Raw genomic sequence first — 57,671 nt, 5'->3', positions numbered from 1 at the left:
GGACAATGTGGAGCAAATGATTAAAAAATATCTCTAATATCTGGCTATCCAGCTATTTAACAGAGCGGCATAGTACCTTGCGACACCTAACTATTTGGATTATATAGCAGTCTTTTTCCGTCCTGAGTCGTTGTCGTCGCCTTACATATGTCCGATATGCGCGGCTCCTCCGCCTAGCAGGGCGAAAAAATCCTTGCTATCTAATCTCAAATTTTAAGTGACGCAAGGTACCGCCGCTACTGTTTAAATAAAATAAAATGAGGAGGAATCAGGCTATGTTGCTGAAAGACAAAAAAGTCATAATTGTCGGCGACAGGGATGGCATCCCCGGTCCTGCGATTGCGCTATGCGCGCAAACTGCAGGTGCGGATGTAGTATTCTCATCAACAGAATGCTTTGTCTGAACTGCTGCGGGCGCTATGGACCTGGAAAACCAAAAGCGGGTTAAAGAATTTACGGAGGAATACGGTGCAGAAAACATCGTAATTCTGCTCGGCGCAGCCGAAGGCGAGTCCGCCGGACTTGCAGCCGAAACCGTAACTGCCGGTGACCCTACTTTTGCAGGTCCTTTGGCGGGAGTCCAGTTGGGACTGAAAGTATACCATATATGCGAGCCGGAAGTGAAGGCCGAGGTAGATCCACAGGTGTATGAAGAACAAATCAGTATGATGGAAATGGTGCTGGATATAGACAATATTGTCAGTGAAATGAAATCCATTCGTGATCAGTACTGCAAGTTCTAAGTTTTTATCCCGAGACTAATCTGCGCGAAGACTTCCCATCTTATACCGTTGGGAGTCATACCCCTACGGGCACATTTGCGCGGCTAGTCCTTGGAGGTTGGGCCACTAACCTCCGGATGGGGTAAAAACCCCACCTGAAGGTTAGTCTGCTCTATTTCTATTCCAGAATTTACTAACTAATTCTGGGGGGCAATAAAGCGACTAAGGATTTTACCGTCGGCCTATGGGGATTTGGCAGCAGCCAAGTCTTTCTTAAGAAAGAAGCCGGATGATGCGGGCGGTAAAAGAGAGGATTACCTATTAACCTTATCTTTTACCGCCCGTTCAATCTTTAGACGAAAGGATGTTTCCTATGTATAGCGTACTCAAAGGGACGGGCTATTTTTTGGCACATACGCCGGACATGGTTATCCATAATGGCACGACCCAGACTACTGAAAAGAGAATCAAACCCGATTCCGACTACCTGAAAGACATTGTTAACGGCATGCGTGACTATGAAGCCTGTGTAGCTTATCCGCCCAATCAGGTATATATCGGCAATATGACGCCGGAAGAACTGGCAGCAGTGCCTGCGCCTTGGTATGACAAGCGCGTAGAAGCCAAGCGTCAGGGTGCGTTCGGAGAAATCATGCCTCAGGATGAATTCGTCGGTATGATGAAGATCTGTGATGTCTTTGACTTGGTCAAGTTGAATGAAAGCTGCAGCAAAGCCGTGAAAGCTAAGCTGGAAGCACATCCTCTGATTGATAACAGCATGCTTACCCCACTAGATAAATCCGCTACCTCAGAAGAAATTGCCGATCTTGTCAAAAACGCCGGAGCTGAGGCCATTCATCTGAATGGCGAAGTGGTTGGCTGCGTTAAGGCCGCCCATGACATTGACGACTCGCTGTCGTCCCATGTCATCTTTGAGAACCTGGTTTCCAAAGCCTCATGTGTAGCTTCGGTTCTGCAATTAATCCGCCAGACTGGTGTAGATAAAGCAGCCATCGACTACATTATCGAGTGCTCCGAAGAAGCTTGCGGCGATATGAACCAACGTGGCGGCGGCAACTTTGCCAAAGCAGCAGCCGAAATGGCAGGACTCGTCAATGCCACCGGTTGTGACGTGCGCGGTTTCTGCGCCGGTCCTACCCATGCCCTGGTGCAAGCGGCCTCTCTGGTGAAAGCAGGCGTCTTTAAAAACGTCGTAGTAGCCGCCGGCGGCTCCACCGCCAAGCTGGGCATGAATGGTAAAGACCACCTGAAAAAAGGGTTGCCCATTTTAGAAGACTGCGTGGGAGGCTTTGCCGTGCTCATTTCGGAAAATGACGGCATCAACCCAGAACTCAACACCGACATTCTGGGGCGTCACACCGTAGGCACCGGCTCCTCGCCGCAAAACGTTATCTCGGCCTTAACTTTTACACCGCTCGAAAAAGCAGGACTTAAACTGACCGATGTAGACAAATACTCGGTAGAAATGCAAAATCCTGACATTACCAAACCGGCCGGTGCAGGCAATGTGCCTGAAGCCAACTACAAAATGATTGGCGCCTTAGCGGCCATGAAGGGCCAAATCCAAAAAAGCGAGCTGAACGCCTTCGTTGAAAAGCACGGCATGACCGGCTGGGCTCCTACCCAAGGCCATATTCCTTCCGGCGTTCCGTACATGGGCTTTGCCCAACGGGAAATCCTGGCAGGCTCCATTGAGCGCGCCATGTTTGTCGGCAAAGGCAGCTTGTTCTTAGGACGTATGACCAACCTGTTTGACGGAATCTCCTTTGTACTGCAGAAAAACAGCGGTAGAGGTCAAGAATCCGGCGTAACAGAAGCCCGGGTGCAGCAACTAATCGCCGCATCCCTGCGGGAGTTTGCCGGACATCTGGCCGGAAAGTTGGAGGAGTAGCGCTATGGCGGATAAACAAATCAACCGCATTATTGCCGACACCTTCCTCAAGCTGGCCGACTCCCTGGAAACCGGCGCTCAGGCGCCGCGGGCCGTCATCGCCCTCACCGCCATGGGCAGTGAACATGGCGAGGCCGAGCTGTACCAAGCGGCTGCTATGGCAGCCAAGCAGGGCATCAAGGTTAAAATCATCGGCACCCAGCCGGCTACCTGCCCTGGCGTGGAAACCGTGCTCATTTCCTCAGAAGAAGAAGGCCATAAAGCGCTGGAAACCCTCTTAGACAGCGGTGAAGCCCAAGGCGGCGTAACCATGCACTACCCTTTCCCCATCGGTGTTTCCACCGTAGGCCGTGTCATTACCCCGGCCAAGGGCAAGGCCATGTACATTGCTACAACCACCGGCACCAGCGCCCTTGACCGGGTAGAAGGACTTGTGCGCAATGCACTGTATGGGATTGCGACAGCCAAAGCCTGCGGCGTGGCTGAACCGACAGTGGGTCTCCTCAATATTGATGGGGCACGCCAGGCGGAAATCCAACTGCAAAAACTGCAAAACAGTGGCTACCCCATCCGCTTTGCCAGCTCAGGACGAAGTGACGGCGGTGCTGTTATGCGGGGCAATGACCTTTTAATGGGCTCTTGTGACGTCATGGTCGCCGACTCCCTGACAGGCAACATCTTAATGAAGATGTTCTCCTCCTACAGCACCGGTGGCAGTTACGAATCGGTCGGCTACGGCTACGGGCCGGGTATGGGCGAAAACATCGACAAGCTCATCCTTATTGTATCCCGTGCGTCTGGTGCCCCGGTTGTCAAAGGAGCCATTGAATTTGCTGCCGAACTGGTTCGCGGCGACTACAAGAACGTATTTGCGGCAGAACTCAAGGCAGCCAAACAAGCAGGGCTAGATGCCGTCTTTGCCGGCTGCCGGGCCCAAAAACAAGCCGGAGAAGCCCCCGAGGCAGTAGTGCAGCCCCCAAAAGAAGTGGTGACTGCGGAAATTCACGGCATTGAAATTTTGGACTTAGAAGATGCCGTAAAGGCCTTATGGAAAGAAAAGATCTATGCCGAAAGCGGCATGGGTTGTACTGGACCGGTAGTTCTGCTAGCAGAAGCAAAAGTAGAACAAGCCAAAAATATTTTGACAACTAAAGGGTATATTGGCGAATAACAACAGCTTGTACAGGGAGGTCCCCCATGACGAAGCAGCAGCGCCTGCGTACTTTACCTAAAATGGACGATCTATTGAGGGTCATTGAAAGCCAGGCCGGCGACCTGCCGCGCAGCCTGATTAAGTCGGTCATCCAGGACGAACTGGCCTGCTATCGCGAACGCCTCCTGGTCGGTCAACAGGACTGCTGCGACCAGGAGGAACTGCTCACCGGTATCCGGCAGGAAATCAACCGGCAGTCACAGCCCCACTTGCGGGGTGTCATCAATGCCGCCGGCGTAATCCTTCACACCAATCTGGGGCGGGCTCGGCTGTCAGACGAATGCAGCGCTATGCTGGCCAGTGTAGGCTGTAAGTATTCCAATTTGGAATACGATCTCAATGATGGCAGCCGGGGCTCGCGCTACCAGCATGTGGAGGACCTGCTGGTTCGTCTGACCGGCGCTGAAGCCGCCCTGGTTGTGAACAACAACGCGGCAGCCGTGTATTTGGTACTGGACTCTGTCACCAAAGGCCGTGAGGTGGTAGTCTCCCGGGGGGAGTTAGTGGAAATCGGCGGTTCCTTCCGTGTCCCAAGTATTATGGCCGCCAGCGGCTGCAAGCTGGTGGAAGTAGGGACTACCAACAAAACACACCCTTCTGATTATACGGCTGCCATTTCTGAGCACACCGGGGCTTTGCTCAAGGTACATACCAGCAACTATAAAATTATTGGCTTTACCGCCGAGGTGGAAATGCCGGAGCTTGCGGCAATCGCCCGGCAAAACCAGCTGCCGTCTATCTATGATCTGGGCAGTGGTCTGATGCTGGATTTGTCTCCGTATGGTATAGCCGGTGAGAAAACGGTGGCGCAGTGTGTAAGGCAGGGGGCAGATCTGGTCTGCTTTAGCGGTGACAAGCTGCTGGGTGGCCCGCAGGCGGGAATTATCGTAGGCAAGTCAGTCTATATAGCCGCGATGAAAAAGAATCATCTGCTGCGGGCCTTGCGTATCGACAAGCTGACGCTGGCTTCACTGGAAATCACCCTGCGCCAGTATCTCGACCCGGAAAGAGCCGTCAAGTCCATACCGACATTGCGGATGATCGCGCAACCGCCGGCAGTTGTCCGGGAAAAAGCGGAGCGTCTTGCTGGCTTACTTGCCGGAGTCGGGTGCAGGTGCAGCGTGGTCAAAAGCGCAGCGCGGGTGGGGGGCGGTTCCCTGCCGGCTGTGGAGCTAACGTCGTATGCTGTTGCCATTCAAATGGAAGGACTATCTCCCAACAGGCTGGAAAGCAAAATGCGGGAAAACTCTATTCCTATTATTGCGCGGATAACGGATGACTGTCTGCAATTAGATTTGCACACAGTGGAACCGGAAGAATTTGCAGATATAGTTCTTTGCCTGAAAATGATTATCAGTGGCCTAGGGTAAAATTAAAATACGAAAGGACTGTTGAAATGAAACTGGATATTGTGAATTTTCATGTTCGGGACATACAGTTCGGCGCTAAAACAGAATACGTCGACGGAATCCTGACAGTCAATAAAGAGGAAGCCTTGGCAGTGGTGAAGGAAGACAGCCATATTACCTTTGCTGATTTGCACATTGTAAAACCGGGCGACGAAGTTCGTCTTATGCCGGTAAAAGAAGCAATTGAGCCACGGCATCGCGTGGGCGGCGGCCCTGTATTCCCAGGCGTAACCGGCAAACTGATGCAGGCTGGTAATGGCACCACACATGCTCTCAAAGACATGAGCGTTCTTGTAGTAGGCAAGCATTGGGGTGGTTTCCAAGACGGTTTGATCGATATGGCCGGCGAAGGCGCCAAGTACACCTATTTTTCTCAGTTGAAAAACTTGGTGTTGGTTGCTGATTCCGATGAATTGTTCGAGCAAAAAGAGCAGCAAAAGAAAAACCGTGCATTGCGTTGGGCTGGTATGCGTTTAGCTGAATATCTGGGCGCTTGCACAAAAGATCTGACCTCAACTGATGTAGAGACCTATGATCTTCCTGCTCTTAACAAGCGCGGCGCTGCTAGCGAGCTGCCCAGCGTAGTAATGGTACTGCAACCGCAGTCTCAGATGGAAGAACTGGGTTACAATGACCTTAACTATGGTTGGGACTGCAATCGTATGCTTCCTACCTTTATGCATCCTAACGAAGTGCTGGACGGCGCTATGATCTCCGGCTCGTTCATGCCTTGCTCCTCCAAGTGGTCCACTTATGATTTCCAAAACTTTCCAATGATTAAGAGACTGTACCAAGAGCATGGCAAGACTGTTAACTTCCTGGGAATTATCATGTCAAACCTCAACGTAGCATTGGATCAAAAAGATCGGGCTGCTCTGTTTGTTGCCCAAATGGCAACATCTTTGGGTGCTGATAGTGCAATCGTTGTTGAGGAAGGCTACGGCAACCCGGATGCTGACTTCACTGGCTGCCTTGTAGCCCTGGAAAATGTCGGCGTTAAGACTATTGGTCTGTCTAATGAGTGCACCGGTCGTGACGGCGCAAGCCAGCCGCTGGTATCTATGGATGAGAAAGCTGATGCCATTGTTTCCTGCGGTAACGTATCCGACTTCATTACACTGCCTCCAATGAAGGTTGTACTGGGAGAGCTCGAAGCTCTTGGACGCGACGGTCTTTCCGGCGGCTGGGCTCATGACGAGAAACTCGGACCATCGGTTCGTCCGGACGGCTCGATCATCATGGAGAACAATGCCATGTTCTGCGGTGATCAGGTTGTTGGCTGGTCTACCAAAACTATGAAGGAATTTTAAGGAGGGAAAAGTGTGAAAACGATCCTGTACATTAACCAGTTTTTTGGACAGATTGGCGGCGAGGAGTTAGCCGATTTTGAGCCGGAGATTCGCGAGGGTTTAGTTGGACCGGCGATGGCAGTACAAGCTGCTCTCGGGGATAAAGTGCAAGTAACTCACACGATCATTTGCGGTGACAACTTTATTGGCTCCAATACCGAAGAAGCTATTAAGCGCATTTTAGGATTCTTGGAAGGCAAAGAGTTTGACCTTTTCATCGCAGGTCCCGCATTCCGTGCCGGCCGTTATGGCGCAGCTTGCGGACACATTTGCTCAGCTGTTCAAAAGAAATTTGGCGTTCCTGCCATCACTTCCATGAACGATGAGAACCCTGGTGTAGAAATGTATAGAAAAGAAATGTACATCTTCAAAGGCGGCGCCAGCGCAGCTGCTATGAGAAAAGATGTAAATGCAATGGCTAAGTTTGCTCTGAAACTTATTAACAAAGAGACATTGCTCTCTGCTGAAGAAGAAGGCTATTTCGGTCGCGGCATTCGTCAGCAAGTCTGGTTGAACCCGCCGGTACCTGCTACCGAGCGTGTAATTGACATGCTGCTGAAAAAGCTCAAGGGCGAACCGTATAAGAGCGAGCTGCCTATTCCTAAGTCTGAGCGTGCGCCGATTGCTAATGCTATTCCTGCTGAGAAGCTGGCAACTATGAAAGTGGCTCTGGCTACCTCCGGCGGTATCGTACCTGTTGGCAATCCTGACCGTATCCAATCCGCCTCTGCTACCAAGTGGGGCAAGTATGACGTCGAGACTATGGACGCTCTGAAGAAGGGTGAATATATGACCATCCATGCCGGCTTTGACCCTGCCGCTGCCAACAGTGACCCTAACGTCATTGTTCCGCTGGATGTAATGCAAGAGTATGCCAAAGAAGGAAAGATCGGCGGCGTATATAAATACTTCTACTCTACCGTTGGTACTGGTACTACCCAGGCTGAAGCCGCTAGAATGGGAAGAGAAATTGCACATGAGTTGGTAAATGACGGCGTTCAGGCTGTTATTTTAACCTCCACTTGAGGCACCTGCACACGTTGCGGCGCAACGATGACCAGAGAAATCGAAAAAGCAGGAATTACCATCGTTCAGATGGCTAACCTGATTCCGGTTATGAAAACAGTGGGCGTTAACCGTATGGTTCCGACCATCTCCATTCCTTATCCTCTTGGTGACCCGGCTACTTCCAAAGAAGAGCAGCATAAGCTTCGCAAACATCGCGTAGGTGTTGCATTAGATGCTCTAAGTACTGCTATTGAAGAGCCGACGCTTTTTGAGGTAAAAATCTAGCTAATTGTCATAGCACTCCGCCGGCGGCAAACCGGCGGAGTGTGTAGTATATAAGTCAAAAAGCAGGTCATGATTACCAGGCAATACAGATCAGGCAGCAGACTGCTTTACGCAGCGTGTGCGCGGAATTTCGCGGGAGGTAGCAAAGATGGAAATGAAACAATTGGAAGCATTTGTCGCAGTAGTTCAATATAACAGCTTTTCCAAGGCGGCTGACATGATCTATTTGTCTCAGCCGACCATCAGTGCCCACATTAATTCTCTGGAAAATGAGATAGGGGCACAGCTCTTAATACGTTCTACCAAAGCGATTTATCCGACACAGACAGGCAAAGAACTGTTTCAGCGCGCTAAAAGCATTCTTGCCCTGCGCGATGAGGCTATTTTTAGAGTCAATAAGATTGACCGGGAAATGCGAGGAGAAATCAGCATATTAGCCTCTACCGTGCCTGCTCAGTTCTTGCTGCCGGAAATCATTACGGCATTTCAAAAAAACTATCCTTATATTGTGTTTAATGTCCAGCAGGCTGACAGTCAGCAGGTCGTAGAAGGGCTTTTAGGGTACCAGTATGATTTTGGCATAGTGGGCACAAGCGTCAATTATCGCCGATTAATAACCGTTCCTTTCTATCGCGACACACTGGTATTGATCACCCCTAAAACTATGAAGGTTGACAAAGAGGAGCTATATCGCGGCCTGGCGGCGTTTTTGCGGCACAAGCCTTTTGTGATGCGCGGGGACGGTTCCGGCACCCGCGTGGAAATGGAGCAGTTGCTGCGGAAGCAGGATGTTTCTGTCCAAAATCTGAATATTGTGGCCTACTTTCACGATACCCAGAGTATTTTATCGGCCGTGTCGCATGGAATGGGAGTATCATTCGTTTCTAAAGTCGCTGCCGTTGCTTATGAAAAAATTGGGCAAATCAAGGTATATGACCTTGAGCAGCAGGCATTTGTCCGACAACTGCATCTGGTTTTTCAAAAGGAGATAATGTTGTCGCCGGTTCAAAAACTTTTTGTCACTTATTTGGAAAATTATTTTACTAGTTAAGTGGTATGCCAAAGAAAGGGTGAGATCACAGGAATGGGTTGTTCAAAAGTAACAAAAGACCAAGCAGTGGGAATTATAAAAGGTTATGAGCAGGTTGTAGCAATTATCAATAAATACGGCAAAGCCAAAGAGCAGTTATTATCAATTTTACTGGACATTCAGGCCAGTTCAGGCAAGAACTATGTTGCCGAAGAATGGGCTGAGGTTGTTGCCTGTCAATTAGACTTGCCAATTACCAAAGTGTATGATGTACTAACCTTTTATGCTATGTTCAACATTGAGCCGCGCGGCCGATATGTCATTGAAATTTGTAAAAGCACACCCTGTCAGGTAGCCAAAGCCGATGCGGTAGTGGCCTTGTTTGAAGAGGCTTTGGGCATTAAGCTCGGTGAGACAACTCCCGACAATCTGTTTACCCTTATGCACACTAGTTGTGTGGGGGCCTGCGACATTGGGCCGGTGGCCAAAATTGGCGATGAAGTCTATGGTAATCTGACAGCAGCCAAAGTAGCCGAATTGGTGAGAAGTTACCGGGGGGTGTCGTCATGTCAAAAATAAATAAACTAATTTCCCGTAACTGCGGCGTCATTCAGCCTGATTCGGTGGAGGATTATGTTCAAGCCGGCGGTTACGAAGGTCTGAAAAAAGCTTTTACTATGAAGCCCGAAGAAATCATCGGCGAAATCAAGAAAGCCAAACTGTTAGGACGCGGCGGCGCCGCCTACCCGGCCGGTTCCAAATGGGAGCAACTTTTGGAAATTTCAGAATCTCCTAAATATATTGTGATCAATGCGGATGAGGGAGAGCCCGGTACCTTCAAAGACAAAATTCTATTGGGGCAGGATCCGCTCAGAGTCATTGAAGGCATGACTATTGCCGGTTATGTTTTCAATTCCCATGACGGTTATATCTATATTCGCGGAGAATACCGCGCTATCCAAAAAGTTTTCCAGAGCGCCATTGATAATGCCGTTAAAGCTGGCTATCTGGGCCAAAGCATTAACGGTACCGGCTTTCAATTTAACATCCATATCATGACCGGAGCCGGAGCCTATGTTTGTGGTGAAAACTCCGCTCTCTTAAATTCCATAGAAGGCAAGGCCGGCCGCCCGCGTATTAAACCGCCTCACCTGGCGGAAGTTGGCTTGTTCCTCCTGCCAACACTGGTAAATAACGTGGAATCCATCGCCAACATCCCGACCATCGTCTTAGAGGGCGGCGACAAATATTTGAGCTATGGCACCAAAGACAGCGGCGGCACCAAGCTCATCTGCCTGTCCGGTAATGTCGCTAACCGTGGCGTATACGAAATTCCGTTCGGTGTCAGCCTGCGGGAGGCCATCTATGATCCCGAACTGGGCGGAGGTATTCCTAACGGAAAAAAACTAAAATTCTTCCATCTGGGCGGCCAGTCAGGTCCGATTGGCAGCGAAGCCCAGCTTGATACACTGTATTGCTATAAAGCGCTTAGAAATGCCGGGTTAAGTGTCGGTTCCGGTGCCGTCGTAGTTATGGATGAAGACGTGTGCGTCATCGATTATCTCAAAGGCGTAACCGAATTCTTTATCCATGAATCCTGCGGCAAATGTACCCCTTGCCGCGAAGGCAACAAACAAATTTACGCCATCCTCTCTAAAATCTCCGCCGGGGAAGCCAAAAAGGACGATCTCACCGTCCTCAAGCGCTTAATCGATACCATGACCAACGCCTCCTTCTGCGGTTTGGGCCAATCGGCAGCAGTTGCCCTCAATACCTGCTGGAAACTCTTCAAAGCTGAATTTGAAGATCACCTAGACAGGAAATGTCCGGCACAAGTTTGTTTTACTGAACAGGAAAGAGGTGAGTAGTGATGGGTCATCATGCTTCAGATCCCAACAAAATCGTAAATATTACCATTGACGGCGTGCCGGTATCGTGTCCTGAAACTACACTTATCCTGGACGCCGCCAAAATGGCTGGAATTGACATTCCGGTACTGTGTTATCATCCTGACCTCAAAGTGCGCGCTACCTGCCGTATTTGTGCAGTAGAAGTTAAAGGGCAGAAAAAACTTAAAACCGCTTGCAGCAACGAAGTCTGGGATGGGGCTGAGTTTATCACCAACAGCCCGTCAGTACGTCAGGCCAGAAAAGATGTGTTGGAACTGATTTTGGCCGAACACCCCCAGGATTGCCTGCAATGCATAAGAAGCACCAACTGTGAACTCCAGCAGCTGGCTCGCGATTTCGGTATCAGCAAGCCGCTATTTGCTAACCAGCCTAAACAAATTCCCCTGGAAGATTCCAATGGGGTTATTGTCCGGGATATGGCCAAATGCGTAAAATGCGGCCGCTGTGTGGAAATGTGCCAGGAAGTGCAGACCGTAGGCGCTATCAATACGGCTCATCGGTCTGTGGAATATGAAATAACGACAGCTTTTGACCGGCCGCTCCAGGACAGCACCTGCGTGTACTGCGGCCAATGTATTTCCGTTTGTCCGGTAGGGGCCCTCTATGAAAAGGATGAAACCGAAAAAGTCTGGCAGGCGATTGGCGATAAAGAAAAACACGTAGTCGTGCAGGTAGCTCCGGCCGTCCGTGTCGCCCTGGGCGAAGAATTCGGTTTAGAACCGGGCAGCATTACAACCGGGAAAATGGTAGCCGCTCTGCGCCGCTTAGGGTTTGACAAAGTGTTTGATACCGACTTTGCCGCCGACGTCACCATCATGGAGGAAGGCAGCGAGCTTCTGGAAAGAATGGGACATGGCGGTGCTTTGCCGCTAATTACCTCCTGCAGCCCGGGCTGGATCAACTTTGTAGAAACCTTCTACCCGGACTTACTGCCCCATGTTTCCACCTGCAAATCGCCGCAACAAATGTTTGGGGCCTTGGCCAAGAGCTATTACCCCGAAAAAGCGGGTATCGACGCCGCGAAGATTGTATCGGTGTCCATTATGCCCTGCACGGCGAAAAAATATGAAAGTGCCCGGCCGGAAATCAATGGCAGCGGGTACCGCGATGTCGATGTTGTTTTAACTACCCGTGAATTGGCCAGAATGATTAAACAGGCCGGTTTTGACTTTAACAAATTAGGCAACGAAGAATTCGATGCTCCGCTTGGCCTCTCTACCGGCGCGGCTGTCATCTTCGGCACCTCCGGCGGTGTTATGGAAGCGGCTCTCCGTACTGTCTATGAATTCGTAACCGGCAAGGAACTTACTAATGTCGATTTCGAGGGGGTACGCGGCCTCACCGGCGTTAAGGAAGCAGAAATTGACCTGGACGGCAAAAAGGTTAAAGTGGCTATTGCCAACGGCCTGAAAAATGCCCGGGTTATTTTAGACAAAATCCGTGCTGGCGAATGTGATTACCAGTTTGTTGAAATCATGTGCTGCCCGGGGGGCTGCATCGGCGGCGGCGGACAGCCTTGGGGCACCACAAAGGCTACCAAGGAAGCCCGGATGGCCGGACTGTATCAGGCCGACCGCGACCTGCCGATCCGGCAGTCACATAAAAATCCGGCGGTGAAAGCCTTGTATGATGAGTATTTAGGTAAACCGCTTGGTCACAAATCCCATGAACTCCTTCATACTCACTACCATCCCCGTCATAAGTAAGTAACAAATGAGGACGGCATCAGCTGTCCTCATTTGTTACCCTGCCAGAATTAATAAAATTCGTAGCTTAAACTACAAGAGCGGGCGGCAGCCATGGAAGAAATAGCTGTGGCCAGTGAGGCTTTGGCCAAAATGGCGGAAAATTTGACTCAAGCCGTAAGTAGGTTCAAATTGTACTTCTGATTGTCATTGTACTCCGCCGGGCATAAATACCGACGGAGTGCAATGACGTACCGGCAAAGTGCCATGCCAAAGGATTTTCCCACTTATCTGGGAAAAAACTGATGATTATGGGAAACATCGCATGTGCCGCTCTGTACAGCGCGGGTATAGTGCGGTATAATCAATATGTAATTTTGGTGAAAAGTTGGTGAGCCCAAGGCATGGTGATTATGCCGGAATACGAGAAAAAAAGTTTGAGCGACATAGTTGTCGCTTATGTTAAACATAGAATTTTATCCGGCGCGTTAAAAAGCGGCGATAAATTGATAGAGGCAGATATATCCAATGAGTTAAGTACCAGTCGCGCTCCCGTGCGCGAGGCGATGCGCATTTTGAATGAACAAGGGATTATTTCTTTTTCGCCGAGAAGAGGCAATCAGGTTCTGGAAATGAGCCCCAAAGAGGTTTTAGAGGTTTTTGAGATTCGCATCTCGCTGGAAATTCAGATCTTGCACACACTGGTCACTCAACATAAGCTTCAGGAGCAAGATTATGAGGAATTATATAATCTAACGCTGCAGATGCAAAACGGCGAACAAGAATGCAGTAAAGATGAAGAACGTGTATTTCTACTCAATACACTGGATTTATCTTTTCATCGTTATTTGTGGAACGCTTCTGAAAGCAGTCGGCGTGGGCAGATTCTGGAGGGCTTGTTTTATCAGCTTCTGATTGTTATGAACCAAAATATCGTGTCGCTGGGCACCTTTGCGGAGAAGGCGCAGGAGCATCTGCGGATTCTTAATGCATTGAAAACAAAACAGTCGCCGCTTGTGTTAGACGAGTTCATGAAGCATATGCAAAGTTATGTTGACGCAACGGTTGTCAAAAATAAATAGGTCAATAAAGCTATTTATTATGGTGGTTAGAGAACTGGAAACCTGAACCCTCCAAACTTGTGAATTGGAGGGTTCTCCTGTAATAAAAGGGGGATTATCAGCTGACTACATCCAAGAAAGTTCAATCTGCCTGGCTGCTGATGATTAGCGCGGCAGCTATTTTAATGATTACTATGGGAGCCAGGCAGTCGGTAGGGCTGTTTGTTACGCCGCTCAATCAGGCTACCGGTCTCGGCATTGTTTCGATCAGCTTTGCCCTGGCCATCGGCCAGTTTGTCTGGGGCCTGGCCCAGCCTATATTTGGGGCTATCGCCGACAAAAAGGGGTCTTATCATGTACTCATTTTCGGCACCCTGCTGCTGGCCGGAGGCACGGCGCTGACACCCTTGGCGCAATCGGAAGGGGCGCTTGTCGCAACTATGGGTATTTTAAGCGCGGCCGGCGCCGGGGCAGGCAGCTTTTCGATATTGATCGGCGCCACAAGCGGGCACCTGCCGGCTGAAAAGCGGGCCTTCGCCGGTGGGTTTATCAATGCCGGCGGTTCGTTAGGCCAATTCATTTTCGCCCCCTTGTTACAGGCTATTATCAGCGGTTTTGGCTGGGTAGCGGCCATGCTTACCATGGCCGCGGCCACCTTGCTAACTATTCCGCTTGCTTCGATGCTGTGTGGTAAAGCCGCCGCACCTCAACCCGCAGCCGACCAAGCCGCAGACGGGCTATTCCGGCAAGTCAGGCTGTCCTTGCGCAACCTCAGTTATTTATGTCTGCATGCCGGTTTTTTCACCTGCGGCTTCCATGTTGCCTTTCTGGTTACTCATTTGCCCGGGGAAGTGTCGCTGTGCGGCCATGCGGCCAGTGTATCAGCCACGTCGCTGGCGCTTATCGGGTTATTTAATATCGGCGGCAGTCTGGCTGCCGGCATGCTTGGCACACGGTACCGGATGAAATACATCCTGGCCGTTATGTATGCCAGTCGCGCCGTTATGATCGCCATATATCTCATGGCTCCTAAAACACCGCTTACTTTCTACATATTTGCGGCCGGACTTGGCTTTACCTGGCTGGCAACGGTGCCGCCCACAGCTGGTCTGGTCGGCAAGCTTTTTGGCACCCGGTATATGGCCACACTGCTGGGCTTGACAATTCTTACCCACCAGATCGGTGGTTTCCTGGGGGCATGGCTGGGGGGAATTGCGGTAGCCCATGACGGAAATTATCAATGGATGTGGTATGCCGATATGCTGCTGGCCGGTGTTGCGGCCCTCGTCAATTTGCCGATCCAGGAAGCCAAAGTATCCAAGGAACCGGTAACAGCGTAATAAGTGGTATAACTAGAAATAATAGACGAGTAGAGTGACAACCTTAAATACTGGTTGGCACGCTACTTTTTAAAAGGTATCAATGGTTTGAACAAGCGCCTTCCTAAGACTGTGCCCAAATTGGCTCAGTCTTTTTTATTTATTCCTATAGCTAAGACCATTATTTAAAATATTTACCTTAGTTATCTTACATATCCTTCCAGTATTAATCAGCTTATAATAGATTCATAATTATTCGAAGCTACACCATTGCAGTAAACAAATATTCTTGATTTTGTGCCATGGGCAAAGCGAAAGGAATGATTATAACTGTGAATAAGTGGGAAAGGGCTGCCGGCCGGCCAACCATAATGGCGCCTAACGCAATGGTAGTGACGCCGCACTATCTTGCCTCACAGGGCGCTCTTCAAGTACTTGAAAATGGCGGGAATGCAGCAGAAGCAGCCATTGCTGCCGCTGCTGTAATTAGTGTTGTATATCCTCATATGAATGCAATAGGCGGAGATAATTTCTGGCTCCTTTATGATGCCAAAACCAAACAGCTAAAAGCTTTAAACGCAAGTGGACGGTCTGGAGAAAAAGCTAACATAGAATGTTATAAAGCCCTGGGATTTAGTAAAATTCCCTCCAGAGGTTATCTTGCAGCCAATACTGTTCCTGGCGTAATTTCCGGCTGGTGGGAGATTTATAACTATTCTCAAATACATATGAACTCAAATATGCCGTGGGCAACTCTTTTAGAGAAATCTATTAATTATGCCGAGAATGGCTTTTCTGTAACACCAAGCCAAGAGTATTATACAAGAGTAAACATTGCTAAAGAAGACAATGAATTTCGCAATCTTGGGCGTTTTGACGGTTTTAAGAAAACTTTTTTAAAAGCTGACGGCAATATCTATCAAACAGGAGAGCTTTTTAAACAAAAAGACCTTGCTAAGACCTTGAAAATTATTGCCCAAAAAGGAGCAGACGGCTTTTATAAAGGTGAAATAGCAGAAAAAATCGTTTCTGACCTCAAGAAAAATGGAGGAGTCTTAGCGTTAGAAGATTTTGCCTGTCATAGAGCCGACTGGGTTGAATCCATTTCCACGGATTACCGTGGCTTTACAGCCTATAACTTTCCGCCCAACACCCAGGGAATGGCCTCTTTATCCATCCTAAACATCCTTACCAATTTTGATCTAACATCAATGGGCGAAGGCAGCACCGATTATTATCATGTCCTAATTGAAGCCACTAAGCAAGCCTTTACCGACCGTGATAAATGGCTAACTGATCCAGCCTTCGTTAAAATACCGGTTGATTCTCTTCTTTCCAAAGAGCACGGGGCCAAACTAGCTGCCAGGATCGATCTGCAAAAGGCGAAAACAGAGGTAAACCCCCTTGATCCTAAAGGTGATACAATCTGGATAGGTGTCGTTGATAAAGCCGGCAACGCCGTCTCTTTAATCCAAAGTATCTATCATGATTATGGCTCGGGGATTGTCGCAAAAGATACAGGCGTATTGCTCCAAAACAGAGGCAGTTTTTTCTCGCTTGACCCTAACCATATTAATCATCTCGAACCCCGGAAACGTACCTTCCATACTCTAAATCCGGCAATGTTATTTAAAGATAAGCAACCTTACCTCGTTTACGGCACTATGGGCGGCGAAGGCCAGCCCCAGACCCAGGCTGCAATTGTAACCCGGATTATTGATTTTAACTTTAACGTCCAAGCAGCCATTGAAGCGCCTCGCTGGCTGCTTGGACGCACCTGGGGCGCTTCTTCCAATGATCTGAAAATTGAAAGCAGAGTTCCGCAAACGGTAGTAGATGAACTTTTAAAACGAGGCCATCCTGTTAAAGTAGTAGCCGATTATAGCGACATAATGGGGCATGCCGGCGCTATCCTCATCACCCCCAACAACATCAAATATGGCGGCGCAGACCCGCGCGGCGATGGAACAGCCGTTGGCTATTAAAAGTACAGTTTCCTTTGCCTTTAGAATCAAATTTGAAATACACCCAGAAAATTAGCCATTAAAGACTAACATTTTGGGTGTATTTTTTATAGTTAAGTTACTCTGCGCGGTTCCTAAGCGTGAATCTGTGTATTTTTATGTTGGTTTCGTTTTCCTAAGGATAAGACGGGGGTAATCACGTACTCTGCAAGTAAGAAACATAAGATCACTGTGACAAGCGATACGCCGATATATTTAACCCAGATGTTTATTGCCATTTTTTGCACTGTGCAGCCTATAGGGATGATCACACATTGGTGAATGAAAAAAATAGTATAAGAATTAGCGGCAAGCCTGCGCCATAAGTAGGCGTTACTGTCAAAAAATCGTTGGAATAAGGCAATAAGGGCAAAGGTTGCCGTTAGAGAAAAGGCAGCATGGGTAAATGCATGGCCAACTTTAGCTAATACCGGAACATTAGGGATAAGGGTAAACGTTACCCGGTAGGCCAGAAAAACAAATAACATAATGAGTGCCGCCAAGCCCCAGGTAAGTAAACGGGGGGTATAGCCACCAGCGGTAAACCAGGAATGCTTCCACGCATATACTCCTAGTCCAAAATAACAGAGATGCAATACTAACCGTACAGGCTGAATCATGAATAAATATTTGACATTCACCCAGGCGTCATTCCAAAAGAATAAATTGATAATAAAAAAGGATGCCGCTGTAAGCAGCGTAAAGGCAGGGAAAAACCACAATGGGGGTGTGCTCATTTGGAGCGACTTTTTAAAATAGGCAGGATTGATTTGATAAGCAATAGTAAGTACTAAAAAAAACAGAGCCAACAATCCGAGAAACCAGTATTGAGCTTGTTGGTAATAGGGGCCCCAAAAGCCATCCCTGTAGAAGGATAAATAATTGGGTGGGGTATCCATGCGGCTGTAAAAAGTACTATAGGCCACAAGGGGAGCAATGAATAGCACTCCTCCAACCCATGGAACAATAATACGCTTAAGTTTATCCTGCCAAAATCCGGTCGCCCCTTTTTTGACCAAAACCATAGGAGCAAAATAACCGGCGACCAAAAACATGATGGGCATAATATATACGTCTGTTTCAAGTATAAATAAATCAAAGAACCCATGCGTCTGTATATCGTTTACAGTCCACCATTTAAGATCCCAAGTAGTATATCCCATCGCAACATGAAATACGACCATTAAAAGAATAATAAAGGCTTTAAGGTTATCAAGAAAATATACTCGTTGTCTATTTACGGCTTGCAGACTCATAAGTATCCTCCTCTATAATGTTATATAGCCATTATTAGCAATAGTTGTGCCAATTTAGAATAGGAGGGCTCTTTACTATCCTTTCTTTCTGAACTATAAGCATATGGACTGATTTTAGGATCGGGTTTCCACTCGAGTACTAAATTAGTAATCAAAAAACGGGTAATAAATACCCGCTACGGAGAATTTTTTACCCGTTCTTTCACACAGTCTGGCGTCCGCGATAGTCGACCTAGATAAATGTTTTTTCTAAATTAAGAAGATACCACCGTCCTCCTGTCTCTGAGGTCAGGAAAGCAAACCTTGCGGGATTTTTGTATTATAATGAAAAACAGAGGATACTTCTTGCTCCGTAATAAATACTTCATGATTTAAACAACATAGTTTAGCAGGAATACAGGGAGGTATTGTATGAGTGAATTTTTAAAATTAGAAGACTTTATTGAGCTTTCATATGTAGGTTATGAAGAAGCTATAGTCCAATTTTTGCAGGATAACGGAATAACGATTGATGATTTTGAATATGTAGGGAAATGATTCTGAGTGTCCGCAGTGTGAAGCGGAAAGCTTTAGTGTCTGGCGTAGGGATATAGGATTCATTGAAGACGGAAAAATTTTTACTTTCGATTTGGATGGAGCTGATGAAATATTGGATTTCGCTATATACTGGTGTAAAAAATGCGGTAAGTGGACTACTTATATTGAGTAACGCATTAATGTATAGAGTCTCTTGGAAAAGGGGTTAGCGGAAGGTTATTCTTTGTGTTTTTCGATATACTCAGCAATCTCTTTTATGCAAATCTCGTCATTGAATTGCATAAGCCAGTGTCCGGCGTCCAGTTCAATAAATTTATAATCGCCCTTCATATAAGTATGACTTAGCTCGACACCAGCTTTAGCAATGGCTAAATCATTGCTTCCCCAAATGAATAGTGTTGGAGTATGTACATCCCAATTGGGTATTGCTGGACTATCGCCATTTTCTGAAGTTTTAAATGCGGCTCGATACCAGTTTATTGTTGCTGTACGAGCCTCTTTTTGGCGGAAGATTTTTAAATAGTCTTCAATGAAATTCTGATCAAAGCCTTCCCACAGTTTCCGCAGTCTTTCACAATCGTTAGCGCCTAAAAGAGACTCAGGCACTTCGGGTTCCATAAAAGTAAATATGTATTGACTCTTTTCACGTTGTACTTTGTCATTGCTCAAGGCCCATTTATATGCTGCTGAGTGCGGAACGGACAGGGCAGACCAGGAGACAATACGTTCAGGGTACAGCGTGACAACAGTCCAGCCAATTGCTGCACCCCAATCATGACCCACAAGATGAAACTTTTCAGCGTTACCTACTGTATCTGCCAGAGCAACGATATCGGACGCAAGTGCACGATTAGTGTAGTTTCCTATTCCTTCCGGTCTTGCACCATCACTGTAGCCTCTTTGATTTGGCGCCAGACAGCGATAACCTTTTTCCGCCATAGTCTGCATCAGTTTTTCCCAAATGATTGAGCTCTCAGGAAAGCCATGCAGAAAAATAATTAGCTCACCTTGCTGCTCCAATCCGCAGGTACGACATGTAAAAGAAAGACCATTTGCCGAAAACACCTCAATTTTTACTTGCCTGTTCAAGTTGATACCTCCCAATATACTATTTATCTGAGGGTATAAGAGAATGAGTGGCAGTAGTGTCTTTGCGAGATTTCCTGACAGCTAACCTTACATTAAATTATTATTGCTTTAAATAGTGATTATTTTGTTTATGTTATACCCATATTCATATCATGTAGCATAAGATCGAATTAATCAATCGACAGTTTGGGACTTGTGTATGGTCTTTATATAATTCTTATGTCAGGGGAACAGAATGACACTGAGGGACGTACGTCCCTATTGTCATAGAGTCAATTAGAACGGTAGCGGCAATTATCTGTTAAGGATTTGTCGTTTTTTTATTTTTTCGACCTTTTGGATGCGTCAGTTAGACCATTGTCGCACAGCCTGACGTTCCTTTTGTCATAAATGGTAAAAGAAAAAGAGGATCTAAACACACTTTAGATTATGCTTTGCCATAAGTTCTAACCAATATCTTACTGGTAGTTCATTTATCTTGCTGGAATTAACGGCGAGATGCGCTTTCCATTTTGGAGGTAAGTTAGAGCCGACCAGCGGTATTTCAACAATGGTCTTATTTTTTAGTTCATTTGCTACGGATGATCTATTTAAAAGCGCCGGCCTAAGACCCTGTTTTACTAAAGAAAGAATAATGTAAGCAGGATCAATCTGGGCTTGGAATACGTGATTCGCAGGCAATACCTCACTGATCCACTTACTAAACGCTCCAGACCAATTATGATATAGAAGATTTATATGTGACAGTTCTTCAATGGGAATTGAAGAACGATTCGCTAAAGGATGATTAGGATGAACAACTAAAACGAAATCATCTTCGTGGCAAACGAATATTTTCAACCGGTTTAATCGTGGTGGCTGATAAACTATGGCAATATCTATCACGCCATCTAGTAATAATTGTATTACTTCCGAAGAGTGGCCGGTTGTTGCTTTGATTGATATTTTCGGGTGTTGTAATAAATACTCTTTAAGGACCGGAAACAGAAGGTTTCTCCAAATTGAATCTACACTGCCAATAACAAGGCGTCCTTCAAATGGGTCGGTGGAATTAACTTTAATTTTACCTTCTTCGTAAAGATGAAGAATTCTTTCAGCATAAGGCAAAAATACAATTCCTGCTTCAGACAGTTCAACCTTCTGCTTATTTCTTAGAAAAAGCTGCTTTCCCACAGCCTTTTCTAATTCCTGAATACGAGTTGTGACAGTCGACTGAACAATATGTTGTGTCTCTGCAGTTTTTGAAAAGTTTTTAGTCTGTGCAAGAATTATTAGGGTACGTAGTAACTCAATATCCAAAGAAACCACCTCGTAATCGAAAATATTGATAAATATTATTAATATAATTCGTTAGACAAATAACAAGCCCCTGCTTTATAGTTAGTTCTAACAGGGAGAAAATGTTTTATCAATGAATTCGTTAAGAGGAGGTTTAATGATGTTTTGGGTTGAGCTTATAATTTTATTTTCTATGTTACTCATTGGCGCAAGGCGTGGAGGACCCTTTCTCGGTATGGTCGGCGGATTAGGAATGGCAATCTTAGTATTTGGAGCTCATTTGACACCAGCAAATCCGCCAATCAATGTCATACTCATCATTTCCACTGTTATTCTCGCCGCTAGTACCATGCAAGTTGCAGGCGGAATGGATTATTTGGTGGGCTTGGCTGAAACAATTTTGAGAAAAAACCCAAAAAATATCACATTTTTAGCACCGGTTGTTGTATATCTGTTTTGCTTTATGTCAGGGACAGGTTATGTAGCGTTCAGTCTACTACCCGTAATAGCCGAAGTGGCCCGCGAATCCGGCATTCGTCCAGAAAGGCCGCTGTCGATAACAGCTGCTGCATCACAACAAGCCGTAATAGCTAGCCCAATTTCAGCAGCTACTGCGGTTATGCTTGGCGTTTTTCTTCCTTTAAATATAGGGTTATTAGATATTTTAAGAGTCTGTATTCCGGCAACTTTCATCGGAGTGCTAGCGGGTGCCTTATATGCAAGCCGGATGGGAAAAGATTTAGACAAAGACTCTGAATACTTGGAGCGAGTTGCAAAAGGCGAAGTTCCTCCATTGGAAAAAAAGAAATTCAACGAAAAATATTTTACAAGAGAAGCGAAATTATCTGTCTTATTGTTCTTACTAGGTGCATTGGCTATAGTACTCTTTGGAACTTTTCCCTCGTTACGGCCTGTTTTAAAGTACGCTGGGAAACTGCAGCTTTTGCCTATGCCTGAGACCATTGAAATCGTTATGTTGCTTATTTCAACAGTAATGGTTATCTTGTGTAAAGTTAATGTTGGAAAAATCAGTGATAGTTCGGTTTTTAAATCAGGTATGGTTGGAGTACTTGTGGTATTTGGAACTGCGTGGATGAGCGATACGATGGTAAGTGCGAACAGCACATTGATTCAAAGCAGTATTAAGTCGACTGTTATGTCTTATCCATGGATGTTTCTCTTTGCTGTTTGTGTAATAGATATTTTAATTGCAAGCCAGTCTGTATCAGCTGCGGCGATGATGCCACTAGGCGTTTTGTTAGGCGTCCCGGCTCCCTTATTAATAGCTATGTATCCAGCGGTGAGTAGTCATTTCTTTTTGCCTACGTCGACAATTCATGTTACGAGTGTATCACTGGACAGAACTAAGACGACAAAAATCGGCAAATATGTCCTGAATCATAGTTTCATGATGCCTGGTTTCGTTACGATGTCGGTGGCTATTATCGTTGGATATTTACTAGCAGAACTTTTTACGTTCTAATTTAATTAAGTGGAGGTTAGGTTCAATGTATAAAATGAATTCTTACTTGAAAAAAATGTATTGTCTACGTTGCGGTTCACAATATGAAATCAAAGACTATCATACAGGTTGTCCATCCTGTCTCAAAGATGGTTATCCTGTCAATTTATCTTTTAAGTATGAAGGAAAACAAAAAATACGAAAAGATAAAAGCCGTATGTTTCGATACCAAGATTTCTTGCCTTATGAATCATTCCCTACTCTTGGCGAGGGTAACACACCCGTTATCGAAGTGAAACGTTTGGCTGATAACCTTAATCTCAATAAGGTATATATTAAAAACGAATTTCAAAACCCAACCGGGTCTCATAAAGACAGAATGAGTCCTTTTGCGGTTGCACGAGCAGTTAGTCTTGGCAAAAAGTGTGTCGTTGCGGCTTCTTCTGGCAATGCAGGTGCATCGTTAGCAGCTTATGCAGCAGCGGCTGGAATTAAGTGCAAGATCATAACCACAAGGAAGATGAACCCTATCTGGAAAAAGGCGATTGAATTGCCCGGCGCTGAATTAGTATTAATGAACACTCCCCAAGAAAGATGGCCTTATATGCAGAAGATGGTTGAACAAGAAGATTGGTATCCCGTGACCAATTTCGTAACTCCTCCTGTCGGTAGTAACCCTTTCGGCATTCAAGGATACAAAACCATATCGTATGAAATTTACGAAGAACTTTCTAATGAGATGCCCCACTTTATTCTGATTCCATCATGCAGAGCAGATTTACTTTGGGGCGTTTATGAAGGGTTTAAAGATTTATTTGATTTTGGACTAATCCAAGATATACCACGATTGATAGCTGTCGAGCCTTTTCCAAGAATCTCTAAGATTCTTGACGGTGAAGATTATAGGAATACTTTTTTGGGAGATAGTTCTTCAACTGTGTCGATTGGAGGAGATACTGTTACCTATCAGGCTATCGCTGCGATTAAGCTGTCAAAGGGAACTGCAAGCAATATTGTTCAGAATAAAGTCGCCGAATATCGGCTGGAGCTTGCTAAGTTGGGTTTCTACCTCGAAAGTTCGGCTGCAACGATAATTGGCTCTCTTGCCGAACTCGTTGCCGATCAGACGGTTCCGCAAGGTGCTAGTGTATTAATGATTGCAACATCTAACGGATATAAAGATGTTCCATGAAACATTTCGTCATACAATAGTAAGAAAGAAGTGTCCCCCGACCGGAATAACCGGCTGGGGGACTGTTTAGGTTTCGAACCGTCACTTGACCCAGTCTTTTTGACGTTTTGTCTAATGATTATTCGCCGGAGTGACAGTGGGTGTTTTTATTAACTAAGTTTTATAAAATTACAGATCTTTACTGGAAATATTGATCCCAAAATAGCAATACTATATAATGCTGCGTGAATAAACAACCTGTTTTGTATGAAAGGAGTTATGAGTAATGAAATGGTTTCGTATTCCAAGAGATATTGTATTTGAACCTGGTTCTATACAATATTTGGCTGATATTCAGGGAACCCGGGCAATTGTAGTCACCGGCGGCAGTTCTATGAAAAAGTACGGTTTTTTGGATAAAGCTGTAGAACTATTGAAGAAAGCAGGAATGGAAGTAAAAGTATTTGACGGCGTTGAACCGGACCCTTCAGTAAAAACAGTTTACAGCGGGGCCAAAGCCATGCAGGAATTTCAGCCGGACTGGATTGTCTCCATCGGCGGCGGCTCAGCCATAGATGCTGCCAAGGCTATGTGGGTATTTTACGAATATCCGAAATTAGCATTTGCGGATATTATCCAGCCATTTGGCATTCCGAAACTGCGTAATAAAGCGCGGTTTGTCGCCATACCTTCCACCAGTGGTACCGCCACTGAAGTTACTTGTGCGTCAGTAATAACCGATTATGATACGCCAAATAAGATGAAGTACCCTCTTTTGTCCTATGAGATTACGCCGGATATCGCCATTGTGGATCCGGAATTGACTGTTACCATGCCTCCTCATGTAACCGCTCATACGGGCGTAGATGCACTGACTCATGCCATTGAAGCCTATGTATCTACTAACAGCAGCCATTTTACCAACCCTTTGGCTTTGGAGGCAATTAAAATGGTGTTTGAATATTTGCCCAAGGCTTATCAAAACGGACAAGATATGGTTGCCCGGGGGAAAATGCACTATGCCCAGTGTTTGGCAGGTATCGCTTTTACGAACGCATTTCTTGGGATTGTTCACAGCATGGCCCATAAAATTGGTGCGCAGTTTGAAATTCCTCATGGAGAGGCCAATGGCATCCTATTGCCCTATGTAATAGCATATAATGCTGAGACCGCAAGTAAAGAGTATGGGGAAATTGCCCGGTATATTGGTATTGCTGAGACTGATGACAAAATTGCGACAGAAAAGTTGATTAATGCTATACGGCAGTTAAATTCTCAGGTTGGCATTCCGGCGACTCTACAGGGAGTCAATATTAATGGCGAAGAGTTTTTTGCAAAGTTGGCTGAAACGGCGAAAAATGCTCTGGAAGATCCTTGTACTGGCTGTAATCCGCGTACTCCTACTGTTGAAGATATTAAACAAATTTATGAAAAGGCATTTAACAGTTGATATTTCCGATAACTAAGCAAAAGTATAGTTTTTTAAGGGTTTACATAGGGTTTGTTCTGCTAACACAGCCTATTAGACTTTGAGTCAAGTAACGTCGAAATCCTGGAAGGTAAAGCAAACCTTGCAGGATTTTTTGTATTTAATGGTAAACAGAGTATTAATATGTAATGTTACAAGAAAGTATGAATTTAGTTCGAATTGAAGCTGGGATTAATGTAACTTGGTTTAGTAGCGATGAGTCAAAGAAGCGTTACCTGACTTATCTTAAACCGATTCGCGGAGGTTAAAAATGAGTTATTCGACAAAAAAGGCTGCTGCATTTCTAGACCGAGACGGCACAATTAATCTTGATAAAGGTTATTTTTGCCGGCCGGAAGAATTTGAGTTTGAGCAGGGTTCAATTGAGGCAATTCGCTTGTTAAATCAGGCTGGATACAGAGTATTTGTCATCTCCAATCAAGCAGGCATTGCCCTGGGACATTTCAGTGAAACCCAAGTGGATGAACTGCATAAATGGCTTATGGCAGAACTGGCCCAATATGGTGCCCATATTGATGGATTTTACTACTGTCCGCATCACGCAAAACTTGGCATCGGGCACTACAAGACAGTTTGTGACTGTCGAAAGCCGGCCCCAGGTCTGATTTTAAAGGCTGTTAATGAGTGGAATATTGATCTTAATAAGTCCTACATGGTAGGCGATCATAATAGTGATGTAGAGGCAGGACATGCTGCCGGTGTAAAATCTATCTTTGTGCGTACCGGGCATGGCAGGGAGGAAGAACTCTTTGTTGCGCCAGATGTCCCCAGGGCGGCGAATCTCTATGAAGCGGTGACGAAATACATGCTTCCGTCTGCCGACCTTTTGCGTCGTTAAATCAAAGTTAAAACGAAACCGTCCGGCGAGCTTGCCGGACGGTTTCGTTTTAACTTTTACTTCAAGGAAGACTCCATAAATCATGTCCTGGATTTTAGACTACCATTTGATGAGGTACAAAGGAACACCAGGACAGGTTTCTTGTTCCGGTAAATAATATATGAAAATGCAAAAGAGTATTTATTTTCCGTAATACACAATTTCATAAAGCCGTTTCATTTGTTCGACAGAAATATCTCTGGGATTTGTACTTGTGCATGGATCCTGGATCGCAAATTCTGATATTTCATCTAGATGTGCTTTAAATAGATTTTCTGGCACACCAAATTCTTTTAACGTCGACGGTATTTCAACTTTGGATCTTAAATTCTTCACCATCGCAATTAATGAATCTACCAGTTCTCCGTTGGTTTTTCCCTGCAAGCCCAGTCTCTTAGCAATATCCGCATAAGCTGCACCTGCGGTTTCTTCTTCCGCATTAAATGCAATGGCATCCGGTAAATAGATGGCATTGGCGCAACCATGAGGAACACCGAATAATTTTCCCGTCTTATGCGCCATAGAATGGACAATACCTAAAATAGCGTTCGAAAAAGCCATACCAGCTAAACATTGAGCGATATGCATGTTTTTCCTCGCATTTAGATCCCCATTAAAGGATTTAGGCAGATTATCAACGATCATTTCTATCGCTTTCATTGCCAAGCCATCGGTAATCGGATTGCGTACTTTAGAAACATAGGCTTCAAAGGCATGAGTCAAAGCATCCATTCCGGTATGGGCAACTAAAGTTTTTGACATGGTTTGTACCAACCCGGTATCAACTATGGCAACATCAGGCGTGATGTTATAGTCTGCAATAGGGTATTTAATTCCATTTTTGTTATCTGCAATTATTGAAAAAGCGGTTACTTCTGTTCCTGTACCACTGGTAGTAGGAATAGCAATAAACTTTGCTTTGGTTCTTAATTCAGGCAGGCTAAACGGTTTAGCGGCTTCTGCAAACGTGAAATTCGGGTACTCATAAAAAATCCACATAGCCTTGGCCGCATCGATGGGTGAACCGCCGCCAATACCAATGATCAAGTCAGGGTTAAATGCGTTGATTGCTTTAACACCATCCATTACGGTCTCAACGCTGGGATCATTTTCAACACCGGCAAATATTTGAGTCGCAATGGTAGCCTCTTTTAGCAAATTCTCGATCTTTGCAATTGTTCCGTCTTTAATTAAACGTTGTGACCCAATTACTAAAAAAGCCTTTTTCCCTTTAAGATTTTTTAAATGCTCTAGCGCATTATCGCCAAAATAAATATCCCTTGGTATGGTAAATCTTTGCATAGCTTCATTGACCTCCGACTATTTTTTCTAGGTCATCCTAGTGATTCATAGTATACAGAAATCAAATTAGTAAAAAAAGAAGGCACTTTTCCGTATGATAGTTACCAAAAGGTTTTATTTAAGCAGTGATTTTGTCTACCCATTCAACGAGGTATGTGTGAGTTAACATATTTTTTTCCCCACTCATCCATCTTTTCTAATATTGGGACAAGCTGCTCTCCTAGATCGGTTAGAGAATATTCAACCACTGGTGGCGTTTCATCATAAACGGTTCGGTTCACTAATTCGTTTTCTTCTAAATTTCGTAGCTGTTGTGTTAACATTTTTTGAGTTATTTTAGGTATTAAACGCCTAAATTCATTAAATCTGATAATTTTGCGCTGACACAAATGCCATAATATCAAGGATTTCCATTTGCCGCTTAAAACTTCTAAAGTTACTTCTATTTCACATTCGTAATTATTACAACTGATTTTGTTTTTTCGATCGTGAGGCATTCTTATCATCTCCTACTTGATAATTAGCTCGGGTAATGATGTATTAATGGACTCCTATTTACCCTAGTCCACTACCATTTCTTCAGTTTTCTGCTAATTCCTTGATTTATGAAAGTAGTTTAGTTATATTTTTTCAAACACCTATGACCAAAACTGGAACAGGGGTGGACTCTCCGATTACAAAAAAATCGGGAGGGAATCGACCTCCATTTGGCATACCCATTTTTATCATGATACTTCAGAAAAACGAAAAATCAAACTGCATCTTGTGTTTTTCCTATTTTTAGTAAAAATATGTCGAATTAAGGAGGAATTTGAAGAAAAACACAAGAATAATATGATGTGTCCTTGGAATTCTTATGAATTATTGCAATACTAGGGGGGATTCTTAGAGCTGGACTTGCCAATTAACAAGACTATGGACTTAGAAAACTGATGATTTAAAAATGCTGGAGGGGTTAAATAATGCAGTGGCTGGCAAACTTAAAAATGGCCTATAAATTGGGAGTCTTAATGCTTATTGCGCTTATAGCCCTGGGGTTTGTTGGTGCTTCAGGGTATTATTATCTCAAAGAAGCGAATCGCTCCCTGGATGTTCTGTATGACGACAGATTGATACCGGTAAAATTACTAAACGAAAGCCGTTCAAACGTCAACTCGATGAACAGTGCAGTGCTGGAATTGATGCTGACAACAGATGTTAAGAAAAATAAGGAACTTAGAGATTTTATCGAGCAGAGGACCAAACAAGTCGGCGATAATCTTGAGGCGGTTGCCAATGTTCATTTAGATGCCAAAGCGAAAGAGTTGCTCGATAAAGTCACCGTATCCCGGCAAAAGTATCGAGACGTGCGGGGACAAGTGATTGAGCTGGCATTACAGAACAAAAATGCGGAGGCTTACACCCTGTATACTACACAGGTGGATCCCTTAACCAAAGAGTTTACGGATAACTTAAGGAATTTAGCCAATTATTTTTCAGATGTTTCAAAACAGTCGAACCTTGATAACGACGCTCAATTCGCGCATGCTACCTGGATTTCAATTGGTATAATTATAGCTGCATTCTTGACACTGGGAGGCAGTGGCTGGTTGATTACTAACGCTATAACCAGGCCTCTTGGATATATGGTAATGATCTGTGAAGAATTCGCTGCCGGAGATTTTCGTGAGCGGCAGCGGCAGGTGCTGAGAAAGGATGAAATTGGCCAGCTTGCGGACGCTTTGGTAAAAATGCAGGGCAATGTCCGATCCCTGATGAAGCAGATTACGGAGTCGGCCGAACAGGTGGCCGCCTCATCGGAGGAATTGACTGCCAGCTCGGAGCAATCGGCGCAGGCGGCTAATCAGGTCGCGACAGCGATTACGGGCGTGGCGAACGGAGCCAGCGAGCAATTGGCTGCCACCAATCAAACATCGGTAGTCGTAGAGCAGATGTCGGCCGGAATTCAACAGGTGGCTGCCAACACCAATCATGTTGCGGAACAATCGGCCCGCACCGCCGATAAGGCACAAGAGGCGGCAGGGCTGTTGACAAAGCGGTGAGCCAAATGGCTCAGATCGAGGAAACTGTAAGAAACTCAGCCCAGGTTGTTGCTAAGCTGGGCGAGCGCTCCAAGGAAATCGGTCAAATTGTAGATGCTATTTCCGGTATCGCCGGTCAAACCAACCTGCTGGCTCTTAACGCGGCCATTGAGGCGGCCAGGGCTGGGGAACAAGGGCGCGGCTTTGCGGTGGTGGCCGAAGAGGTGCGTAAATTGGCCGAACAGTCGCAGGAAGCGGCTAAGAAGATTGCCGGCCTGATCGGAGAAATTCAGGGAGACACCGATAAAGCGGTTGCGTCTATGAATGACGGCACGCGGGAAGTAAATGTCGGGGCTGATGTGGTCAATGCCGCCGGCGTGGCATTTAGAGAAATTATCGACATGGTATCGCAGGTTTCCAGTCAAATTAAAGAGATCTCGGCAGCCATTCAGCAAATGGCAAGCGGCAGCCAACAGATCGTAGGCTCAGTCAAAAAGATTGATGACTTGAGCAAATCATCCGCAGGCGAGGCGCAAAACGTTTCGGCAGCCACTGAAGAGCAATTGGCATCCATGGAGGAAATTGCATCTGCAAGCCAGGCGCTGGCGCAATTGGCTCAGGATCTCCAGGTAGCTGTCGCCAGGTTCAGGGTGTAAAATACAAGAGCGAAAATAAGGGGCCAGGTGTTACAGAAACACCTGGCCCCTTCGTGCTACTCGCGCAAAACAGGGGGACAGGGACACTGTTTCATCGGGTAAATGACAGTGTCCAATAACCCACTGCCCTGATATAAAATGACACTAAGGGACGTTCCCTTTTTGGCACCTAATGATCCTAAAGTAAAGTGCCGAAAAAGGAATGTCCCTCTTTTGATTTATGCCTTTTTTCTAAAACTGATATAATAATTATTAAAGCAAACGCACAACAGTGGATAGACGGCAGAAGCCTATTTTTTGTAATGAAACTGTAAGACAATCGTTATTCTTTTTTTCCAAATATCGAAGTAGTATATAAACGTAGTCGATATTGCTGGATTATGATCAAAAATTCGGGAAGGACGGGGAGGAATTTTACGTGAAAAGAATATTTCTGGCTTTACTCTGTATTACAGTAATTAACCTTAGTTTAATAGCAAATGTGAGTGCAGCCGACTTCGTGGTTCGCGAAGACTTTGAAAAGTATGCTAGTGGGTTCACTGGTACATTCATTATGTATGATGAAGCGCAAGACCAATATACAGTATTTAACGAGCCTCAAAGTACACAACGTTTGTCACCGTGTTCCACATTTAAAATTTACAATTCACTTATTGGATTGGAAACAGGTGTCTTAGATACAGAAGACGTATATACTTTGATTAAATGGAATGGTACACAATATCCATTTCCTGCATGGAATCACGATCAAACACTCGCATCTGCTACTAGGGATTCGGTAGTCTGGTATTTTCAAGAACTTGCGTCTCGGATTGGAGCTAAACGAATGCAGGAAAACCTTGATAAGATAGGATATGGCAATAGGGATATTTCAGGTGGATTAACTACATTCTGGCTTCGATCTTCGCTCCAAATTTCAGCACGGGAGCAAGTAGATTTATTGTACAAATTATATTCTGGAAAATTACCGGTCTCACCAGAGAATGTCGAAGTAGTAAAGCGGAATATTACTTTGTCAGAAAGTGATGGTATACGCTTAATGGGCAAAACAGGATCTGGTTTTGAAAATGGAAAATGGAAGCTCGGTTGGTTTGTTGGTAGTGTTGAAAAACAAGGAAAACATTATTACTTTGCTACAAATATTCAAGCACCAGATGGAGCAATAGGCGGTAAGGCCAGAGAGATTACGAAAGCAATTTTAAAAGACCTTGGGGTTTTATAGTTTCTGTCTAGTCTTCTTTAACAAATCTGAATGTCAATAAGTCCTTTATATAATTGGGGAACGGTACTTTTTATTCAGATTAGCGGAATCGTACCGTAGTCTATAAAAGGTGATTATTATGGGGGAGGTGGAAAAATGGATATATTAATAATACGAATGGGGTTTTACTTTTAATTCAGGCAGCACATAGTTTTTTAATAGATATATTGTCAAGGTTTATAAATAGTACTTTAGCTGAAAAACATACTGGGACAGAGAATCTATCCCAGTGTGTTCGCATGCTAATGATATATAGCTGAGCTTTGAGTCAAGTAGCGTCAAAATCCTGTAAGGTAAAGGAAATCTTGCAGGATTTTTGTATTATAATGGTAAAAAGAGTATTGATAAGTAAAACGTACAGATTGCCAATACTGTATTTTAAGCCCATACTAACCCTTTAACTAAATATGATTTATTGGATTACCTAAATTCTATTTTATCTTAAAAGTTCGGAGGAAAAAGACCATATGAACGATTGGTTTACAATAGACGTCATCGACACGGACACAACCATCATCAGCGAGTATCGGCATTGGGAGGAATCGCACAGTTATCTCCTAAACGGTTCCGAGCGTAGTTTGCTGATTGATACCGGCCTTGGGATTTGCAACATCTATGACGAGGTGAAAAAGCTGAAGGACAAGCCGGTTACAGCGGTCGCTACTCACATCCATTGGGATCACATCGGCGGCCACAAGCAATTCCCTGATTTTTACGCCCATGCAGAGGAATTGAATTGGCTGAACGGTGCATTTCCCTTGACGATGGAGCAAATCAAGGAAATGGTCGTTGATCGCTGCGATCTGCCGGATGGTTTTGACATCAACAAATATGAGTTCTTTCAAGGTGAGCCGACGCGGATTTTGCAAGACGGCGATGAAATCAATCTCGGCAACCGGAGTATTCGGGTATTGCATACACCTGGCCATTCTCCGGGACATATGTGCTTTTGGGAGCAGGAGCGCGGCTATCTCTTTACCGGCGATTTGGTCTACAAGGATACGCTGTTCGCCTATTATCCGTCCACCGATCCGACAGCATATCTCGCTTCCTTGGAGAAGATTGCGGCACTGCCGGTAAAGCGCGTGTTTCCGGCGCACCATTCGCTGGACATTTACCCCGAAATCCTCACCCGGATGCGCGACGCTTTCCGGCAGCTTAAAGCGGAGGGCAAGCTGCACCACGGCAGCGGAACCTTTGATTACGGCGATTGGGCGGTTTGGCTGTAATGCAACTGGTTACAGTATTAAGGCAACTTAAAGAAAAATGAGGGAATATCAATTAGACAAGTAACAAGAATAACTGGTCTTACTTTTAACGTTGTTGCTAAAACTTAGGAAACAGTAAAAGCGTCCCTTTATATATCATTCAGGAAACTTATAGAAAATGGTTGGGTGAATATGAACGTTGAATCGGTTAGGAAAGCCCCTTGGATAATATTATTCTTGGGAATAGTATGTATATCAGTATCTGCAATTTTCGTAAAAGAAGCTCATGTCAATGGAATCTCTTCAGCTTTTTATAGAATATTTTTTGCCATAATATTTATACTGCCTTTTTATATTAGAACAAAGAATAAGAACATGAGTTATAAAGGAATTTGTATTTGTTTATTAGGCGGAATGTTTTTTGCTTTTGAACTGGTCTTTTGGAACATAGCAGTTATAATTTCTAATGCTACATTTCCTACATTGATTGTAAATCTTTCCTCTATATGGGTAGGTATAGGGGCTATGATCTTATTCAAGGAAAAACTAAATCAGTTCCACTGGATCGGCAATGGTATAGCCATGCTTGGAATAGCCGTGTTAATTGGAATTAGTAATATTGTTGAAATGAAAGTCGACAGAGGTTTTATATTTTCCATTATTGCAAGTATATTTTTAGCTTTATATGTTTTATCGGTGAAACAAGTACGCCTTAAAAATAGTACTCTGCAGGTTGTATTTTTTACTTTTTTAGGTTCTGTCGTAACATTATTCATTTGCTGTATTATTACAAAAAGTGAATTGTATGGATTTTCGTCTATATCCTGGATTTACCTATTATGTCTAGGTTTAATTACCCAAGTCGGAGGATACTTTTTAATTAATTTTTCTCTTGGCTATATCGACTCGTCAAAAGTTTCGATACTCACACTGGTTCAACCAATACTTACAGCAATATTTGCCGTGATAATTTTAAATGAATCATTTGCCATGCACCATATAATTGGGGGATTTCTTGTATTAATAGGACTCTTTATAGCAATTGCTATTAAAGATGCCCATTTGAGCCAAAGTGTACGCCAAAGAGTGTCTTGATAAAAAAATGACCCGGAGTTAACTTCGGTCAAAAAACCGTCACCTGACTCATCTGCGGTTAAACCCGATACGGTGAAACGTATCATTGGTGATGGCAAAAACGATCCCTTGAGTCCCAGTAATGTCAAAATCCTGTAAGGAAAATAAACCTTGCAGGATTTTTGTATTATAATGGAAAACAGAGTATTGCTGAAAGACGCGGGGGCGGTGGTACTGTCTGAATAAGAAGGTCAATACCATCGTCTTTTTGTCACGGTCAGTAAAGAGAAGCAAAAAGAACATCTTCGTTGTTTACCGTAAAGTGAATTGACAACTAACGTCGTTAGTTATATTATTATCATAGTTAGTTTTTCTTAAGAGGAGGTTAGTATGACTTTGCGTGCTGGGCTAAGTTACCAGTTGATCATTGAGACAGCGGCGCTGCTCGCAGATCAATACGGGTTAGAAACGCTGACATTGACGCAAATTGCGGAATATCTTGGCGTGCGTAAACCTTCCTTATATAACCACATTGGCGGCCTGCCTGATGTGCAGCAAGGGCTCGCTGTTTTTGCTATGCAAGAACTTAGGATAAAACTAAGTGATGCGGCCATTGGTCTTAGCAAGCGCGATGCCATAATGGCTATTGCCAAAGCCTACCGCAGGTTTGCGCACGAGCGCCCGGGCTTGTACCGTGCGATTGTGGCGCGCCCTAATCGGGATAATGCGGCAGTCAAGGAAGCTATTCAAAAATTGATGCATATCATTGCAATTGTTCTCGGCGCATATAAATTGAACGCTAGTGACAGTACTCATGCGCTAAGGGGCCTTAGAAGCCTTATGCACGGTTTTGTTTCATTGGAAGCGGCTGGCTGGTTCGTGCAGCCTGTTGAGCGGGATGAAAGCTATCATCAATTAATCAATACTTTTATTCACGGTATCGAAGCATTGGCTGCTGAGAGGTCTAAGTGAGGTCTTTTTATGGAATTATGGAAACGAAATTTATGTATTTGCTGGGTAGGATCTTTTGCTACTTCATCGGGGCTCAGCCAAATTGCACCGGTTTTGCCGCTTTATATTGAGCATTTAGGTGTTACAAATCTGCCTGAGGTCGAGATGTGGTCAGGCGTTGCTTTTGGGATTACAGGACTTATGATGGCCCTGGTTTCCCCGCTGTGGGGGAGTGCGGCAGATCGTTATGGGCGTAAGCCTATGCTGCTTCGCGCAAGTCTAGGAATGGCAATCATTGTATCAGCAATGGGTTTTGTTTCCAACGTATATCAATTAGTAGGCTTACGGTTACTTATGGGGTTAATTTCCGGTTTCAATTCCGGTTCAATTACGCTCATTGCAACCCAGACGCCGCGCGAAAGGGCGGGATGGGCGCTGGGCACACTTTCCACAGGTATGGTGGGCGGCTCGTTATTAGGCCCCTTGATTGGCGGATATGTGGCGGAACTCTTTGGCTATCGCAGCGTGTTTTTATCAACAGGCTGCTTACTATTTATTGCGTTTCTACTCACCTTGTTCCTGGTAAAAGAACATTTTGTTGTGTCTGATGAGAAACCGCCTAATACCAGGGAGGTATGGCGGCTGATACCGAATAAACATTTGCTTGTCGCTATGTTCATTACTACCTTTATCTTGCAATTGGCCTTATTTTCGATTGAACCTATTATCTCCGTGTATATTAAAGGGCTCATACCCGAAACTAGTCATGTGGCGTTAATTGCCGGTATGGTGTTTGCTGCTTCGGGTTTTGCAAGCATGCTGGCCGCGCCGCGAATGGGTAAACTTTCCGATAAAATCGGTCCGCATAAAGTAGTATTTGCAGCGCTTATCGCCGCAGGCTGTATATTTATTCCCCAGGCCTTTGTGAAAAACGAGTGGCAGCTTCTGGGATTACGGTTCTTATTAGGATTTTCTTCGGCTGCCCTGCTTCCGTCAATTAATACGCTGATTAAGCGTACTACACCGGATAAGCTGACTGGCCGTATTTTTGGCTTCAATCAGTCTGCACAGTTTTTAGGCACGTTTAGCGGCTCTGTTTTAGGCGGGCAAACGGCCGCTTATTTAGGAATTCGTGCGGTGTTTTTGGTGACAAGTGCCTTATTATTGCTTAATGCAGTATGGGTGTATTGTAATGTATTTGGGAAAATGACAGAAAATGTACAAAAGAGCTGGGTTATTAAAAATCCTGCAAAATAAACCTTGCAGGATTTTTGTATTTAATGGTAAATAGCGTATTGATATGTAATATTACAAAGAAAGTGTGAATTTAGTTCGAGTTGAAGCTGGGATTACTGTAATTAGGCTTAGTAGCGATGAGTCGAAGAACCGTCACCTGACTCGTTTTAAAGACAGGAAAACTAAAGCGAAAAAGAAAAAAGGGGTAAAAAATTAGCTCTCGGCGTATGCCGAGATTTTTTTGCTTTATTTAAACACTCTTTCTTCCAATATTTTTCTAATTTCCTTACCTATATTATTGGCAACAGTTCCGGCACCGCCCCATTTAGTCATGCCTGGGACTTTACCGTTAAATAAATACTTAGAGGTTTGCATATCAATTATTTTGACATGTGCTGAAGATTCATAGCCTATTCCAGATGACCGTATAGGTTCCATTTCTATGAAAATCAAATATTTAAATCCATCATCTTTATACATTTCTAGTATATCTGCACGCTCAACACTGGAAAAATCGGAGTAACCATTATTCTTTAGTTTATCAAAATATTTTTCATCGGTGACTATAGTGCAATTGTTTTTCTCCAAGAAAGGGAAAACATTGCTTTTGACAACATCCTTATAAACGCTTTTTGTAGTCATTCCCCATAACGAGGTATTGTAGTATTTAAATCCTACAAGAACTCTAGTTTGATTGTCCTGAGTGGCAAACGCGGGCTGAACAAAAATAACCAGTAAAAGTGCTGATAAGATGAATAATATTTTCCTCAAAACGAACACTCCTCTAATGATTTTTAAAACAATTATAACATACAATATATTCCATAAATGAAAATTGTATGCTAAAAATTTAGAGATAGTATATAGACTGTGAATATAGTTCGAATTGAAGCCTGGATTACTGTAACTAGGCTTAATGATAATAAGTCAAAGACCGTCGAATCCTGTAAGGTAAAGCAAACCTTGCAGGATTTTTGTATTTAATGGTAAATAAAGTATTGATATGTAATATTACAAGAAAGTGGGAATATAGTTCAAATTGAAGCCAGGATTACTGTAACTAGGATTAGTAGAGGTGAGTCAAAGAACCGTCACCTGACTCATACTAACGATCGTTATCGACCACGGTATTGACCCTATACTAAGAAACGCAAAGAGGTATAGATATCGAATTAGGTATTTTATGCACTGTTTAATAACTAAATGTATATCTATATAGTGAATGCGTTTTTCGGACAAGCTGTGTCTTTATATTTATATAAATATTTTTAAGGAGTGGTATTTATGGAACCAAATTTAGAAACAGGCGGTAAGTCAAACAAAAAAATAGTCTTAATCGTTTTGTCAATTTGCATTATTGTGGGTGGCTTTCTCTGGTATTTTATGTACTATACTAGAACACCAAGTTATTCATTAAATTTAATAAAAGAATCCATAGAAAAGCATGACACGGTAAAATTTAAAAAGCATGTTGACTTGGATAGCACTTTATCTAGAGGTTATGACGATTTAATGGCCGCAATGCTTGAATCTGATAAATCTTTGAAACAAGATGGAAAAGCCTTTTTTGGCGGCTTCGTTCAAATGTTTAAGCCAACCATTGTTAGCGCCTTAAAAGATGGTATTACGCGTTTTGTCGAGACCGGAAAGTGGGAAGACAAACAAACTAATGAAAACAATGCTCAACAAATTAGTCCTGATAAAATCGCAAACAACTCAGGATTAAAAAATTCTTCTTTTAAAGGCGTTGAATATACAAAAAAAGATGGTAAAACTGCAATTGTTGGTCTAAAAGTATTTGAGAAAGAGGCAAATAAAGACTTTGTTATTGATGTAAAGATGAGAGAATTAGATGATGGGACCTGGCAAGTTGCTGAAATCTCAAATCTCAAAGAATATTTTATAGAAATTGAAAAAGCCAAAAACGTTATGCTAAAAAAATATATCGACGATACAAAATCAATAGTCGACAATCATAATTCTAAGCTGAATGAAATAAGCACGAAGTTAAAAGCTGCTCTTGAAGCTAAAAACATAGAAGATGCTAAGCGAATTGTAGAATCAGAAATGATTCCAGACTGGAATGCTCGCGCCGATGAATTAAATAAAGTTTCAGTTCCTGAAGCAGCAAAAGAAATTCACAATCTCCGGATAAATGTTTGTGAATTGGCAAAAAAGGATGTACAAAATTACATCGAATGGCAATTTGGTAAAAATCCCCAAATGAGCCCTGAGGCTAAAAAGATTAGGCAACAAATGAACGAAGCGAATCAGCAAGTGCTTAATATCGTAAAGAAGGCAACAAAAGAATGAAATAGTTAGAACAACGAGTAATTAACGCTCTTTGTTGGGGCCGTTTCAGAATGTAGACAAATCACGTTTTAGGCTGAATAGCCAAAAAGCGGGATTTATCTACAGCAAGCATCCAAGAAGGTGGCTAAAAAAGAGCAAAACTTGAGGGGACTGCGAGTCTGAGTCGAATAACCATCACTTGACTCATTCTGAACTATATTAAGATGATGGTGAAACAATTAGGCGAGTGCTAAATATTTAGTGTAACATCGACATAAAAGAAGAAATGGTACAGTAAAAAGAAAAGGGTGATTTTATTTGAAAAAAATTACGCTTTGTTTAATTGGTATGATATTAATAGGGGTGTCTATAGTTTACGCCGAAGTTCCAGCAGATTTATTGGTTAAGGCTGAACACGAAGATGCTAAAGCACAATTAGAAGTTGCAAAAATGTATCGAGAAGGAATTAATACTCCTATTGATCATATGCAAGCAACAAAATGGTTTGTAAAGGCAAAAGTGAATTTTGAAAAGCAAGCAATGAGTGGTAATGCTGAAGCCCAATTTACTTTAAGTCAGATGTATGAGCGTGGATACGGAACTCCACCAGATGAATCTAAAAGAATATATTGGCTTGAAAAGGCAGCCGAAAATGGATATCCAGCTGCGCAAAGTGATATTGCTTTTAAATATAGTATAGAGATTATTGATGATTACTATGATTTTTGTCTTGGTCGTGGAAACCATTTTGGAAAAGGTCAAGTATTAGGTGATGATTCGCGTTCCACAGCTTTGAAAAAGTTATATTGGTTTGAGTCACAACTTTTTAAAAAAGCTGTTTACTGGAATGAAAGAGCAGCTGAAACTGGCAATGTTCCAGCGCAATATTGGCTAGGACAGACATATGCTGATGTAGGTAGCGAGGGGAAACCTATCGACTACAATAAAGCTAGGTATTGGTGGGAACAAGCGGCTGCTAATGGGGATTTATTAGCTCCATTAGACCTTGGAATTATGTACTTTTACGGCGAAGGGAGTCCTGTAGATTATGAGAAGGCGGAGTATTGGTTAAAGAAAGTCGAAGCAAGGAAAAATGAATTAGGAAATAGTGATAAAAAGAATCTAGAAAAGATGCTTTCAAAGATAAGACAAGTTAAAAAGTGAATTTTGGATAACGAGCGAAAAAGACACCAGGACAAGCTCTTTATTCTGCCAGTGAAGCTACAAAAGACTTAAAAGTTAGGAGCTTAGTAATTTAGAATAGGAAGTAAAATAGTTTATTTAAATAGAATTGGGAAGTAGTACTGTCCCTCGTCCTGGTTTTTTAGCCGAATGGAAGGAAGTATTGCGACTGAGAAGTGAGGTCATAGCCGGGGAGGTACGATAAATGGAAAATATGGCAGTCTTATTACAGATTGGTTTTCTTATATTATGCTATGCAGGATGGCATATTTGGCGAGGATACAAATCCCAAAATAATGAAAGTGCAATTTTTGAAAGATTTAAGAGTAAAGGGTTTATTATTTTAAAGTCCATAATGATTCCAGATTCAATTTCCAAGACAATGTTAGCTATTGATAAAACAAAAAAACAAATTGGATTTGGTTATTATGTAAGTGGAAAAGTTGTAACACAGATATTTAATGCCAAAGATGTTGTATCTTGTGAAATACTTGAAGACAAGGACACTATAATAAAAACGTCAAACGGGAATATGATGACAAGAGCTATTATTGGTGGAGTAGTATCAGGCGGTGTTGGAGCTGTAATTGGTGGTGTAACTGCTGAAAAAACGACAAAGCAAATAGTAAACAATATTACATTGCGTATTTTGACAACGAATGTAGATGATCCAGTAAAAGACTTTGTATTTTATAATGGAAAAACTAAAAAAGATACATCTATTTATCAAAATGCAATCGGGCAGGCAACCGAATGGTATGGCATTATTAGAGCGATAATGGTTGCAGATGTGAGATCCTAACATTGATTTCCAAGCAAAATAAATAAACCGCTGACGCTGTTGGCGGTTTTTCTGTGCCCGAATAGGAATGAGGCGGTTAATTCGCGATGAGTCAAAGAACCGTCACCTGACTCATTCTAATAATGACACTAAGGGACGTTCCTATTTTTGGCACCTAAGTGCCCTAAAGTAAAGTGCCGAAAAAGGAACTCTTCCTTGTTGTTTGAACGGATACGGAGAACAGTACTGTTGGTAACGGGAAAAGAGTGAACTCCTGTAAAATTTTCGATAATTTGGAAGGAGTTTTTATTTTTGTGCTGAAAAATGATTTAAAACATAAGTTAAAATGGGTAATAAGTTAGCCACTTATTTAGTGAAGTAGTTAAAGTGATCATAGAGAAAGCAATTGAATAGTAAATCATGGTAAGGGGAAAGTTCTGCTTTACTTATGGAACCTCATCCCTCTTGTCACCAAAGTAATGAAACCTTTTGAGGAGAAAATAATGAACTTAGAAAAATCCAATCCTGATATATCAAACATAGAATTAATAGATACACAGGAGCCTTTAGCAAGAGAAATAATTCAATTTATTTCTCTTAAAAATTATTGCTATTTAATTGAATGTACAGAGCATTCGTTAACAAGTGGTTTATATGAAATTAGTGCCTATGGAGCTAAATACAGTAATGATACTGTGATTATTTTCGAACAGTTTTGTGATCGTATTAAAGCATTATTTAAAAGAAACGGTATTTTACTAATTTGTCTAGAGAGTGGAAAGAAACCAACATTCAAGTTTATTTCTCATTATAATCCAGAGTTATTTACAATTGATGTATTTGAGCTGATTCTTTTTAAAGAATATAATATTGAGCCTTGTGACGAAGAAAGAAAACAGGTATTACAACAATCTATAAAAGCAGAAAAAATTAAAGATACATTAGTATATGCTTGTTACGAAAATAATACGGATAAAATAATGGAGTGTCTTAGACAGGCAAAACAATCGCAATTGAATAAAAAACTAAAATATGTTGGAACTCCACTAGGCATATGTGCAAAAAATAATAATATTGTTGCGTTTAAAGCAATTGTTGAATCGGGTGCTACTCTGGGTAAAGTTTCTTTAGTGGATACACCTTTAGCAATAGCATTTACCTACTCTCCGGATATTGTGAAATATATTTACACAAATTTTAGAGACCAATTTGGCAAAGAAGTATTAATAAAAGGATTTAGTTTAGCACTACATACCAAAGATGTTGGGTTACTGCAATTATTATTTGATTATGGATGTGATATAAATTGTGAAGGAAAACCGTTTCCTCCATTACATAACTTTGCTGATTTTAATAATGTTGTCGGACTAAAATTTTTGCTTGACAATGGAGCAAATGTGAATGTGAAAAATCAATATAAGCAAACTCCCATTGATAGGGCAAAAGCAAGAAATAACCAGGAGGCTATCAATATATTAAGGTCATATTATGCACTTGAAAAATAAACCAGGTGTTTTATTCGGCATTAAGGGAGACTGAAACTGTCCCCTTGAGCCGCTCAGGGGAGATACAGGAAGGAGTTGTGAGAGTTGAGACATGTCACTAACCCCTTCTCAAACCGGAAGAATAATTGTAAGGTATTATATCGAATGTGAGGCATGTATGAAAAGAATTTATAAACCACTACCAATTTTATCAGAAAACGAAATTAAACGTATAATGTCAGATGGCAGTATTGAAGAACTAATTATTCTTCCCTTATCTATTGGTGAAAATTATCCTAAGTGGAAGTTTGCTCAAGACTTATGCGTAAAATTATATGAGTATCCTGATCCGCGGGTTAAAGCTAATGCAATATTAGGCTTATCCTATGTTGCTCGGACAAAAGGAAAGCTGGAAAAACATATTATAAAGCCAATTCTTCTTAAGGCTCTTCGTGAAGAAAAAGAATATGAATGGCGTATTATAGATGCTTTAGAAGACATCAATTTATTTATGGGATGGAATATTAGTAAAAAAGCATGTTCCCGTGAGGAGTTGGAATAGTCGAAGGGTGAGCTTTTACAGAAGACTCGAGGGGGACTATAAGTCGAAGAACCGTCACCTGACTCGTCTAGTTATATTTGAAAGGATTTGGCGCTGGAGGTGTTTGTTTGAAATGAATATTTTACCGTACAGAGTCATAACAATCATAGCTACCATGAGTACTGACGAAGCGATTAATATACTTAAACCACATGTTAATAATAATTATTCGTTCTTAACTGGTAACTTAACTTTTTTTAGGGGAAATATACATGGTCATACTTTTGAAATGCATAGAAGATTTTCAGGCAGAAATTCTTTTATGCCTATAATTATAGGAGTAGTTAGGGAACATCCTCAGGGATGTGAAATAAAAATAACTATACGTCTAAGTCTAGTCCTGCTTGTTTTTGTAGCAGCGGTGCTATATATGGATGCCATAGCGTTCTCGAAAGGGACTTGGTTTTTTCCTATAATAACCTCATTAGTATTAGTTTTTTTGTATTTGATTGCTTGGCAAATATATGATGGAGAAGCAATACAAGCTACAAATTTCTTGAGAGGATTGTGGAAAATCCAAGGAACGCCTGGAAAGATTCCTTGTCCCGGCAAACAAAATACTAAACCGCAAAAGACTATTTAAATTTCAGAGTTAGGGAGTTTAGCAAACTAGAACTGAAGATAAAATGGTTTTATTTAAATTGAGAAAAGCGACGAAGTATCTGTCCCCTCTTCCCTTTTCACACGGTTGCCGTCACCTGACTCATTCTAATTTGCGAAGGAGAATTGCTTTGAAGATTAGGGATATTACGATAAATGATATTAAGGAGAAGGCCTTATGGAAAGTTACTAATTCAAATGCACAAAACTGGTTAGATTGGCAAATCCAAAGAGTTACGCGTATAAGTTCAGCCAATATCATTGTTCATTCCAGCATAATTATTGATGATCAAGCGGCATATCCAGCAATAGTGACTAAATACTATGAAGATGGCGGTGAAATAGGAGAAAGTGGTATTAATTGCGGATCATGGATGGATATAGGTGAAGTAGCATTTCAAGGAAGCATAAGCAGACCGTTCTTATCATATATCAGTAAACTTGACATTCATGAATACCAAAAAGGAGTATTCGACAATAGGAACTGGCATTATTCAAGGTTTAACCACTACATATCTCAACTCGAAAATGAAAACATTATAAAATATATTGAGCCAGATATAGAAATTCCCAAGTACGTTATTAATGGAACCGCAGAAGGAAACTATTCAGTCATTGCAAAAATGGTCGCTGAATTCGATGAATTTAACAGAGCCAATAAAATTTCTAAAGCCAATATGAAAATTACTAAAATAATAAAAATCATTCCATTTCTCAAACAGAATCCGAAAAACCATGCTATGCTTGAGAGTTTATTATTTTCAAGTAATTCAGCGGTCGTACAAATGATGCAATATCAATTAGTCGATCTTTTCGAAGAAACTTGCTTAGATTTAATTACTCAAAAAGCTAAAGAAGATAGTCTTGATGGATTGGGTGCAAAATTTTGGTTAAAGGACTATGAATCAAGGAGGTAAAAGTTTTCCATGCCTCCTTTTTTAATTACTTCAAAGTAAAATAACAATTGCTTTCCTGATATAAATAAGCTTTCCCAGAAAAACCTTGTACACTCACGCAGCAAAGGGCTGTAAATTGCCCCAATAGCTCTGGGTCTAGGCCTTCGTCGCGCTTCTGACAGTCTTCGAAATGCAGTTAAAGGAAGATAATAGCGGATAGGGCGTATATAATGACTGACATTATTAGGTGAGGTTGGTGCTTAAAATATTTAAAGCTAAAGCACTAGCTTTTAAAAAAGGAGAAATATCCTCTAGAAGAAAAAGTAGAGAACGGATATAAAGAATTTTTTAAAAGCAATTTACAGCACGAAATGTCTTTATTGAAGAAAGTAAGTGTTAGGGACATGTTCCTTGCCACGGTAAAAATTATGAAGCTGCAAAAGACTATTTACGATGAGCCAAAGAACCTGAATATTCTTGTGCGATGAAATCGCAGTTCCGGAAACAAGGAAATCATGAGTCCGGAACTGGAAATCATACTTTGGTAGTCCAATGCCTTAATTTATTCGCTTAGTCGTTTATCTAATCCATAAACCTCTCTCATCGATAAATCTTTCGTTGGATCAATGCTTTCGATATTTATCTTGTACGAATCATGAACGATTCGATCAAGAATGGCATCAGCCAGAGGTGAAGCATCACCGCCAAGTTGATCATACCAACCTTCATGCCTGTATTGAGAACAAAAGATTGTAGATGAACGTTTTCTTCGTCGATGAAGGAGTTCGAAAATGTCCTTTGCTTCATTTTGAGTAGGTTTCAAAAGTAGCCATTCATCAATTATCAGAAGAACGGGATTAGAGTATTTCATCATTACTTTTTTATAAGTGCCTTCATCCCTTGCATGTTCGAGATCTAGAAGTAGATCCGGCAGACGAACATACTGTGTTTTGTAGTAATGCTTACAGGCTTCCATGCCAAAGGCATTGGCAAGATATGTTTTACCACAGCCTGTTGCACCAGTGATGAAAATATTTCTGAATTCTGCGATGTACTCGCAAGTCGCAAGGCGTTTGATCAAATCTTTGTTGATTTTTCGTCCTGATGAATAGTTGATTCCCATAATACTGGCATCCGGTTGCTCAAACTCAGCATTTTTAATGAGGCGATTCAAGCGATTGTTTTTTCTTCTGGTATATTCAATATCAACCACCATGCCCATACGGTCTTCGAAGTCAATCTCCTTCATCTTAGGATCAGAGACTTGTTGCAGATAAGCTTCGGCCATTGCAGTTAAACGCATTTCTATAAGTTTATCAATTGTTGGATTATTTATCATTGCCTTTACCTCCATAGTAATTTGCACCGCGTGTTACGCCATAATTGTTTTTCGGGGGATTCTCTGTGCCTGGTTTTAAGCTCTCTTTAATTCCTGTGGTAAGAATATTTTTGATACTCTTATAACTTGGACTTGCTGTGTAGCTCAAAACTTTCTCACAAGCCGATTCAAGACGTGATTCTGAATGTCTTTCGGCTAACTTGAGTAATCCCATGCAACTTTTATAGGTTTGTTGTTCCACGCGGCTGGAGGATAGGATGGCAATAATGACTTTATGAGTATTAGTCCCAATTTTTTTGGCCCAATGCTTAAAGCGATCTCCATTCCATTCTAGATACTTCTGATGATCCGGCGGCATATGTTCCAGAATAGTATTGTATTGCCCCTTGCGGCCGTAAAGGCGTTTATGAGATGCAATACGATTGTGATTGTAAAAGATTTCTAAGACTCTATCAGTTACCCTCACATCGACTTTGAGTTTGATGTATTCATATGGAACAGAATATAGCATTCCTTCGAGTGATATGTGATAATTAAACTGAACGGTGGCTTGTTTCCAGTCCGCCAGTTCGTAAAAGGTAGCTGGTAGGGGGCTTAGGAAAGGCAACTCTTCGTGGTGGAAGAGGCTCCATCTGCTACCTTCTTTCTTTTGAAAAGTTCTTAAGTTAAATGCTTCGAGTTTTTCTCGGATTGCAGCATTAAGTTCATCCAAAGAGAAGAATTGTTCATTTCTAAGCGCAGCGGTTATCCATGTGGAAATGTTGCCAACAGTACCTTCAACATTTGCTTTATCTTTAGGTTTTCTAATCCTAGCTGGAATAATGGCAGTGCCATAATGTTCAGCCATTTCATGATAAGTTACATTAAGTTTAGGTGTATACCAATCTTTTGTATGAACTACAGCAGTTTTGCAGTTATCTGGAACAAGAATTTTTGCAACACCGCCGAAGTAGTTGTACATATGGACATGAGCCGTAATCCAAGCACGCTGCTTTTCATTGATAAAAGCCTCCACATAGGCGTACTGGCTATATGTCATAACACCGACAAAAAGATAAGCTTCAGTAACCTCACCAGTATCAGGATCAATAATCTTTGCTGGATCTCCAGCCCAATCTACTTCGACCTGTTCAGCTGGTTTGCGGCTAATATGCATCGTAGCACGACGTTTTTGCTCATCTTGCAAAAGGTAATGGCAGAACTGCGAGTACATAAGCGGTTCATCGCCGTTTAGTCGGCAGTCTTCTAAATATTCAGTCCATAATAATTTTTTACTTACACCATTTTTAAGCAATTCCTTACGAGTGTGGACTAAATCGGGGAGTCGTTTATTCCCAAAGTTTTTCTGTTCTTTTGGAAACATCAAATTTTCCAAAGATTTGTCGGTCATTGATTCGTCTAAAGGCCATGATATTCCTAGCTCTTTAGCACGGCGTTGAATCTTTACGACAGTTTTCTGAGCAACACCACAACTTTGCATGATATTACGTTGTGAGAATCCTAGGCTTGTCAGCCTAAGGATTTCTCTGTACTTGGTCATAAATTTGACCCTCCTAATAATGAATTTACATCATTCGATGTATAAATTCATTATAGGACAAGCAATTATTGATTTCTGTTTGCCGGTATGTTGATTTCCATTTAGTCGGTATACTGATTTCCAATCACCGGTCAGGTGATGACTTTGAGACCGGAATACTCAGAACCGTCACCTGACTCATTCAGATAAATTTGGAGAGTGATTTTAGTGCAAACAATTTATGAAACTGAAAGACTTTTGTTAAAAGTCTTAGACAAATCTTATGCAGAAATGGTTGTTGATTATTATTTAAGAAACAAGTCTTTTTTAGAAGAGTGGGAACCTGTGAGGAGTGAAGAATTTTATACAAAGCAATATCAGGAAGAGCAATTAGATAAAGCGTTAACAGATATTAAAAATAATAATTCATTGATATTATGGATATTTAAAAAGCAAGATAAGCACAGAATATTAGGTTCTATAGCCTTTACTAACATAGTAAAAGGTGTATTTTTATCAAGTTATCTTGGTTATAAATTAGATAGAGATGAAATTAATAAAGGTTACATAACAGAGGCAATTCAAAAAGGAACTGAAATTATGTTTAATGAACATGGATTGCACAGGATTGAAGCCAATATTATGCCCAAAAATAAAAGATCTTTACGAGTAGTTGAGAAATTAGGTTTTTACAATGAAGGGGTAGCATATAAATATTTAAAGATAAATGAAAAATGGGAAGACCATATACACATGGTTTTATTAAACGATAAGGTGTAGTAAGAGTCTTCGACATGTTCTTTAATTGTGTATTAGAGTGGATTTGCAAGGTCACGGCTCTCCTCATCGAACCCCTGTCCAAATTGCTTTTAAGGTATGTAGGAAAGCAATAGGGTTTCAAGTTATATAGAACGAACTAGTGGATGATGCAGATATGGCTAGCTCAGCTGGGAGAGCGCTTGAATGGCAATCAAGCGGCCAGCGGTTTAGTCCCGCTTATCTCCACCAAACAACAAAAAAGCTTGCGAAGTTATTACTTCGTAAGCTTTTTTGTTCCCTTGTTTCGCACCATACGTGAGACTTATGGCGCTCCATCAATAGGAATTTTCCAATCTATATTATTGTTTTGTCGAATGATTTTTCGTCAAATACCCTTGAAAAATTTCCTAAATATACTATACTTAGAAATGGATGGCAATTGAAAATCGTCGCGACCTGAAAGTGCAACGAACACTTCCAGGCACGCGCGGGTGAAACGCCCACCTACACGTAACAGTTTCCTGTCCACGACGACAATATTAATTATAACCAATTATTTCCTGAAGCACAAGCAAAGGTATGTTCGGTTATAATAGGTTGTTGCTGTGGTACGGGCTGTTCAGTTGCATGCAATGGAAAACGCATAGGAATATGCAAACGTAGAAATCAAGTCGCATGTGTAGGTAGTAAGCCTAGCATGCGATTTTCAATTCCTCCAGAAAAAACAGGCTACTCGCGGACAATGTTGTCCGCGGGCGGTCTGGAATCTTGGAGGGAATATAGAAATGGAAGAGCAGAGAAAAATATACCGGTTGAATTTGGTAAGCGGTATTTATCGAGACAAGAAATTGATACCGTATATTCGGCTGGAAGGCAAGTGGTTGAGTAGTTTGGGGTTTCAGCATGAAGAACGGGTTCTGGTGGAAGCAGAACCCGGGCGGGTAGTTATATGGGAGATAGAGAAATACAATGGAAAATAATTATGAAGAAGAGGTTGACACTAAGGGACGTTCCAGTTTTGGCACCTAAATGCTCTTAAAGTAAAGTGACAAAAAAAAGAATGTCCCTATTGTCAACTTCTAGCTTTGTGAAGGGACAATGAACCTGTCCCCTTGTCCCTCCTTGACCATATGCAAGCAACAAAATGGTTTGTAAAGGCAAAAGTGAATTTTGAAAAGCAAGCAATGAATGGTAATGCTGAAGCCCAATTTATTTTAAGTCAGATGCATGAGCGTGGATACGAAACTCTTGTATACCAAGTGTAATTGTAGAAACGGTTACTTGGGATGAAAAAAGTAAAGTATATCAGGTACAATATCACATGTATAACGAATTCAGTATGGAAGTCAAGTGTAAATCCTCCCCATCCTAACTAAAAAATGCTGTTGGCTTGATTTGCCAACAGCATTTTTATGCTTTCAATTAAATGTCTTTAATATAAATGACAGGTAAAAAAATACCCATGTCCCTATGCCCTCCAGTCTCACCCTTGTCCCAGTATATAGAGATAGTTTCGCTGAATATACCTGCATTATGTTACTTTATTTACCAAATAGGTAAATGTCTTACAGGTCGAGTCATGGCAACCGAGTCCGATGCCTTTGACTTCAACGATTATTTTGTCTTTGACATTTAAAGCTTCATTTGATAGAATTAACACATTTAATAAAATCTGGAAGTGATATGCATGAACAGTTTAACTCAGGAGCTATCGATGATCTTCGGTGACGCCTTTGTCGAACATGGCTTTACCCCGAATTATGGCAAGGTAACTCCTTCGGATCGCCCAGATCTTTCGCAGTTTCAATGCAACGGAGCACTTGCAGCTGCCAAACAGATTGGACATAATCCGAGAGCTTTGGCAGAGAGAATAGTTCAAAGAGTAGCCCATAATAATATCTTTGAGGAAGTTTCTATTGCTGGACCGGGCTTTATTAACATTAAACTAGCGGATGATTACTTAGTTCAGTATGTCATGAGGATGGTTGAGGACAAAAAACTTGGCTGTCCTACGGTAGTTGAGCCACAGACGATTGTAGTCGATTATGGTGGGGCTAACATTGCAAAGCCTCTGCATGTCGGCCATCTGCGTTCGGCAATTATCGGTGAATGTTTGAAACGATTGGCCAGATTTATCGGACATACGGTTGTTGGCGATATTCATTTGGGTGATTGGGGACTGCAGATGGGGATGATCATTTCTGAACTAGAGCGCCGGCAGCCGGATCTCCCGTATTTTGATCCAATGGTTACCGGTCCCTACCCTCAAGAACCACCTTTTACAATCTCAGATTTGGAAGAGATTTATCCGGCGGTTAGCCAGCGCGCCAAAACCGATGACCAGATATTAGAGGCGGCGAGACAAGCTACCTTTGAGCTTCAAAAAGGCCGGAAAGGCTATCAAGCCCTTTGGCAGCATATCTACAATGTATCAGTCGTCGACTTAAGGAGCGATTATGATCGCTTAAATATACACTTTGATCTTTGGCTGGGTGAGAGTGATACTCAGCCATTAATTGAGGAGATGCTCGAACAATTACAGTCGGCCGGTTTCGCTACAGAGAGCGAAGGCGCGTTAGTGATTGGAGTTACTGAGACGGGCGATACCAAGGAACTACCACCGTTAATCCTACGGAAGTCTGATGGCGCGATTCTCTATGGCACCACGGATTTGGCTACTATTATGCAACGGGTGCAGGATTATAGCCCAAATCTCATTCTCTATGTAGTAGATAAGCGCCAAGCTGACCATTTTGAGCAGGTCTTCCGGAGTGCTTATAAGACAAAAATAGCTCCTGAAACTCTGACAATGGAGCATATCGGCTTCGGTACTATGAACGGTCCTGATGGCCGTCCTTTTAAAACCCGTTCTGGTGGCGTAATGAAGTTAAAAGATTTGATTACGATGATTACAGATAAGGCTATGGAACGGGTGAAGAACTCTGAACTTGCTTCTGCCGAACCGGAGCAACTAGTGGCTATGGCTCAACAGATCGGGGTGGCCACATTGAAATTTGCAGATCTGATGAATCACCGGCTAAAAGATTATCAATTCGACCTAGAGCGGTTTTCGGTCTTTGAAGGATGTACTGGCCCGTATCATTTGTATATGGCTGTTCGGATTAATTCCCTGCTGGAAAAAGCGGAAACTAGGGGCTTGTGTACCGGTGGTGATCTCTTGCCTCCGTCTAGTGAGGATGAACAGCAGATTTTATTGAGACTGGTAGAGTTCCCCGATGTTATTCTAGCTGCTTTTGAACAGCGAGCACTAAACTATTTGTGCGATTACCTTTATAAATTAGCCTCAGCATATTCTCGGTTCTATCATAATCACCGTATTTTGACTGAGACTGACCTAAGCCGTCAAGCGTCATGGTTGCAACTATCTCAAGCCGTCCTGGTCGTACTTCGGCAGTCCCTAGCCATATTGGGAATTGAGGTTCCAAAACGGATGTAAGCGAGAACGATAAGCAAATTAATAAAAAAACAGACGAAAAAAATCATTTACGATTTTTTTCGTCTGTTTTTTGTTTTGTGTCCCAAAATATAATATCAAGCGATGCTTTGATTTTGGCCTTATCTTCTTCAGTCAATATTTTATTGCCGTAATGAATTTCTGGTTCCTCTAAGAATTTAATTAAATCTTTGGGGCCTTGTTGCGGAATTTGATAATTAATTTGACTGGAGGTATTGGACTTTAAACTCTTTGAATCGCTATTGCCAAGCAAATAATCGGTAGTACAGTTTAGGATATCGGCAAATGTTTTTACAATTTCAAAATCAGGTTCGCGGCGACCTTGCTCATAATTTGCGTATCTGCCACGAGAAAATCCTGCTTTTTCGGCAAACGATTCTTGTGTATAACCATTTTTCTTTCTTAAATAGGTTAATCTCTTGGCGAATATAGTGCGTTTATGCGATTCATTATTATCCAAAATAAACACCTCGCTTTCATTATAAAAGAAACTAAACGTTTCAAACAGCAAATGAGACAAATAGTTTCTAAGCCTATTGACGAGACAAAATGTTTCGGATATAATTTAAATCAATGAGACAAAACGTCTCTGTCGTTTTTCCGAAAGGGGGAGGTAAAATTGGAAGTCAGATCAGCTTTGCGGAAGCTTCGGGGAAAGAAATCATTAAGCGAAATTGCGCACAATATCAATATTACTCCGCAAATGCTTGGAAAAATTGAACGTGGAGAGAGAAACCCATCTCTCGCAATTGCAAAACGAATTTCCCACTACTATGGAGTAAGAGTCGATGAAATTTTTTTTGCCGATGGAAGAGACGAAACGTCTCTAAAAACTTTAGATACTTGTTAAGGAGATTTATTCATCATTGCAATGATAAGACGTGCAGTCGAAGCACAGTTTGTTATCGCTATACAAGAGTCTTCTTACCTAAATTATACCAGTAGTCATTTCCATAATCTTCAACTTTATTCCGACAAAATGTAAGAGAATATCCCATGGCAAAAGCTTTGACCAATCGAAACCTAGGTTTTGCACCTACACTTATCCCCAAAAGAAAGGAAGGTAACTATGGAACAGGCAGTAAGAAAAAGCGAGACAGCCTCAAGCTGTCTTCATGTAACTTCAGAAATCGGACGGCTGCGATCGGTGTTGTTGCACCGGCCAGGGCAGGAAGTGGAGAATTTAACGCCCGACCTGTTAGGGCGGTTGTTATTCGATGACATTCCCTATTTGGAAGTGGCGAGACAGGAACATGATATCTTTGCTCAGGCTTTAACTGACAATGGCGTAGAAGTTTTGTATCTGGAACAACTGGCGGCCGAAGCGCTGACCGATGCAGCGGTCAAAGAAACATTCATTCGCCAGTTTATCGCCGAAGCCGGGATTGAGAATGAGAATTTAAGCTACGCGCTGACCGACTATTTCTTAGGACTACCCAAGCAGGAAATGATTGATAAGATGATGGCCGGGGTTCGCCGGGAAGAACTGGCCCGTTATCGGGGACATTCGCTATTTGAGCAGGTCAACGATTTCTATCCGTTTGTCTGTGATCCCATGCCCAATTTGTATTTTACCCGCGACCCGTTTGCCACTATTGGCAGCGGCATAACACTCAACCATATGCGGACCCAGACGCGCAACCGGGAAACCATCTTTGCTGAATACATTTTTAAGCATCACCCGCACTTTTCGTCTGCCAACATTCCGTTATGGTTTGACCGGAATGAAACGACCGCACTCGAAGGCGGCGATGAACTCATTTTAAGTGAAAAGGTACTGGCTATAGGCATTTCGCAGCGGACGGACTCGGCGTCGGTGGAAAAAGTATGCCGCAAGCTGTTCGCGGCTGATACCAGCTTTGAGACCGTTCTGGCGTTTCATATTCCTGCTTCCAGAGCGTTTATGCATCTCGATACCGTGTTCACCATGGTGGATACTGATAAATTTACCATTCATTCCGAGATTGAAGGCCCCCTGACGGTGTACGAGATGAGCAAGTACCTGCCGCGCACCGGTGAAGTGCGGATTAAGATTGAGAAGCTCAATCTCAAGCTGGAAGACATTCTGGAAAAATATCTGGAGCGCAAGGTGACCTTGATCCGCTGCGGCAGCGGCGATAAGATTCATGCCGCCCGGGAGCAGTGGAACGATGGAGCCAACACGTTGGCGATTGCGCCGGGTGAAGTGGTTGTTTATGCGCGGAACCATGTGACCAACCGGATCTTGGAAGAGCACGGCATCAAACTACATGTCATTCCCTCGTCGGAACTATCCCGGGGGCGGGGCGGCCCGCGCTGCATGAGCATGCCGCTGGTGCGCGATCATTTATAAAGTAGACTTAGCCGCTCGCCTGGGCTCGTAGGGGTATACTCCCGCTTGGAGAAGAGGGAGTCTTAGAGCGGGTTAGTCATCGGATAAAAGACAACAGGGTAGAGGAGAGAGAAACCATGGCCTTTAATTTACGCAATCGCAGTTTTTTAACCTTACTGGATTTTTCACCCAAAGAAATTACTTATCTGCTGGAGCTGGCGAAAGAGTTAAAACGCGTGAAATATACCGGAACCGAGCAGCAGAAGCTGAAAGGGAAAAATATCGTCATTTTGTTCGAAAAAGATTCCACCCGGACGCGCTGTTCCTTTGAAGTGGCAGCGCTCGACCAGGGGGCGCATGTGACTTATCTGGGCCCGACCGGCAGCCAGATGGGGAAGAAGGAATCCATCGCCGACACGGCCAGAGTTCTCGGCAGGATGTATGACGGCATCGAATACCGGGGCTTTGACCAAAGCATTGTCGAAGAGCTGGCCGCCTATTCCGGTGTGCCGGTTTGGAACGGCCTTACTGATGCCGATCATCCGACCCAAGTGCTGGCCGACTTTCTGACCGCCCAGGAACATCTGAATAAACCCTACCACCAGATGGTGTTCGTCTATGTAGGCGATGGCCGGAATAATGTCGCCAATGCGCTGATGATCGGGGCGGCCAAGATGGGGATGGATTTCCGCATCGTATCGCCCGAGGAGCTGTTCCCGGCAGCCGATTTAGTGGAACAATGCCGCCAAGTGGCAGCCAGCACCGGCGCCAGGATTACTATTACCGACGACATTGCGGACGGTGTTGCCAAGGCCGATGTGCTCTATACCGATGTCTGGGTATCCATGGGCGAACCGGAGGCTGTCTGGGAACAGCGGATCAAGTTATTGAAACCGTATCAGGTGAACTGTGGGATGCTGGCCCTGACCGGCAATGCCAACGTGATCTTTGAGCATTGCCTGCCGGCGTTTCATGATCTCAAGACCACCACCGGACAAGACATTTATAACAAGTTTGGGTTAACGGCGATGGAAGTGACCGACGAAGTGTTTGAAGGCCAGCACTCGGTGGTGTTTGATGAAGCCGAAAATAGAATGCACACCATAAAAGCCGTCATGGTGGCCACCTTGGGAGAATAACCATTCTGAACAAAGGGAGAGGTTTGGTATGGAAGAAGATAAAAAGCTGGGTGTTGTCGCGTTGATCGGACTGGTGATTGGCTCGATGATCGGCGGCGGCGTGTTTTCGCTGCCGACAGACATGGCCAAAGGGGCAGGTGTCGGCGCCATTCTCATCGGCTGGGTGATTACCGGCATTGGCATGATCGCGCTGGCGTTCGTCTATCAGAATCTGGCGACGCGCAAACCCGATTTGAACGGCGGCGTGTACAGTTATGCCAAAGCAGGTTTTGGCGATTATATCGGGTTTAATGCCGCCTGGGGCTACTGGCTGAGCGCTTTGCTGGGTAATGTGTCCTATGCGGTTATGATGTTCGGGGCGTTAGGATACTTTTTCCCTGTTTTCGGCAAGGGAAATAATGCGGTGTCAATTGTCTGCGCCTCAGTTTTGATCTGGACCATCCAGATGTTGATTTTGCGTGGTGTCAAGCAGGCAGCGTTCGTAAACGTCCTGACCACGGTAGCCAAACTGGTGCCGATATTCCTGTTTTTGATTATCGTGTTTGTATCGTTTACCGTCGATATTTTTACGCTGGATATCTGGGGACAGGCTGATACTACACTTGGCAGTGTGGCCGATCAGGTAAAGAGTACTATGCTTGTCACCCTGTGGGTGTTCATCGGGATTGAAGGCGCGGTGGTGATTTCCGGTCGGGCCAAACACCGGCGGGATGTGGGAAAAGCCACAGTGATCGGACTCATTGGCACGCTGGTGATTTATGTACTGGTGTCGGTACTGTCCTTGGGCGTGATGAAGCAGGCCGATTTGGCAGGACTGGATACGCCCTCGACGGCCTATGTACTGGAAGCCATTGTCGGCCCCTGGGGAGCGACGGTTATCAATGCCGGTCTGGTGATTTCCCTGTTCGGCGCCCTACTGGGCTGGTCAATTCTGGCGGCGGAGATTCCGTTTGTGGCGGCCCGGGATGGGGTTATGCCGAAGTGTTTTGCCCGGGAAAACAAGCAGGGGGCGCCGGTTATTTCGCTCACCCTGACCAATGTGCTGGTACAAAGCGCTCTTGTCATCACCCTGGTTTCCAGCAGTACCTATCAGGCCCTGTACTCTATCGCCAGCTCCGCGATATTGATTCCGTACTTGTTTAGCGGGCTGTATGCGTGGAAGTTGGCGGCTGGTGGAGAAACCTATGACACCAATCCGGCAGGGAGAACGCGGGATCTCGTTTGCGCGATCCTGTCGAGTGGTTATGCGGCTTGGCTGGTGTATGCCGCTGGGCTCAAGTATATACTGCTTGTTACTATCCTCTATGCGGCAGGTATTGCGGTATTTGCCCAAGTTAAGCAGGAAAAGCAGGAACGCGTATTTGCCGGCTATGAGAAAGTCATTGCCTTGGTCTTTTTTGCAGCGGGAGTCGTTGCGCTGGGCATGATGGCAACAGGCAATTTGAGTTAATGGAGTAAAGAGAGGAGAGAAGCAACATGAAACTGGTAGTTGCTTTAGGGGGGAATGCCCTGCAAGCAGACGGCAAACCGGCGACGGCTGAGGCGCAGTTATGCACTGTGAAAGCTACGGTTACACATTTAGCCGATTTGATCGCAAGCGGTCATCAGATCGTGATTGTGCATGGCAATGGACCACAAGTGGGACGACTGGTACTGCAAAACGAGTATGCCAAACCGGTAACACCGCCCATGCCGTTTGATGTGTGCGGGGCTATGAGTCAGGGCCTGATTGGCTATCACATTCAGCAGGCCCTTCAGGAAGAATTGAAGAGGCGGCACATCGATAAGCCAGTGGCCACATTGCTGACGCAGGTGGTGGTCGATCCACAGGATGCAGGGTTCCAAAACCCAACCAAACCGATCGGCCCTTTTTATACCCAGGAGGAAGCGGAAGCTCTTAAAAAGGAACAGGGCTATATCCTGGTCGAAGATTCCGGTCGCGGGTATCGCCGCGTGGTAGCCTCGCCGGAACCTAAGCGAATTGTGGAATTGGCAACCATTCAAGAGCTGGTTGGCCATGAACAAATCGTTATTACCGTAGGCGGTGGCGGCATCCCGGTGGTCGAAACCGAAAATCATACGTTAGCAGGAGTTGCGGCGGTGATTGATAAAGATCTCGCCGCCGAACGACTGGCGGAGGATCTGGGGGCCGACGGACTCATCATCTTGACGGCCGTCGAAAAGGTCTCTCTTCATTACGGCAAGCCGGAGCAACAGGATCTTAATCAAATCACGGTACAAGAAGCCGAACGGTATATTACCGACGGACAATTTGCCGCCGGCAGCATGCTGCCCAAAGTGAGGGCCGGGGTAAAATTCGTTACCTCCCAGCCGGGACGAATGGCTATCATTACTTCGCTGGAAAAGGCGAATGAGGCCTTAACGGGAAAGAGCGGCACCCGCATTGTGCCGTAAGCCAACGGTTGACAGCGGCGGTTGTTCTGCCATTCCATCCAGGGCCCAGCTGTTACTTTTGCAAAACCGCAAGCGAATACTGAAGAATTTCCTATTATCGTTTGACTACAGCGGAACCATGATTGTCTGCAAAGTGCTGCCAGGTTCAGCCAAGGTGGTGGCCAGGCTGCTGGCTAGTGTGACTTGTTCGGATATCGTCGGCTGTGTCGCCGGGAATGATACGATTTTCGTGACAGTTAATTCACCAGACAATGCAGAGCGGGTGATAGAGGCGTTTTATAAGGTATGGGGCCGCTGAGAAAGAACATATTGAAGAAAAGGATTAATAAATAGAGCCTACGGGCTCTTTTTTTTTATTGCCTAATTCCCTAAATATTTCCTGATAAGTTATTCTTTACTAGGGAAGGAGGGGAAAATATGAAAGAATTTGACGAAATTCTACGTCAAATTGAGTATCTTCGTCATATGCTAAATAGGTTGGCTACTGAAAAAGGCGTTTCCGATTTGGAAGTAGTGCGACTGAGTAAGCAGCTTGATGAAGTGCTCAATAGGTACCACAAAATGTTCAAAGCAAGGTAAGAACTAAAGAAACCGTCCAATTGGACGGTTTCTTTAGTTCTATGCTTTAACCCGCAAATCTTTTCAAGCCATTATTTGCACGTGCTCAGTAGCGCTTTTTGGTATTCATGGATATTCTATTAATTTATTTATAATTACATAATTATAAGCAGCGGTAACCATATTCCTGTTAACACTAGCTTCGGAGCTGTCTCCATAATAGGCTCCCCCCGGAATGTTTCCATGAGATTCATAGAGGCATCTTTCCGGAAAGTCTCCCCAAAACTCGATGCCATTTAGCCAAAGGGAGGCATCCTGATTCCATTGGTTGCTATTTGTGTAATAAGAACATTTGAATGTGAATGTTTGTTTTTCAAAGGATATTTTGTTATCGAACGTTTGGTTTCTTATTTTAGCTAAAGATTCTTTGTCTGGTACGCACACTAAGGTATACGTCATTTCGAAAAGCGATTCCTGATCATTTTTCGATGTTACTTTTGCTTTTAATGCTTCAGTTAGCAGATTCTTAGTAAAACCGTTGTCGGT

At 43.4% G+C, this 57,671-nt stretch carries 53 protein-coding genes (2 of these 53 only partly in view); 43 read left to right on the top strand and 10 right to left on the bottom strand.

Annotation, left to right across the window (positions count from 1 at the left end):
- The 14 genes from SRRS_RS22805 to ggt all read left to right on the top strand — a co-directional run.
- On the top strand, positions 1 to 37 hold the end of the coding sequence (locus tag SRRS_RS22805) for a thioredoxin family protein (RefSeq protein ID WP_371363707.1). 281 nt of this gene lie to the left of the window's left edge; 37 of the gene's 318 nt are visible here — the last part of the coding sequence; its start codon lies off the left edge, out of view; its stop codon occupies positions 35 to 37.
- Between the two features lie 238 nt (positions 38 to 275).
- Positions 276 to 743, top strand: coding sequence for a glycine/sarcosine/betaine reductase complex selenoprotein A (grdA, locus tag SRRS_RS22800; protein WP_371363706.1), 468 nt, complete (start codon positions 276 to 278; stop codon positions 741 to 743).
- A 352-nt stretch (positions 744 to 1,095) separates the two neighbouring features.
- Positions 1,096 to 2,634 (top strand): glycine/sarcosine/betaine reductase complex component C subunit beta, encoded by a 1,539-nt coding sequence (gene grdC / locus SRRS_RS22795; RefSeq protein ID WP_371363705.1) that lies wholly within the window; start codon positions 1,096 to 1,098, stop codon positions 2,632 to 2,634.
- Positions 2,635 to 2,638: 4 nt separating this feature from the next.
- The gene (gene grdD, locus SRRS_RS22790) at positions 2,639 to 3,805 is read left to right on the top strand and encodes a glycine/sarcosine/betaine reductase complex component C subunit alpha (RefSeq protein WP_371363704.1); all 1,167 of its coding nucleotides are present in this window, start codon (positions 2,639 to 2,641) and stop codon (positions 3,803 to 3,805) included.
- A 26-nt stretch (positions 3,806 to 3,831) separates the two neighbouring features.
- Positions 3,832 to 5,217 (top strand): L-seryl-tRNA(Sec) selenium transferase, encoded by a 1,386-nt coding sequence (gene selA / locus SRRS_RS22785; RefSeq protein WP_371363703.1) that lies wholly within the window; start codon positions 3,832 to 3,834, stop codon positions 5,215 to 5,217.
- A gap of 26 nt (positions 5,218 to 5,243) precedes the next feature.
- Positions 5,244 to 6,566 carry a glycine/sarcosine/betaine reductase component B subunit gene (locus SRRS_RS22780; protein ID WP_371363702.1) on the top strand — a complete coding sequence of 441 codons (1,323 nt, stop codon included), beginning with the start codon at positions 5,244 to 5,246 and terminating at the stop codon, positions 6,564 to 6,566.
- Positions 6,567 to 6,578: 12 nt separating this feature from the next.
- Positions 6,579 to 7,898 carry a betaine reductase selenoprotein B gene (grdH, locus tag SRRS_RS22775; protein ID WP_371363701.1) on the top strand — a complete coding sequence of 440 codons (1,320 nt, stop codon included), beginning with the start codon at positions 6,579 to 6,581 and terminating at the stop codon, positions 7,896 to 7,898.
- A gap of 148 nt (positions 7,899 to 8,046) precedes the next feature.
- On the top strand, positions 8,047 to 8,949 hold the full coding sequence (locus tag SRRS_RS22770; RefSeq protein ID WP_371363700.1) for a selenium metabolism-associated LysR family transcriptional regulator: 903 nt from the start codon (positions 8,047 to 8,049) through the stop codon (positions 8,947 to 8,949).
- 33 nt (positions 8,950 to 8,982) lie between these two features.
- Positions 8,983 to 9,507, top strand: coding sequence for an NAD(P)H-dependent oxidoreductase subunit E (locus tag SRRS_RS22765; RefSeq protein ID WP_371363699.1), 525 nt, complete (start codon positions 8,983 to 8,985; stop codon positions 9,505 to 9,507).
- On the top strand, positions 9,495 to 10,796 hold the full coding sequence (locus tag SRRS_RS22760) for an NADH-quinone oxidoreductase subunit F (protein WP_371363698.1): 1,302 nt from the start codon (positions 9,495 to 9,497) through the stop codon (positions 10,794 to 10,796). The genes SRRS_RS22765 and SRRS_RS22760 overlap by 13 nt, the downstream gene beginning before the upstream one ends.
- 2 nt (positions 10,797 to 10,798) lie before the next feature.
- Positions 10,799 to 12,544 carry an NADH-dependent [FeFe] hydrogenase, group A6 gene (locus SRRS_RS22755; protein WP_371363697.1) on the top strand — a complete coding sequence of 582 codons (1,746 nt, stop codon included), beginning with the start codon at positions 10,799 to 10,801 and terminating at the stop codon, positions 12,542 to 12,544.
- Between the two features lie 383 nt (positions 12,545 to 12,927).
- Entirely contained in the window at positions 12,928 to 13,605 is a 678-nt protein-coding gene (locus SRRS_RS22750; protein WP_371363696.1) for a GntR family transcriptional regulator, read from the top strand.
- A 164-nt stretch (positions 13,606 to 13,769) separates the two neighbouring features.
- Positions 13,770 to 14,924, top strand: a complete 1,155-nt coding sequence (locus tag SRRS_RS22745) for an MFS transporter (protein ID WP_371363695.1) — start codon at positions 13,770 to 13,772, stop codon at positions 14,922 to 14,924.
- Positions 14,925 to 15,235: 311 nt separating this feature from the next.
- Positions 15,236 to 16,888 carry a gamma-glutamyltransferase gene (gene ggt, locus SRRS_RS22740; RefSeq protein WP_371363694.1) on the top strand — a complete coding sequence of 551 codons (1,653 nt, stop codon included), beginning with the start codon at positions 15,236 to 15,238 and terminating at the stop codon, positions 16,886 to 16,888.
- Between the two features lie 113 nt (positions 16,889 to 17,001).
- On the opposite strand, the gene SRRS_RS22735 is transcribed toward ggt, so the two are convergent.
- The gene (locus tag SRRS_RS22735; RefSeq protein WP_371363693.1) at positions 17,002 to 18,162 is read right to left on the bottom strand and encodes an acyltransferase family protein; all 1,161 of its coding nucleotides are present in this window, start codon (positions 18,160 to 18,162) and stop codon (positions 17,002 to 17,004) included.
- A gap of 411 nt (positions 18,163 to 18,573) precedes the next feature.
- Here SRRS_RS22735 and SRRS_RS22730 point away from each other — a divergent pair, with 411 nt between their 5' ends.
- Complete coding sequence (locus SRRS_RS22730; protein ID WP_371363692.1) at positions 18,574 to 18,699, top strand: hypothetical protein; 126 nt, start codon at positions 18,574 to 18,576, stop codon at positions 18,697 to 18,699.
- Positions 18,700 to 18,915: 216 nt separating this feature from the next.
- On the opposite strand, the gene SRRS_RS22725 is transcribed toward SRRS_RS22730, so the two are convergent.
- Positions 18,916 to 19,788: an alpha/beta fold hydrolase gene (locus SRRS_RS22725; RefSeq protein WP_371363691.1), complete on the bottom strand. Its 873-nt coding sequence runs from the start codon at positions 19,786 to 19,788 to the stop codon at positions 18,916 to 18,918.
- A 411-nt stretch (positions 19,789 to 20,199) separates the two neighbouring features.
- Positions 20,200 to 21,087, bottom strand: coding sequence for a LysR family transcriptional regulator (locus SRRS_RS22720; protein ID WP_371363690.1), 888 nt, complete (start codon positions 21,085 to 21,087; stop codon positions 20,200 to 20,202).
- 136 nt (positions 21,088 to 21,223) lie between these two features.
- Between SRRS_RS22720 and SRRS_RS22715 the strand changes: the two genes are divergently transcribed.
- The 4 genes from SRRS_RS22715 to gmhB all read left to right on the top strand — a co-directional run bounded on the left by SRRS_RS22715 (position 21,224) and on the right by gmhB (position 26,026).
- On the top strand, positions 21,224 to 22,549 hold the full coding sequence (locus tag SRRS_RS22715; RefSeq protein WP_371363689.1) for an anaerobic C4-dicarboxylate transporter family protein: 1,326 nt from the start codon (positions 21,224 to 21,226) through the stop codon (positions 22,547 to 22,549).
- Between the two features lie 25 nt (positions 22,550 to 22,574).
- The gene (locus tag SRRS_RS22710; protein WP_371363688.1) at positions 22,575 to 23,720 is read left to right on the top strand and encodes a pyridoxal-phosphate dependent enzyme; all 1,146 of its coding nucleotides are present in this window, start codon (positions 22,575 to 22,577) and stop codon (positions 23,718 to 23,720) included.
- A 265-nt stretch (positions 23,721 to 23,985) separates the two neighbouring features.
- Positions 23,986 to 25,149, top strand: coding sequence for an iron-containing alcohol dehydrogenase (locus SRRS_RS22705; RefSeq protein ID WP_371363687.1), 1,164 nt, complete (start codon positions 23,986 to 23,988; stop codon positions 25,147 to 25,149).
- 289 nt (positions 25,150 to 25,438) lie between these two features.
- Complete coding sequence (gene gmhB, locus SRRS_RS22700; protein WP_371363686.1) at positions 25,439 to 26,026, top strand: D-glycero-beta-D-manno-heptose 1,7-bisphosphate 7-phosphatase; 588 nt, start codon at positions 25,439 to 25,441, stop codon at positions 26,024 to 26,026.
- A gap of 180 nt (positions 26,027 to 26,206) precedes the next feature.
- Here the strand turns inward: gmhB and SRRS_RS22695 are convergent, their stop codons facing one another.
- Positions 26,207 to 27,367 carry an iron-containing alcohol dehydrogenase gene (locus tag SRRS_RS22695; RefSeq protein ID WP_371363685.1) on the bottom strand — a complete coding sequence of 387 codons (1,161 nt, stop codon included), beginning with the start codon at positions 27,365 to 27,367 and terminating at the stop codon, positions 26,207 to 26,209.
- 143 nt (positions 27,368 to 27,510) lie between these two features.
- Positions 27,511 to 27,864, bottom strand: a complete 354-nt coding sequence (locus SRRS_RS22690; RefSeq protein ID WP_371363684.1) for a winged helix-turn-helix transcriptional regulator — start codon at positions 27,862 to 27,864, stop codon at positions 27,511 to 27,513.
- A 465-nt stretch (positions 27,865 to 28,329) separates the two neighbouring features.
- Between SRRS_RS22690 and SRRS_RS22685 the strand changes: the two genes are divergently transcribed.
- From SRRS_RS22685 to SRRS_RS22655, 7 genes are all read left to right on the top strand, one after another.
- A complete protein-coding gene (locus SRRS_RS22685) occupies positions 28,330 to 29,409 on the top strand; it encodes an MCP four helix bundle domain-containing protein (protein WP_371363683.1) in 1,080 nt (359 codons plus the stop codon).
- Positions 29,410 to 29,414: 5 nt separating this feature from the next.
- On the top strand, positions 29,415 to 30,044 hold the full coding sequence (locus tag SRRS_RS22680; RefSeq protein ID WP_371363682.1) for a methyl-accepting chemotaxis protein: 630 nt from the start codon (positions 29,415 to 29,417) through the stop codon (positions 30,042 to 30,044).
- Positions 30,045 to 30,462: 418 nt separating this feature from the next.
- Complete coding sequence (locus SRRS_RS22675; protein ID WP_371363681.1) at positions 30,463 to 31,266, top strand: penicillin-binding transpeptidase domain-containing protein; 804 nt, start codon at positions 30,463 to 30,465, stop codon at positions 31,264 to 31,266.
- 506 nt (positions 31,267 to 31,772) lie between these two features.
- Positions 31,773 to 32,534: an MBL fold metallo-hydrolase gene (locus SRRS_RS22670; RefSeq protein WP_371363680.1), complete on the top strand. Its 762-nt coding sequence runs from the start codon at positions 31,773 to 31,775 to the stop codon at positions 32,532 to 32,534.
- Between the two features lie 171 nt (positions 32,535 to 32,705).
- Positions 32,706 to 33,608 (top strand): DMT family transporter, encoded by a 903-nt coding sequence (locus SRRS_RS22665; RefSeq protein ID WP_371363679.1) that lies wholly within the window; start codon positions 32,706 to 32,708, stop codon positions 33,606 to 33,608.
- A 369-nt stretch (positions 33,609 to 33,977) separates the two neighbouring features.
- The gene (locus tag SRRS_RS22660; protein ID WP_371363678.1) at positions 33,978 to 34,559 is read left to right on the top strand and encodes a TetR/AcrR family transcriptional regulator; all 582 of its coding nucleotides are present in this window, start codon (positions 33,978 to 33,980) and stop codon (positions 34,557 to 34,559) included.
- 9 nt (positions 34,560 to 34,568) lie between these two features.
- Positions 34,569 to 35,795, top strand: a complete 1,227-nt coding sequence (locus tag SRRS_RS22655; RefSeq protein WP_371363677.1) for a multidrug efflux MFS transporter — start codon at positions 34,569 to 34,571, stop codon at positions 35,793 to 35,795.
- Between the two features lie 225 nt (positions 35,796 to 36,020).
- Here the strand turns inward: SRRS_RS22655 and SRRS_RS22650 are convergent, their stop codons facing one another.
- Complete coding sequence (locus SRRS_RS22650) at positions 36,021 to 36,545, bottom strand: hypothetical protein (protein WP_371363676.1); 525 nt, start codon at positions 36,543 to 36,545, stop codon at positions 36,021 to 36,023.
- A 513-nt stretch (positions 36,546 to 37,058) separates the two neighbouring features.
- Here SRRS_RS22650 and SRRS_RS22645 point away from each other — a divergent pair.
- The 7 genes from SRRS_RS22645 (at position 37,059) to SRRS_RS22615 (ending at position 43,631) form a co-directional block, all read left to right on the top strand.
- Complete coding sequence (locus SRRS_RS22645; protein ID WP_371363675.1) at positions 37,059 to 38,087, top strand: hypothetical protein; 1,029 nt, start codon at positions 37,059 to 37,061, stop codon at positions 38,085 to 38,087.
- 297 nt (positions 38,088 to 38,384) lie between these two features.
- Positions 38,385 to 39,230 carry a tetratricopeptide repeat protein gene (locus SRRS_RS22640; protein WP_371363674.1) on the top strand — a complete coding sequence of 282 codons (846 nt, stop codon included), beginning with the start codon at positions 38,385 to 38,387 and terminating at the stop codon, positions 39,228 to 39,230.
- 223 nt (positions 39,231 to 39,453) lie between these two features.
- Entirely contained in the window at positions 39,454 to 40,050 is a 597-nt protein-coding gene (locus tag SRRS_RS22635) for a hypothetical protein (RefSeq protein WP_371363673.1), read from the top strand.
- A gap of 482 nt (positions 40,051 to 40,532) precedes the next feature.
- Positions 40,533 to 41,534, top strand: coding sequence for an ankyrin repeat domain-containing protein (locus SRRS_RS22630; RefSeq protein WP_371363672.1), 1,002 nt, complete (start codon positions 40,533 to 40,535; stop codon positions 41,532 to 41,534).
- 157 nt (positions 41,535 to 41,691) lie between these two features.
- Positions 41,692 to 42,075: a hypothetical protein gene (locus SRRS_RS22625; protein WP_371363671.1), complete on the top strand. Its 384-nt coding sequence runs from the start codon at positions 41,692 to 41,694 to the stop codon at positions 42,073 to 42,075.
- 112 nt (positions 42,076 to 42,187) lie between these two features.
- On the top strand, positions 42,188 to 42,697 hold the full coding sequence (locus SRRS_RS22620; protein WP_371363670.1) for a hypothetical protein: 510 nt from the start codon (positions 42,188 to 42,190) through the stop codon (positions 42,695 to 42,697).
- A 148-nt stretch (positions 42,698 to 42,845) separates the two neighbouring features.
- Positions 42,846 to 43,631 carry a hypothetical protein gene (locus tag SRRS_RS22615; RefSeq protein ID WP_371363669.1) on the top strand — a complete coding sequence of 262 codons (786 nt, stop codon included), beginning with the start codon at positions 42,846 to 42,848 and terminating at the stop codon, positions 43,629 to 43,631.
- A 541-nt stretch (positions 43,632 to 44,172) separates the two neighbouring features.
- On the opposite strand, the gene istB is transcribed toward SRRS_RS22615, so the two are convergent.
- Both istB and istA read right to left on the bottom strand, forming a co-directional pair.
- Positions 44,173 to 44,949 (bottom strand): IS21-like element helper ATPase IstB, encoded by a 777-nt coding sequence (gene istB, locus SRRS_RS22610; protein WP_371363668.1) that lies wholly within the window; start codon positions 44,947 to 44,949, stop codon positions 44,173 to 44,175.
- Positions 44,939 to 46,489, bottom strand: a complete 1,551-nt coding sequence (gene istA / locus SRRS_RS22605; protein ID WP_371363667.1) for an IS21 family transposase — start codon at positions 46,487 to 46,489, stop codon at positions 44,939 to 44,941. Before istA ends, istB begins: the two co-directional genes overlap by 11 nt.
- Positions 46,490 to 46,696: 207 nt before the next feature.
- Here istA and SRRS_RS22600 point away from each other — a divergent pair, with 207 nt between their 5' ends.
- The 3 genes from SRRS_RS22600 to argS all read left to right on the top strand — a co-directional run bounded on the left by SRRS_RS22600 (position 46,697) and on the right by argS (position 50,684).
- On the top strand, positions 46,697 to 47,248 hold the full coding sequence (locus tag SRRS_RS22600) for a GNAT family N-acetyltransferase (RefSeq protein ID WP_371363666.1): 552 nt from the start codon (positions 46,697 to 46,699) through the stop codon (positions 47,246 to 47,248).
- Between the two features lie 764 nt (positions 47,249 to 48,012).
- The gene (locus SRRS_RS22595; protein ID WP_371363665.1) at positions 48,013 to 48,207 is read left to right on the top strand and encodes a SymE family type I addiction module toxin; all 195 of its coding nucleotides are present in this window, start codon (positions 48,013 to 48,015) and stop codon (positions 48,205 to 48,207) included.
- Between the two features lie 707 nt (positions 48,208 to 48,914).
- A complete protein-coding gene (gene argS / locus SRRS_RS22590) occupies positions 48,915 to 50,684 on the top strand; it encodes an arginine--tRNA ligase (RefSeq protein WP_371363664.1) in 1,770 nt (589 codons plus the stop codon).
- A 43-nt stretch (positions 50,685 to 50,727) separates the two neighbouring features.
- Here argS and SRRS_RS22585 read toward each other — a convergent pair whose 3' ends face one another.
- Positions 50,728 to 51,162 (bottom strand): helix-turn-helix domain-containing protein, encoded by a 435-nt coding sequence (locus tag SRRS_RS22585; RefSeq protein ID WP_371363663.1) that lies wholly within the window; start codon positions 51,160 to 51,162, stop codon positions 50,728 to 50,730.
- Between the two features lie 159 nt (positions 51,163 to 51,321).
- Here SRRS_RS22585 and SRRS_RS22580 point away from each other — a divergent pair, with 159 nt between their 5' ends.
- From SRRS_RS22580 to SRRS_RS22550, 7 genes are all read left to right on the top strand, one after another.
- Complete coding sequence (locus tag SRRS_RS22580) at positions 51,322 to 51,552, top strand: helix-turn-helix transcriptional regulator (RefSeq protein WP_371363662.1); 231 nt, start codon at positions 51,322 to 51,324, stop codon at positions 51,550 to 51,552.
- Positions 51,553 to 51,771: 219 nt separating this feature from the next.
- Entirely contained in the window at positions 51,772 to 53,034 is a 1,263-nt protein-coding gene (gene arcA / locus SRRS_RS22575; RefSeq protein ID WP_371363661.1) for an arginine deiminase, read from the top strand.
- 116 nt (positions 53,035 to 53,150) lie between these two features.
- Positions 53,151 to 54,152: an ornithine carbamoyltransferase gene (gene argF / locus SRRS_RS22570; RefSeq protein ID WP_371363660.1), complete on the top strand. Its 1,002-nt coding sequence runs from the start codon at positions 53,151 to 53,153 to the stop codon at positions 54,150 to 54,152.
- A gap of 28 nt (positions 54,153 to 54,180) precedes the next feature.
- Positions 54,181 to 55,602, top strand: coding sequence for an arginine-ornithine antiporter (arcD, locus tag SRRS_RS22565; protein ID WP_371363659.1), 1,422 nt, complete (start codon positions 54,181 to 54,183; stop codon positions 55,600 to 55,602).
- Between the two features lie 26 nt (positions 55,603 to 55,628).
- Positions 55,629 to 56,567: a carbamate kinase gene (gene arcC / locus SRRS_RS22560; protein WP_371363658.1), complete on the top strand. Its 939-nt coding sequence runs from the start codon at positions 55,629 to 55,631 to the stop codon at positions 56,565 to 56,567.
- Positions 56,557 to 56,865: a hypothetical protein gene (locus tag SRRS_RS22555; protein WP_371363657.1), complete on the top strand. Its 309-nt coding sequence runs from the start codon at positions 56,557 to 56,559 to the stop codon at positions 56,863 to 56,865. The genes arcC and SRRS_RS22555 overlap by 11 nt, the downstream gene beginning before the upstream one ends.
- A gap of 119 nt (positions 56,866 to 56,984) precedes the next feature.
- Positions 56,985 to 57,146 carry an aspartyl-phosphate phosphatase Spo0E family protein gene (locus tag SRRS_RS22550; RefSeq protein WP_371363656.1) on the top strand — a complete coding sequence of 54 codons (162 nt, stop codon included), beginning with the start codon at positions 56,985 to 56,987 and terminating at the stop codon, positions 57,144 to 57,146.
- A 105-nt stretch (positions 57,147 to 57,251) separates the two neighbouring features.
- Here SRRS_RS22550 and SRRS_RS22545 read toward each other — a convergent pair whose 3' ends face one another.
- Positions 57,252 to 57,671: the 3' portion of a hypothetical protein gene (locus SRRS_RS22545; RefSeq protein WP_371363655.1), read on the bottom strand. Its footprint extends 87 nt past the window's final position; only the last 420 of its 507 coding nucleotides appear in the window; the start codon falls outside the window, past its right edge; the stop codon is at positions 57,252 to 57,254.

The sequence above is a fragment of the Sporomusa rhizae genome (genome assembly GCF_041428845.1).
Taxonomy (GTDB): Bacteria; Bacillota; Negativicutes; order Sporomusales; family Sporomusaceae; genus Sporomusa; species Sporomusa rhizae.
This window is presented reverse-complemented; position numbering and strand designations above follow the sequence as displayed.

Bases quoted from the DNA above. Each gene is read 5' to 3' on its own strand.
- grdC (WP_371363705.1), top strand. From the start codon at position 1,096: ATGTATAGCGTACTCAAAGGGACGGGCTATTTTTTGGCACATACGCCG.
- grdD (WP_371363704.1), top strand. From the start codon at position 2,639: ATGGCGGATAAACAAATCAACCGCATTATTGCCGACACCTTCCTCAAG.
- selA (WP_371363703.1), top strand. From the start codon at position 3,832: ATGACGAAGCAGCAGCGCCTGCGTACTTTACCTAAAATGGACGATCTA.
- SRRS_RS22780 (WP_371363702.1), top strand. From the start codon at position 5,244: ATGAAACTGGATATTGTGAATTTTCATGTTCGGGACATACAGTTCGGC.
- SRRS_RS22770 (WP_371363700.1), top strand. From the start codon at position 8,047: ATGGAAATGAAACAATTGGAAGCATTTGTCGCAGTAGTTCAATATAAC.
- SRRS_RS22765 (WP_371363699.1), top strand. From the start codon at position 8,983: ATGGGTTGTTCAAAAGTAACAAAAGACCAAGCAGTGGGAATTATAAAA.
- SRRS_RS22760 (WP_371363698.1), top strand. From the start codon at position 9,495: ATGTCAAAAATAAATAAACTAATTTCCCGTAACTGCGGCGTCATTCAG.
- SRRS_RS22755 (WP_371363697.1), top strand. From the start codon at position 10,799: ATGGGTCATCATGCTTCAGATCCCAACAAAATCGTAAATATTACCATT.
- SRRS_RS22750 (WP_371363696.1), top strand. From the start codon at position 12,928: ATGGTGATTATGCCGGAATACGAGAAAAAAAGTTTGAGCGACATAGTT.
- SRRS_RS22745 (WP_371363695.1), top strand. From the start codon at position 13,770: ATGATTACTATGGGAGCCAGGCAGTCGGTAGGGCTGTTTGTTACGCCG.
- SRRS_RS22735 (WP_371363693.1), bottom strand. From the start codon at position 18,162: ATGAGTCTGCAAGCCGTAAATAGACAACGAGTATATTTTCTTGATAAC.
- SRRS_RS22730 (WP_371363692.1), top strand. From the start codon at position 18,574: ATGAGTGAATTTTTAAAATTAGAAGACTTTATTGAGCTTTCATATGTA.
- SRRS_RS22715 (WP_371363689.1), top strand. From the start codon at position 21,224: ATGATGTTTTGGGTTGAGCTTATAATTTTATTTTCTATGTTACTCATT.
- SRRS_RS22710 (WP_371363688.1), top strand. From the start codon at position 22,575: ATGTATAAAATGAATTCTTACTTGAAAAAAATGTATTGTCTACGTTGC.
- SRRS_RS22705 (WP_371363687.1), top strand. From the start codon at position 23,986: ATGAAATGGTTTCGTATTCCAAGAGATATTGTATTTGAACCTGGTTCT.
- gmhB (WP_371363686.1), top strand. From the start codon at position 25,439: ATGAGTTATTCGACAAAAAAGGCTGCTGCATTTCTAGACCGAGACGGC.
- SRRS_RS22695 (WP_371363685.1), bottom strand. From the start codon at position 27,367: ATGCAAAGATTTACCATACCAAGGGATATTTATTTTGGCGATAATGCG.
- SRRS_RS22690 (WP_371363684.1), bottom strand. From the start codon at position 27,864: ATGCCTCACGATCGAAAAAACAAAATCAGTTGTAATAATTACGAATGT.
- SRRS_RS22685 (WP_371363683.1), top strand. From the start codon at position 28,330: ATGCAGTGGCTGGCAAACTTAAAAATGGCCTATAAATTGGGAGTCTTA.
- SRRS_RS22680 (WP_371363682.1), top strand. From the start codon at position 29,415: ATGGCTCAGATCGAGGAAACTGTAAGAAACTCAGCCCAGGTTGTTGCT.
- SRRS_RS22670 (WP_371363680.1), top strand. From the start codon at position 31,773: ATGAACGATTGGTTTACAATAGACGTCATCGACACGGACACAACCATC.
- SRRS_RS22665 (WP_371363679.1), top strand. From the start codon at position 32,706: ATGAACGTTGAATCGGTTAGGAAAGCCCCTTGGATAATATTATTCTTG.
- SRRS_RS22660 (WP_371363678.1), top strand. From the start codon at position 33,978: ATGACTTTGCGTGCTGGGCTAAGTTACCAGTTGATCATTGAGACAGCG.
- SRRS_RS22655 (WP_371363677.1), top strand. From the start codon at position 34,569: ATGGAATTATGGAAACGAAATTTATGTATTTGCTGGGTAGGATCTTTT.
- SRRS_RS22645 (WP_371363675.1), top strand. From the start codon at position 37,059: ATGGAACCAAATTTAGAAACAGGCGGTAAGTCAAACAAAAAAATAGTC.
- SRRS_RS22635 (WP_371363673.1), top strand. From the start codon at position 39,454: ATGGAAAATATGGCAGTCTTATTACAGATTGGTTTTCTTATATTATGC.
- SRRS_RS22630 (WP_371363672.1), top strand. From the start codon at position 40,533: ATGAACTTAGAAAAATCCAATCCTGATATATCAAACATAGAATTAATA.
- SRRS_RS22625 (WP_371363671.1), top strand. From the start codon at position 41,692: ATGAAAAGAATTTATAAACCACTACCAATTTTATCAGAAAACGAAATT.
- SRRS_RS22620 (WP_371363670.1), top strand. From the start codon at position 42,188: ATGAATATTTTACCGTACAGAGTCATAACAATCATAGCTACCATGAGT.
- istB (WP_371363668.1), bottom strand. From the start codon at position 44,949: ATGATAAATAATCCAACAATTGATAAACTTATAGAAATGCGTTTAACT.
- istA (WP_371363667.1), bottom strand. From the start codon at position 46,489: ATGACCAAGTACAGAGAAATCCTTAGGCTGACAAGCCTAGGATTCTCA.
- SRRS_RS22595 (WP_371363665.1), top strand. From the start codon at position 48,013: ATGGAAGAGCAGAGAAAAATATACCGGTTGAATTTGGTAAGCGGTATT.
- argS (WP_371363664.1), top strand. From the start codon at position 48,915: ATGAACAGTTTAACTCAGGAGCTATCGATGATCTTCGGTGACGCCTTT.
- arcA (WP_371363661.1), top strand. From the start codon at position 51,772: ATGGAACAGGCAGTAAGAAAAAGCGAGACAGCCTCAAGCTGTCTTCAT.
- argF (WP_371363660.1), top strand. From the start codon at position 53,151: ATGGCCTTTAATTTACGCAATCGCAGTTTTTTAACCTTACTGGATTTT.
- arcD (WP_371363659.1), top strand. From the start codon at position 54,181: ATGGAAGAAGATAAAAAGCTGGGTGTTGTCGCGTTGATCGGACTGGTG.
- arcC (WP_371363658.1), top strand. From the start codon at position 55,629: ATGAAACTGGTAGTTGCTTTAGGGGGGAATGCCCTGCAAGCAGACGGC.
- SRRS_RS22550 (WP_371363656.1), top strand. From the start codon at position 56,985: ATGAAAGAATTTGACGAAATTCTACGTCAAATTGAGTATCTTCGTCAT.